Annotated in this window: 62 protein-coding genes and 1 riboswitch (1 of these 63 running past the window's edge); of the genes, 26 read left to right on the top strand and 36 right to left on the bottom strand. The window is 71.2% G+C overall.

Going from position 1 to position 55,265, the window contains the following annotated elements; all coding sequences use genetic code 11:
- Window position 1 precedes the first annotated feature (1 nt).
- From ABD256_RS30990 to ABD256_RS30975, 4 genes are read left to right on the top strand one after another with little or no spacing between them, the layout of a single operon-like run.
- Entirely contained in the window at window positions 2-1,399 is a 1,398-nt protein-coding gene (locus ABD256_RS30990; RefSeq protein WP_344426952.1) for a sensor histidine kinase, read from the top strand.
- Complete coding sequence (locus ABD256_RS30985) at window positions 1,396-2,349, top strand: TAXI family TRAP transporter solute-binding subunit (protein WP_344426949.1); 954 nt, start codon at window positions 1,396-1,398, stop codon at window positions 2,347-2,349. Before ABD256_RS30990 ends, ABD256_RS30985 begins: the two co-directional genes overlap by 4 nt.
- Before the next feature lie 38 nt (window positions 2,350-2,387).
- Entirely contained in the window at window positions 2,388-2,807 is a 420-nt protein-coding gene (locus ABD256_RS30980; protein WP_344426946.1) for an acyl-CoA thioesterase, read from the top strand.
- Window positions 2,807-3,265, top strand: coding sequence for a tRNA (cytidine(34)-2'-O)-methyltransferase (locus ABD256_RS30975; protein WP_344426943.1), 459 nt, complete (start codon window positions 2,807-2,809; stop codon window positions 3,263-3,265). The genes ABD256_RS30980 and ABD256_RS30975 overlap by 1 nt, the downstream gene beginning before the upstream one ends.
- Window positions 3,266-3,305: 40 nt before the next feature.
- On the opposite strand, the gene ABD256_RS30970 is transcribed toward ABD256_RS30975, so the two are convergent.
- The 6 genes from ABD256_RS30970 to ABD256_RS30945 all read right to left on the bottom strand — a co-directional run bounded on the left by ABD256_RS30970 (window position 3,306) and on the right by ABD256_RS30945 (window position 8,897).
- Window positions 3,306-3,683: a hypothetical protein gene (locus ABD256_RS30970; RefSeq protein ID WP_344426940.1), complete on the bottom strand. Its 378-nt coding sequence runs from the start codon at window positions 3,681-3,683 to the stop codon at window positions 3,306-3,308.
- Window positions 3,684-3,850: 167 nt separating this feature from the next.
- The gene (locus ABD256_RS30965) at window positions 3,851-4,831 is read right to left on the bottom strand and encodes a VWA domain-containing protein (protein WP_344426933.1); all 981 of its coding nucleotides are present in this window, start codon (window positions 4,829-4,831) and stop codon (window positions 3,851-3,853) included.
- Window positions 4,828-5,778 (bottom strand): DUF58 domain-containing protein, encoded by a 951-nt coding sequence (locus ABD256_RS30960; protein ID WP_344426930.1) that lies wholly within the window; start codon window positions 5,776-5,778, stop codon window positions 4,828-4,830. The genes ABD256_RS30965 and ABD256_RS30960 overlap by 4 nt, the downstream gene beginning before the upstream one ends.
- 9 nt (window positions 5,779-5,787) lie before the next feature.
- On the bottom strand, window positions 5,788-6,855 hold the full coding sequence (locus ABD256_RS30955; RefSeq protein WP_344426927.1) for an AAA family ATPase: 1,068 nt from the start codon (window positions 6,853-6,855) through the stop codon (window positions 5,788-5,790).
- Window positions 6,856-6,972: 117 nt separating this feature from the next.
- Complete coding sequence (mobA, locus tag ABD256_RS30950) at window positions 6,973-7,515, bottom strand: molybdenum cofactor guanylyltransferase (protein WP_344426924.1); 543 nt, start codon at window positions 7,513-7,515, stop codon at window positions 6,973-6,975.
- Window positions 7,512-8,897, bottom strand: coding sequence for an NlpC/P60 family protein (locus tag ABD256_RS30945; protein ID WP_425546552.1), 1,386 nt, complete (start codon window positions 8,895-8,897; stop codon window positions 7,512-7,514). The genes mobA and ABD256_RS30945 overlap by 4 nt, the downstream gene beginning before the upstream one ends.
- Window positions 8,898-9,275: 378 nt before the next feature.
- Here ABD256_RS30945 and ABD256_RS30940 point away from each other — a divergent pair, with 378 nt between their 5' ends.
- Window positions 9,276-12,125: an aconitate hydratase gene (locus ABD256_RS30940; protein WP_344426921.1), complete on the top strand. Its 2,850-nt coding sequence runs from the start codon at window positions 9,276-9,278 to the stop codon at window positions 12,123-12,125.
- Between the two features lie 64 nt (window positions 12,126-12,189).
- On the opposite strand, the gene ABD256_RS30935 is transcribed toward ABD256_RS30940, so the two are convergent.
- The gene (locus tag ABD256_RS30935; RefSeq protein WP_344426918.1) at window positions 12,190-12,900 is read right to left on the bottom strand and encodes an MgtC/SapB family protein; all 711 of its coding nucleotides are present in this window, start codon (window positions 12,898-12,900) and stop codon (window positions 12,190-12,192) included.
- 284 nt (window positions 12,901-13,184) lie between these two features.
- On the opposite strand from ABD256_RS30935, the gene ABD256_RS30930 reads away from it, so the two are divergent.
- Window positions 13,185-13,817, top strand: a complete 633-nt coding sequence (locus tag ABD256_RS30930) for a pyridoxamine 5'-phosphate oxidase family protein (RefSeq protein ID WP_344426915.1) — start codon at window positions 13,185-13,187, stop codon at window positions 13,815-13,817.
- Between the two features lie 150 nt (window positions 13,818-13,967).
- Complete coding sequence (locus ABD256_RS30925) at window positions 13,968-14,522, top strand: hypothetical protein (protein WP_344426912.1); 555 nt, start codon at window positions 13,968-13,970, stop codon at window positions 14,520-14,522.
- Between the two features lie 132 nt (window positions 14,523-14,654).
- On the opposite strand, the gene ABD256_RS30920 is transcribed toward ABD256_RS30925, so the two are convergent.
- From ABD256_RS30920 to ABD256_RS30890, 7 genes are all read right to left on the bottom strand, one after another.
- Window positions 14,655-16,244, bottom strand: a complete 1,590-nt coding sequence (locus ABD256_RS30920) for an alpha/beta hydrolase (protein ID WP_425546549.1) — start codon at window positions 16,242-16,244, stop codon at window positions 14,655-14,657.
- Between the two features lie 139 nt (window positions 16,245-16,383).
- On the bottom strand, window positions 16,384-16,800 hold the full coding sequence (locus tag ABD256_RS30915; RefSeq protein ID WP_425546551.1) for a nitroreductase family deazaflavin-dependent oxidoreductase: 417 nt from the start codon (window positions 16,798-16,800) through the stop codon (window positions 16,384-16,386).
- 88 nt (window positions 16,801-16,888) lie between these two features.
- Window positions 16,889-17,863: an L-histidine N(alpha)-methyltransferase gene (egtD, locus tag ABD256_RS30910; protein ID WP_344426906.1), complete on the bottom strand. Its 975-nt coding sequence runs from the start codon at window positions 17,861-17,863 to the stop codon at window positions 16,889-16,891.
- A gap of 5 nt (window positions 17,864-17,868) precedes the next feature.
- Complete coding sequence (gene egtC, locus ABD256_RS30905) at window positions 17,869-18,624, bottom strand: ergothioneine biosynthesis protein EgtC (protein ID WP_344426903.1); 756 nt, start codon at window positions 18,622-18,624, stop codon at window positions 17,869-17,871.
- 5 nt (window positions 18,625-18,629) lie between these two features.
- Window positions 18,630-19,943 (bottom strand): ergothioneine biosynthesis protein EgtB, encoded by a 1,314-nt coding sequence (gene egtB / locus ABD256_RS30900; RefSeq protein WP_344427034.1) that lies wholly within the window; start codon window positions 19,941-19,943, stop codon window positions 18,630-18,632.
- Between the two features lie 38 nt (window positions 19,944-19,981).
- The gene (locus ABD256_RS30895) at window positions 19,982-21,253 is read right to left on the bottom strand and encodes a glutamate-cysteine ligase family protein (RefSeq protein WP_425546548.1); all 1,272 of its coding nucleotides are present in this window, start codon (window positions 21,251-21,253) and stop codon (window positions 19,982-19,984) included.
- Between the two features lie 156 nt (window positions 21,254-21,409).
- On the bottom strand, window positions 21,410-22,333 hold the full coding sequence (locus tag ABD256_RS30890) for a LysR family transcriptional regulator (RefSeq protein WP_344426901.1): 924 nt from the start codon (window positions 22,331-22,333) through the stop codon (window positions 21,410-21,412).
- Between the two features lie 243 nt (window positions 22,334-22,576).
- On the opposite strand from ABD256_RS30890, the gene ABD256_RS30885 reads away from it, so the two are divergent.
- Window positions 22,577-23,836: a Glu/Leu/Phe/Val dehydrogenase dimerization domain-containing protein gene (locus ABD256_RS30885; RefSeq protein WP_425546547.1), complete on the top strand. Its 1,260-nt coding sequence runs from the start codon at window positions 22,577-22,579 to the stop codon at window positions 23,834-23,836.
- A gap of 114 nt (window positions 23,837-23,950) precedes the next feature.
- Window positions 23,951-24,520, top strand: a complete 570-nt coding sequence (locus ABD256_RS30880) for a TetR/AcrR family transcriptional regulator (RefSeq protein ID WP_344426898.1) — start codon at window positions 23,951-23,953, stop codon at window positions 24,518-24,520.
- 9 nt (window positions 24,521-24,529) lie between these two features.
- Here the strand turns inward: ABD256_RS30880 and ABD256_RS30875 are convergent, their stop codons facing one another.
- Entirely contained in the window at window positions 24,530-24,973 is a 444-nt protein-coding gene (locus ABD256_RS30875; protein ID WP_344427025.1) for an acyl-CoA thioesterase domain-containing protein, read from the bottom strand.
- Window positions 24,974-25,036: 63 nt separating this feature from the next.
- On the opposite strand from ABD256_RS30875, the gene ABD256_RS30870 reads away from it, so the two are divergent.
- The 7 genes from ABD256_RS30870 to ABD256_RS30840 all read left to right on the top strand — a co-directional run bounded on the left by ABD256_RS30870 (window position 25,037) and on the right by ABD256_RS30840 (window position 31,568).
- A complete protein-coding gene (locus tag ABD256_RS30870) occupies window positions 25,037-25,732 on the top strand; it encodes a TetR/AcrR family transcriptional regulator (protein WP_344426895.1) in 696 nt (231 codons plus the stop codon).
- The gene (locus ABD256_RS30865; protein ID WP_344426892.1) at window positions 25,729-26,484 is read left to right on the top strand and encodes an SDR family oxidoreductase; all 756 of its coding nucleotides are present in this window, start codon (window positions 25,729-25,731) and stop codon (window positions 26,482-26,484) included. The genes ABD256_RS30870 and ABD256_RS30865 overlap by 4 nt, the downstream gene beginning before the upstream one ends.
- 31 nt (window positions 26,485-26,515) lie before the next feature.
- Complete coding sequence (locus ABD256_RS30860; RefSeq protein WP_344426889.1) at window positions 26,516-27,079, top strand: TIGR03086 family metal-binding protein; 564 nt, start codon at window positions 26,516-26,518, stop codon at window positions 27,077-27,079.
- Between the two features lie 190 nt (window positions 27,080-27,269).
- Window positions 27,270-28,619: a hemolysin family protein gene (locus ABD256_RS30855; protein WP_344426886.1), complete on the top strand. Its 1,350-nt coding sequence runs from the start codon at window positions 27,270-27,272 to the stop codon at window positions 28,617-28,619.
- The gene (locus tag ABD256_RS30850) at window positions 28,616-29,659 is read left to right on the top strand and encodes a hemolysin family protein (RefSeq protein ID WP_344426883.1); all 1,044 of its coding nucleotides are present in this window, start codon (window positions 28,616-28,618) and stop codon (window positions 29,657-29,659) included. Before ABD256_RS30855 ends, ABD256_RS30850 begins: the two co-directional genes overlap by 4 nt.
- A 65-nt stretch (window positions 29,660-29,724) precedes the next feature.
- Complete coding sequence (locus ABD256_RS30845) at window positions 29,725-30,564, top strand: 3-methyladenine DNA glycosylase (RefSeq protein WP_344427022.1); 840 nt, start codon at window positions 29,725-29,727, stop codon at window positions 30,562-30,564.
- Window positions 30,565-30,914: 350 nt separating this feature from the next.
- Window positions 30,915-31,568 carry a hypothetical protein gene (locus tag ABD256_RS30840; protein WP_344426880.1) on the top strand — a complete coding sequence of 218 codons (654 nt, stop codon included), beginning with the start codon at window positions 30,915-30,917 and terminating at the stop codon, window positions 31,566-31,568.
- A gap of 12 nt (window positions 31,569-31,580) precedes the next feature.
- On the opposite strand, the gene ABD256_RS30835 is transcribed toward ABD256_RS30840, so the two are convergent.
- Complete coding sequence (locus ABD256_RS30835) at window positions 31,581-32,420, bottom strand: aldo/keto reductase (protein WP_344426876.1); 840 nt, start codon at window positions 32,418-32,420, stop codon at window positions 31,581-31,583.
- Between the two features lie 54 nt (window positions 32,421-32,474).
- Window positions 32,475-33,266 carry a helix-turn-helix domain-containing protein gene (locus tag ABD256_RS30830; RefSeq protein ID WP_425546550.1) on the bottom strand — a complete coding sequence of 264 codons (792 nt, stop codon included), beginning with the start codon at window positions 33,264-33,266 and terminating at the stop codon, window positions 32,475-32,477.
- Window positions 33,267-33,410: 144 nt separating this feature from the next.
- Between ABD256_RS30830 and ABD256_RS30825 the strand changes: the two genes are divergently transcribed.
- Window positions 33,411-33,773: a nuclear transport factor 2 family protein gene (locus ABD256_RS30825; RefSeq protein ID WP_344426870.1), complete on the top strand. Its 363-nt coding sequence runs from the start codon at window positions 33,411-33,413 to the stop codon at window positions 33,771-33,773.
- 166 nt (window positions 33,774-33,939) lie between these two features.
- Window positions 33,940-34,042, bottom strand: a riboswitch (glycine riboswitch).
- 44 nt (window positions 34,043-34,086) lie between these two features.
- Here the strand turns inward: ABD256_RS30825 and ABD256_RS30820 are convergent.
- Entirely contained in the window at window positions 34,087-34,662 is a 576-nt protein-coding gene (locus ABD256_RS30820) for a MerR family transcriptional regulator (protein ID WP_215544790.1), read from the bottom strand.
- A gap of 242 nt (window positions 34,663-34,904) precedes the next feature.
- Between ABD256_RS30820 and ABD256_RS30815 the strand changes: the two genes are divergently transcribed.
- A complete protein-coding gene (locus ABD256_RS30815) occupies window positions 34,905-35,531 on the top strand; it encodes a TetR/AcrR family transcriptional regulator (protein WP_344426865.1) in 627 nt (208 codons plus the stop codon).
- A gap of 54 nt (window positions 35,532-35,585) precedes the next feature.
- Here ABD256_RS30815 and ABD256_RS30810 read toward each other — a convergent pair whose 3' ends face one another.
- The 6 genes from ABD256_RS30810 to ABD256_RS30785 all read right to left on the bottom strand — a co-directional run bounded on the left by ABD256_RS30810 (window position 35,586) and on the right by ABD256_RS30785 (window position 38,978).
- Complete coding sequence (locus ABD256_RS30810) at window positions 35,586-36,062, bottom strand: bifunctional nuclease family protein (RefSeq protein WP_215544792.1); 477 nt, start codon at window positions 36,060-36,062, stop codon at window positions 35,586-35,588.
- Between the two features lie 230 nt (window positions 36,063-36,292).
- Window positions 36,293-37,051: a transcriptional regulator FtsR gene (gene ftsR / locus ABD256_RS30805; protein ID WP_344426860.1), complete on the bottom strand. Its 759-nt coding sequence runs from the start codon at window positions 37,049-37,051 to the stop codon at window positions 36,293-36,295.
- Window positions 37,048-37,515, bottom strand: coding sequence for a glycogen accumulation regulator GarA (gene garA, locus ABD256_RS30800; protein ID WP_215544794.1), 468 nt, complete (start codon window positions 37,513-37,515; stop codon window positions 37,048-37,050). The genes ftsR and garA overlap by 4 nt, the downstream gene beginning before the upstream one ends.
- Before the next feature lie 158 nt (window positions 37,516-37,673).
- The gene (gene gcvH / locus ABD256_RS30795; protein WP_344426855.1) at window positions 37,674-38,060 is read right to left on the bottom strand and encodes a glycine cleavage system protein GcvH; all 387 of its coding nucleotides are present in this window, start codon (window positions 38,058-38,060) and stop codon (window positions 37,674-37,676) included.
- Window positions 38,061-38,102: 42 nt separating this feature from the next.
- Window positions 38,103-38,729, bottom strand: coding sequence for a cardiolipin synthase ClsA (gene clsA, locus ABD256_RS30790; protein ID WP_344426852.1), 627 nt, complete (start codon window positions 38,727-38,729; stop codon window positions 38,103-38,105).
- A gap of 33 nt (window positions 38,730-38,762) precedes the next feature.
- Entirely contained in the window at window positions 38,763-38,978 is a 216-nt protein-coding gene (locus ABD256_RS30785) for a hypothetical protein (protein ID WP_344426849.1), read from the bottom strand.
- A gap of 320 nt (window positions 38,979-39,298) precedes the next feature.
- On the opposite strand from ABD256_RS30785, the gene ABD256_RS30780 reads away from it, so the two are divergent.
- Both ABD256_RS30780 and ABD256_RS30775 read left to right on the top strand, forming a co-directional pair.
- On the top strand, window positions 39,299-39,811 hold the full coding sequence (locus ABD256_RS30780) for a hypothetical protein (RefSeq protein ID WP_344426846.1): 513 nt from the start codon (window positions 39,299-39,301) through the stop codon (window positions 39,809-39,811).
- A 36-nt stretch (window positions 39,812-39,847) separates the two neighbouring features.
- Complete coding sequence (locus ABD256_RS30775) at window positions 39,848-40,282, top strand: hypothetical protein (RefSeq protein ID WP_344426843.1); 435 nt, start codon at window positions 39,848-39,850, stop codon at window positions 40,280-40,282.
- Window positions 40,283-40,995: 713 nt separating this feature from the next.
- Here the strand turns inward: ABD256_RS30775 and ABD256_RS30770 are convergent.
- Together ABD256_RS30770 and ABD256_RS30765 are read right to left on the bottom strand one after the other, a co-directional pair.
- Entirely contained in the window at window positions 40,996-42,690 is a 1,695-nt protein-coding gene (locus tag ABD256_RS30770; protein ID WP_344427019.1) for an AMP-binding protein, read from the bottom strand.
- A gap of 26 nt (window positions 42,691-42,716) precedes the next feature.
- Window positions 42,717-43,559, bottom strand: coding sequence for a crotonase/enoyl-CoA hydratase family protein (locus ABD256_RS30765; RefSeq protein WP_344426840.1), 843 nt, complete (start codon window positions 43,557-43,559; stop codon window positions 42,717-42,719).
- A 120-nt stretch (window positions 43,560-43,679) separates the two neighbouring features.
- Between ABD256_RS30765 and ABD256_RS30760 the strand changes: the two genes are divergently transcribed.
- Complete coding sequence (locus tag ABD256_RS30760) at window positions 43,680-44,558, top strand: alpha/beta fold hydrolase (protein WP_344426838.1); 879 nt, start codon at window positions 43,680-43,682, stop codon at window positions 44,556-44,558.
- A 1-nt stretch (window position 44,559) separates the two neighbouring features.
- On the opposite strand, the gene cobA is transcribed toward ABD256_RS30760, so the two are convergent.
- The gene (cobA, locus tag ABD256_RS30755) at window positions 44,560-45,774 is read right to left on the bottom strand and encodes a uroporphyrinogen-III C-methyltransferase (protein WP_344426835.1); all 1,215 of its coding nucleotides are present in this window, start codon (window positions 45,772-45,774) and stop codon (window positions 44,560-44,562) included.
- A gap of 27 nt (window positions 45,775-45,801) precedes the next feature.
- Entirely contained in the window at window positions 45,802-46,203 is a 402-nt protein-coding gene (locus tag ABD256_RS30750; protein ID WP_344426833.1) for an ankyrin repeat domain-containing protein, read from the bottom strand.
- An 839-nt stretch (window positions 46,204-47,042) separates the two neighbouring features.
- On the opposite strand from ABD256_RS30750, the gene ABD256_RS30745 reads away from it, so the two are divergent.
- Entirely contained in the window at window positions 47,043-47,282 is a 240-nt protein-coding gene (locus ABD256_RS30745) for a hypothetical protein (protein ID WP_344426830.1), read from the top strand.
- A gap of 34 nt (window positions 47,283-47,316) precedes the next feature.
- Here ABD256_RS30745 and rpsR read toward each other — a convergent pair whose 3' ends face one another.
- From rpsR to rpmB, 4 genes are read right to left on the bottom strand one after another with little or no spacing between them, the layout of a single operon-like run.
- Complete coding sequence (gene rpsR / locus ABD256_RS30740) at window positions 47,317-47,565, bottom strand: 30S ribosomal protein S18 (protein ID WP_344426827.1); 249 nt, start codon at window positions 47,563-47,565, stop codon at window positions 47,317-47,319.
- Window positions 47,562-47,867: a 30S ribosomal protein S14 gene (rpsN, locus tag ABD256_RS30735; protein ID WP_344426824.1), complete on the bottom strand. Its 306-nt coding sequence runs from the start codon at window positions 47,865-47,867 to the stop codon at window positions 47,562-47,564. The genes rpsR and rpsN overlap by 4 nt, the downstream gene beginning before the upstream one ends.
- The gene (gene rpmG / locus ABD256_RS30730; RefSeq protein ID WP_215544808.1) at window positions 47,867-48,031 is read right to left on the bottom strand and encodes a 50S ribosomal protein L33; all 165 of its coding nucleotides are present in this window, start codon (window positions 48,029-48,031) and stop codon (window positions 47,867-47,869) included. Before rpmG ends, rpsN begins: the two co-directional genes overlap by 1 nt.
- Window positions 48,031-48,267 carry a 50S ribosomal protein L28 gene (gene rpmB, locus ABD256_RS30725; RefSeq protein ID WP_344426817.1) on the bottom strand — a complete coding sequence of 79 codons (237 nt, stop codon included), beginning with the start codon at window positions 48,265-48,267 and terminating at the stop codon, window positions 48,031-48,033. The genes rpmG and rpmB overlap by 1 nt, the downstream gene beginning before the upstream one ends.
- 120 nt (window positions 48,268-48,387) lie before the next feature.
- Here rpmB and mrf point away from each other — a divergent pair, with 120 nt between their 5' ends.
- The 4 genes from mrf to ABD256_RS30705 are packed head-to-tail and all read left to right on the top strand — an operon-like array spanning window position 48,388 to window position 51,147.
- Window positions 48,388-49,653 carry a ribosome hibernation factor-recruiting GTPase MRF gene (mrf, locus tag ABD256_RS30720; protein WP_344426814.1) on the top strand — a complete coding sequence of 422 codons (1,266 nt, stop codon included), beginning with the start codon at window positions 48,388-48,390 and terminating at the stop codon, window positions 49,651-49,653.
- Window positions 49,650-49,907, top strand: a complete 258-nt coding sequence (locus ABD256_RS30715) for a type B 50S ribosomal protein L31 (protein ID WP_344426811.1) — start codon at window positions 49,650-49,652, stop codon at window positions 49,905-49,907. The genes mrf and ABD256_RS30715 overlap by 4 nt, the downstream gene beginning before the upstream one ends.
- Entirely contained in the window at window positions 49,907-50,065 is a 159-nt protein-coding gene (rpmF, locus tag ABD256_RS30710) for a 50S ribosomal protein L32 (RefSeq protein WP_344426809.1), read from the top strand. Before ABD256_RS30715 ends, rpmF begins: the two co-directional genes overlap by 1 nt.
- Window positions 50,062-51,147, top strand: a complete 1,086-nt coding sequence (locus tag ABD256_RS30705; RefSeq protein ID WP_344426806.1) for a GTP-binding protein — start codon at window positions 50,062-50,064, stop codon at window positions 51,145-51,147. Before rpmF ends, ABD256_RS30705 begins: the two co-directional genes overlap by 4 nt.
- Window positions 51,148-51,357: 210 nt before the next feature.
- On the opposite strand, the gene ABD256_RS30700 is transcribed toward ABD256_RS30705, so the two are convergent.
- The 4 genes in view from ABD256_RS30700 to ABD256_RS30685 are tightly spaced (at most 44 nt apart) and all read right to left on the bottom strand, a layout consistent with a single transcriptional unit that may run on beyond the window.
- The gene (locus tag ABD256_RS30700; RefSeq protein ID WP_344426804.1) at window positions 51,358-51,654 is read right to left on the bottom strand and encodes a hypothetical protein; all 297 of its coding nucleotides are present in this window, start codon (window positions 51,652-51,654) and stop codon (window positions 51,358-51,360) included.
- A gap of 44 nt (window positions 51,655-51,698) precedes the next feature.
- Window positions 51,699-53,129, bottom strand: a complete 1,431-nt coding sequence (locus ABD256_RS30695) for a pyridoxal phosphate-dependent decarboxylase family protein (protein WP_344426799.1) — start codon at window positions 53,127-53,129, stop codon at window positions 51,699-51,701.
- Window positions 53,126-54,427, bottom strand: coding sequence for an MFS transporter (locus ABD256_RS30690; RefSeq protein ID WP_344426796.1), 1,302 nt, complete (start codon window positions 54,425-54,427; stop codon window positions 53,126-53,128). The genes ABD256_RS30695 and ABD256_RS30690 overlap by 4 nt, the downstream gene beginning before the upstream one ends.
- A 29-nt stretch (window positions 54,428-54,456) precedes the next feature.
- Window positions 54,457-55,265, bottom strand: partial view of a sphingomyelin phosphodiesterase gene (locus ABD256_RS30685; RefSeq protein WP_344426793.1) — the 3' portion only. It continues 160 nt past the right edge of the window; only the last 809 of its 969 coding nucleotides appear in the window; its start codon lies off the right edge, out of view; it ends in the stop codon at window positions 54,457-54,459.

The raw sequence follows: 55,265 nt of genomic DNA, 5'->3' as shown, positions 1-55,265 counted from the left end.
GATGCGCGCGCGGCTGCTCGTCGTGCTGGTCACGGTGGTGCTCGCCGCGGTCGCCGGGTTCGCCTTCCCGTTGCTGGGCACCACCGCCGAGCAGCGCACCCAGCAGCTCGTGATCGCCCGCAACGCCGACGTCGACCGGTTCGTGGTGCTCGCGCAGCAGGCGTCGGACTCCGCCGACGCCGCCGCACTCGCCGCCGAGGCCCGCCGCTACGCCGAGGTGTACTCCGAGAGTGTGCTCGTCATCGACGCGCGGCGCCGCGTGCTGGCCTCGGCGGGCGGGCTTTCCCTTGCCCAGTCCGATGTTTCGACCCGCGTCGAAGCGGCGCTGCGCAACGAAGCGGGCCCCGCGGTGGCGCCGCTGCGGCCGTGGTCGCATGAGCCGGTGCTGTTCGCGCGCCCGGTCGGCAGCGGCACGAGGGTGGCCGGGGTGGTGCTCCTGCGCGCCTCCGTCGCCAGGGCCGCGAACGACGTCGCGACCTGGTGGGCGGCGATCGGTGCCGGCGCGCTGCTCGCCGCGATGGTGTTCGTGGTGCTCGCGGTGCTGCTGGCCCGCTGGGTCCTGCGGCCGCTGCACGAACTGGAAGGCGGCGTGCGCGCGGTCAGCGAAGGCAGGCACGCCGATCTCCCCGCGACCGCGGGGCCGCGGGAGCTGCGCTCGCTGACCACGGCGTTCAACCGCATGTCCGACGCCGTCGTCTCGGCGTCGGAGCAACAGCGCAGGCTGGTCGCCGACGCGTCGCACCAGCTTCGCAACCCGATGGCCGCGCTGCGCCTGAGGATGGACTCGCTCGCCCCGTCCGTCGGCGAGCCGGGGCAGCGCGGGTACCACGCCGCAGTCGCCGAGGTGGACCGCCTGGAGTCCCTTTTGGACGGTCTGCTGACGCTCGCGATCGCGGACAGCACCGCGACCCGGCTCGCGGCCGGTGACCACGCCGAGGAGCCGAGCGCGCTGGAAACCGTCGCCGCAGAGCGGATCGACGCCTGGCTCCCCGCCGCAGAGCGGGCGAAGATCCGGCTCACCGGCGAAAGCGGGCCCGCCGCGCTGGTCCGCTGCCCCGAATCGGAGCTGGCGCAGATCCTGGACGTGCTCCTCGACAACGCCATCGCCTACGCGGGCGAAGACGCCGAGATCCGCGTGCGGTGGACCGTCGGCGACGGCACCGCGACCCTGACCGTCTCCGACACCGGCCCCGGCTTGACCGACGACGAGATTTCCCTTGCCACGCAACGGTTCTGGCGAGCACGGCGGGAAGGCGCACCACGCGGCACCGGGCTCGGCCTGACCATCGCGCACCGCCAGGTCGGCTCCCGTGGCGGCACGCTGGAACTGCGGCGCGCCGATCCGCGCGGGCTCGCCGCGCTCGTCACGCTCCCGCTGGCACGGGAGGACCGGTCATGACCCTGCGGCGGAGAACGGCACTGCTCGGTGGGCTCGGTGGGCTCGCGGCCGTGCTGACCGGCTGCACGGCGACCCGTTACGGCGGACCGGCACGCCCGCTCACCATCGCCGCGGGGGAAAGCGGCGGCTTCTACCTCGCGTTCGCCGAGGTGCTCGCGAAACAGGTGAACGAGGCCGAGCCGCGCCTGCGCTGCACCGCGGTGCCGACCGAAGCCAGCGTCGCGAACGTCACGCGCGTGCTCGAGGGCGCCGCCGATCTCGGCATGGCGCTCGGCGACATCGGGCAGGCCGCGGTGCTCGGCGAACCGCCCTACCCCGCCCCGGCTCCGCTGCGCGCGCTCGGCCGCGTCTACGAGAACTACCTGCAACTGGTGGTCCGCGCCGACGACGGGCTCACCACCCTCGCGGACCTCGCCGGGCGCCGCGTGTCACTGGGCGCGGCCGGTGCCGGGGCCGCCGTCGCCGGGCAACGGCTGCTCACCGCCGCCGGGGTCACCGTCGCGATCGAACGGCTGCTGTTCGCCGAAGCGACCGCGGCACTGCGGGAGCACCGGATCGACGCGCTGCTCTGGTCCGGCGGGGTGCCGACGCCCGCGCTCGCCGAACTCGCGAAAGCCGTCCCGCTCGCGCTCATCCCCCTCGACAGCGCGCTGCCCGCGCTGCGCGCGCGGTACGGCCCCGTCTACGAACCCGTGCGCGTCCCGGCCGGGGCGTACACCGGGGTCAGGGAGCTGACCACGATCGGGGTGGCGAACCTGATCGTCTCGGCACCGGGCCTGCCCGACGACATCGCCGCCGCGGTCGCCGAGGTACTGGTCAACCGGGCGGCCGACCTGGTGCCGGCGCAGGCCGTCGGCACCCAGTTCCTCGACGTGCGAACGCTGATCGGCACCGGCGCGGTACCGCTGCACCCCGGCGCCGCCCGCGCCTACCGCGAGCTGCACGGCTGACCCCCGCTAGGGTGAGGCCGAACCGGGAAAGGGGAACGATGACCGGCAAGCCGATCGCCGAAATGCCGCTGCGCGTCCGCTACCACGAATGCGACGGCCAGGGCATCGTGTTCAACGCGAACTACCTCGCCTACGCGGACATGGCCTCGTTCGAGATGATCAAGAACGCGGTCGGGTCGTACGACAAGATGCGGGAAGAGGGCGCCGACGTCGTGGTCGCCGAGGCCACCCTGCGCTACCTGGCCGCCTGCCGCTTCGACGACGAACTCCTCGTCACCGCCCGCGTCGGGCACGTCGGCACCACTTCGCTGCTCGTCGACTTCGAGATGACGCGCGACGGCGAAACCGTCGTCGTGGTCAAGACCCGGTACGTGTTCGTCGACACCGCCACCCTGAAGCCCGCCCGTCCGCCCGCGGGGATCCGCGACGCCTTCGTCGCCTACGCGCCTGCGGACTGATGTTCAGAATCCTGTTCCACCGCCCGGAAATCCCGCAGAACAGCGGGAACGCGATCCGGCTCGCCGCGAACACCGGCAGCGAACTGCACCTCGTCGAGCCGCTCGGGTTTTCCCTTGAAGCCAAGCACTTGCGGCGTGCGGGGCTCGACTACCACGACCTCGCGCCGGTCACCGTGCACGCCGATCTCGACGCCGCGTGGCTGGCGCTGCTGCCGTCCAATGTGTACGCGTTCAGCACCACCGCGACCCGGCACTACTCCGACGTCGGCTACCTGCCCGGCGACGTGCTGCTGTTCGGGCAGGAATCGGCCGGCCTGCCCGGCGCGGTGCAGCACGCGGCGGAGGTCACCGACCGCCTGCTGCTGCCGATGGCACCGGGATCGCGGTCGCTCAACCTGGCCAACGCCGCGTCGATCGCGGTCTACGAAGCCTGGCGCCAGCACGGGTTCCGGACCTGACGGCCCCGGGTGGGGGCGGCGCGCCCCCACCCGGTCGCGATCAGAAGTCCCGGCTGGCGGGGGTGATGCCCTGTTCCTTGCCGGTGCCGGGCGCGGCGATGCTCTCGACCGACTGGTCCCGGCCGGCGGTACCGTCCACCGACTGGTCCTTACCGATGCCCGGCAGTGCGTCCTCACGGCCGTCTTCCCTGCCGTCCTCGCGACCGTCCTCACGGCCAGCGGGAACGGCGTCTTCCCTGCCATCCTCACGGCCGTCCGGCCCGTGGGCCTGAACGCCGGTGGACACCTGCGCGGTCGCCGCCGAGGCGACCCCGCCGGTGGTGGCGAGGATTCCGGCGGCCGCGATGGCGCAGGCGGTGACGCCCACGATCCTGGCGACCCGGGTCCTCCGGTTGTTCAGCACATTCGTCGTCGACACAGCGATGACCCTCCCAGTTGTGAAGTGCTTCCCCAGCGCCAGTACGGCGCCAAAAAGATCATTTCGGATCAACAGGGCAGCGCGCAAGCGGCCGTGGTACCAATCGGCGGCACTGAAAGCATCGTGAAATCCGGTGTCAGCGAACGGAAAGCTCCTGCGATACGGCGTCAGGGCAGGCGCTGGCCGAAGAAGAGCGAAGACCCGGCCGCGATCATCAGCACCAGCGTGCCCAGCACGATCCACGGCTTGCTCGCGTCGGCGTCCTTGAGCTCGTACCCGATCTGCTCCCCGAGATCGCCGTAGACCTTTTTCAGCTCTTCCGCCGACGCGGCCTTGTAGAACTCGCCGCCGGAAAGTCTCGCGACCTCTTGCAACGTGTCATCGGAGACCTCGACCGGCTGTTCCTTGCCCTCGATCTCCACCGAGCCGTGCGAGGTGCCGAACGAGATGCTCGAAATCGGGACGTTCGCCTTCTTGGCCGCCTGCGCCGCGGTGTACGACCCGCGCGGCGCGTACTCGTCGTCGGGGACCGTCTGCTTCCCGTCGCTCATCAGCACGATCCGCGCGGGAGGCGGGCCTTCCGCGCCGCCGACGACCGAGGAGAACCCTTCGATCGACTGCAGCGCCGCGTAGATCCCCTCGCCGGTCGCGGTCGACTGCGCGAGCTTGAGGTTCTCGATCGACTTGACCACGTTCTGCCGTTCCGTGGTCGGCGCCACCAGCACGGTCGCCGTGCCCGCGAACGAGATCAGGCCGAGGTTGACGCCGGGGGTGAGCCCCTGCGCGAACGACTTCGCCGCCTCCTGCGCCGCCTTCAGCCGGTTCGGCGCCACGTCGGTCGCCTCCATCGACAGCGACACGTCGATCACCAGCATCACCGTCGCGCGGTTGCGCGGCACCCGCTGCTCCGCGGTCGGCCCCGCGAGCGCCACGGTGAGCAGCAGCAGCGACACCGTGATCAGCGCGGCGGGCACGTGCCGCACCCAGCCCTGCGACTTCGGGGCCACCTTTTCGAGCAGTTCGAGATTGCTGAACCGCAGCGTGCGGCGACGGCGCGCGCGCTGCGCGAGCACGTAGCCGACCACCACCGCGGCGACCGCCAGCAGCAGCAGGAACCACCACGGCGAAGCGAATCCGCTGAGACTCATGAAACCGCCCCCGACCACCGCTTCTTGCGCGCCACCACGAACCGCACGGTGTCCGCGATCCAGTCCGAATCGGTGCGCAGCACCAGATGGGCGGCGCCGACCCGCCTGATCCCGGCGGCAACCTCGTCGCGGTGCGCCCGCGCGGCGGCCGCGAACTCCTTGCGCAGCAACGGAGACGCGTGCACCTCCCGCTGCCGCCCCGTCTCCGGGTCGGCCAGCACCACGGTGCCGACGTCGGGGAGTTCGACGTCGCGCGGGTCGACGACCTCGACCGCGATCAGGTCGTGCCGCGCCGAAAGCGCGCGCAGCGGCCGCTGCCACTCCGGGTCGCCGAGGAAGTCCGAAATGACCACCGCGAGCCCGCGCCGCCGCGGCGGCCTCCGCAGCTGCTCGATGGCGGCGCCGAGATCCCCTCGGGTCCCCTCGGCCGCCCTCGGCGTCTGCGCGATCTTCCGGACGAGTCCGCGGGCGTGCGCGAGCCCGCCGCGGGCAGGTACCCGCGCGGTCTCCCCGCCGGTGGTGACGAGCGCGCCGAGGCGGTTGCCGCCGCCACCGGTGAGATGCGCGATCGCGGCCGCCGCGCACACCACGAGATCGCGCTTCTCGCACAGCGCGGTGCCGAAGTCGAGGCTCGCGGAGAGGTCGGCGACGAGCCAGGTCTCCAGCTCGCGATCGGCCACCGTCTCCCTGATGTGCGGCACGGTGGTGCGCGCGGTGACGGCCCAGTCCATCCGGCGCACGTCATCACCCGGCTGGTACGGCCTGGCCTCCCCCGGCTCCGAGCCGGGGCCCGGCACCAGGCCGAGGTGGTTGCCCTGCAACAGGCCGTCGAGCCTGCGGCGGACCTCCAGTTCGAGCGTGCGGAGCCCGGCCTCGAGCCGTTCGCCCCGCAGTACCGGCGGCGCCCAGGCCGGACGGCCCCCGGCGGCTTCTTCGGCGTTCGTCACTCGGTGGCCCTACCTGCCCGGCACACCCGCCGGGACCTGCTGGCCCGGGCCGCCCTGCGGCCGGGCCGAGACCTGTGGCAGCGGAACGGTCTGCAGGACCCTGGTGATGATGTGGTCGAGCGGCACGCCGTCGGCGAGCGCGTCGTAGGACAGCACGAGCCGGTGGCGCAGCACGTCGGGCACCACGTCGACGACGTCCTGCGGCAGCACGTAGTCACGGCCGCGGACGAGCGCCAGCGCACGGGCGGCGGCGATGATGCCGAGGCTCGCGCGCGGCGAAGCGCCGTAGGACACCCAGCCCGCCACGTCGGCAAGGCCGTGCTCGTTCGGGGTGCGGGTGGCCAGCACCACCCGCACTACGTAGTCGACGAGCGCGTGGTGCACGAACACCTGCGACGCGACGCCCTGGAGCCGGACCAGCTCACCCGGGCTGAGCACCTCGTGCGGCTCCGGCGGCTGCACGCCCATCCGGTAGACGATCTCGCGCTCCTCCTCCGCCGTCGGGTACTCGACGACGATCTTGAACAGGAACCGGTCGCGCTGGGCCTCGGGGAGCGGGTAGACGCCTTCGTTCTCGATCGGGTTCTGGGTGGCGAGCACGAGGAACGGGTCCGGCATCGGGAACGTCTTGCCGCCGATGGACACGTGCCGCTCCGCCATCACCTCGAGCATCGCGGACTGCACCTTCGCCGGCGCGCGGTTGATCTCGTCCGCCAGCACGAAGTTCGCCACCACCGGGCCGAGCTCGACGTCGAACTGCTCGTTGGCCTGGCGGTAGATGCGGGTGCCGAGGATGTCCGCCGGCACCAGGTCGGGGGTGAACTGCACGCGGGAGAACGAACCGCCGACCACACGGGCGAACGTCTCGACCGCGAGGGTCTTCGCGACCCCCGGCACCCCTTCCAGCAGCAGGTGGCCCTTCGCGAGCAGGCCGACGAGCATCCGCTCGACGAGCCGGTCCTGGCCGACGATGATGCGCTTGACCTCGAACACGGTCCGTTCGAGCAGCTGGGCGTCACGGGCCGGCGTGCCGGTCTGCCCTCCGGTCGCCCCCTCCGCGTAACCGGACTCGCTCATGAAAAGACTCCTCGCTGGCTGATCACGGTGCGGTGCGACCGTACTAGTCCCCCAGCACAACCGCGCGCACGGCGTAGCCAACCCGATCGGCGGTATGACGGCTGTGAAGGGTCCCGTTCAGCGGAACCGGTCGTAGTCCTCCGGTGTGTCGACGTCGGCGGACTCGCCCGCGCTGTCCGGGATCTCGGCGAAATCGAGGCGGTTCAGCACCGCGCGCAACGATTTCGCGGCCGGATCGGCGGCCAGCGCGTCCCGCAGGCGCGCGGTCCGCCACGCCCCGGCGAGCCACTGCCGGTACCCGTCCGCGTCGACGAGCAGGGCGCCGTCACCGGCGCCGATCGCGGCGCGCAGCTTGTCCACTGTGGACGATTCAACCCGCGCCATGTCGCCCGCGAGCACGACCACGGTCTGCGCGCGAACCAGCGCGAGACCGGCCGCCAGCGCCGCCACCGGTCCGCCGCGGGGTGGTTCCTCGCTCGTCCACACGACGTCGCCGAAACCGGGCCGCTCCGGGCCGACGACGATCACCCGCTCGGCACCGCCGAGCGCGCGGACCGCCTTGCGCAGCAAGGGTTCCCCGTCGATCTCGAGCATCGGCTTGTCCACTCCGGACAGCCGGCTCGCGGCACCGCCTGCGAGTACGAGACCCGCGAAGCTCACCCGATCAAGCGAGTGGCGTACGGCATGATCCCGCCGTACCGCACCGACGACACCTTGACCACCGATCCCGACTGCGGCGCCTCGATCATCTGGCCGCCGCCGAGGTACAGCGCGACGTGGTGGATTCCGCCACCGCCGCCGTAGAAGAGCATGTCGCCGCGGCGCATCTGCGACAGCGGCACCCTGGTGCCCGAGGTGTACTGGTAACCGCTGTAGTGCGGCAGCGACCGCACGCCCGCGAACGCGTAGATCATCAGCCCGGAGCAGTCGAACCCGATCTTGCGGTAGTCGCCGTAGCGGTCGGCGACCCCGCCGTCGCGGATGCCCCTGGTCGGCCCGCTCCCGTTGCCACCACCCCACGCGTAGGGCAGGCCGAGCTGGCCCATCGCCCGCGCGATGACCGCTTCGACACTCGATCCCGCCGGGCCGGACGGCCGGTTCACCCGCCGCGGCGGCGGGCCCGGGTCGCCGCCACCGCCGTTGCCGTTACCGTCGCCGTGGGAACTGCCCGCGGACAGCGCGGCCTGGCGGGCGCGCTCCTCGTCTTCCCGCGCCTTCTGCGCGACCCAGTCCTGGTAGCGCTGGCGCTGCCCCTGCAGGCCACCGGCCTTCGCCTGCGCCGCGTAAAGCCGCTGCTCGACAGCGGCCTTGTCGGCTTCGAGCTTGGTGTTCTCCGCCGCCTGCGAGTCCTGCGCGCGCACCGCGGAGTCCTGCGCGGCGTCGGCGTTGCCCTTCGCCGCCGCGGCCGCGGCCTGCTTCTGCTCCGCCACGTCGAGTGCCTTGCGCGCGGAGGCGTCCTTGTTCGCCTTGTCCGTCTGCGCGCGCTGCATGCCCTGCAGCGCGTTGAACCTGCTGCCGCCGACGGCGTTGAGCAGCTGCGCCCTGGCGAGCATGTCCTTCGGGTTGGTGGAGTCCAGGTAGGCCGAGATCGACCCGATCGTGCTGCCCTGCTGGTAGCTCGCGGCGATGAACTTGTCGAGGTTCAGGCGCGCGGCTTCGATCTCGCCCGCCGCGGCGTCGGACTCCTTGCGCGCGGCGTCGGCGTCCTTGCGCGCCTGGCCCGCGGCGTCCTGCGCGGACTGCAGGTCCACCATCGCCTTGTTGGCCTGCTCCATCTTGAGCTCGACGGAGTCCTGCAGCTGCGCGAGGCGGCCCTCGGCCTGCGCGAGCTGGTTGGTGAGCTGGCCGACCTCGCCGGCGCGCGCGTTCGCCTCGGCACGGCTGGCGCCGAGGTCGGAGTCGCTCGGGTTCGGCGGCGGTGGCGGGACCGCGACGCCGGTACCGGTGACGGTCAGCGCCGCGGCCAGCACGAAAGCCCCGACGGCGGCCGCTCTGCGCGCGGTGACGCGGCGCGGTTCACCTCGTCCGGGCACGGCCTCCACCTCCCTTGTTCCGCATGGCGTCACCGCGGTGCTGGCGTACGCCCACATCGGACCAGACTGTGCCACTTTTGCCACACGTTTACCAGGCGTCACACCGGACACATACACACCGTATGCACCAAATTCCCACAACCGGGTTACCCCAGGTAGTCCACCCGTGGCGCGCGACACGCCCGCCCTCAGGGGTTGAACCGAAAAAAGGACAAGCGTACTGTTTGACCTGTCCGGGTCGCGATCGCGTCCCGGATCCGCGGGCCGGGCGCCGATGCGCAAGACTCGCTACCCGGCGGTAGAACGACACCCGAACGACCGCCTTGACCACACCGAACTGACCGGGACGCACCGCAACCGGTGCCGTCCATGCCACTGGAGTTTGACGTGACTGCACCTGCCAGCAAGGACAGCTTCGGCGCGCGCGACACGCTGAAGGTGGGCGAGAACTCCTACGAGGTGTTCCGCCTGAACAAGGTCGAGGGCGCCGAGCGCCTTCCCTACAGCCTGAAGATCCTGCTCGAGGCCCTGCTCAGGACCGAGGACGGCGCGAACATCACCGCCGACCACATCCGCGCGCTCGGCGGATGGGACCCGAAGGCCGAGCCGTCGGTCGAAATCCAGTTCACCCCGGCGCGGGTGATCATGCAGGACTTCACCGGCGTCCCGTGCGTCGTCGACCTCGCGACCATGCGCGAGGCGGTCACCGACCTCGGCGGCGACCCGGACAAGGTCAACCCGCTCGCGCCCGCCGAGCTGGTCATCGACCACTCGGTCATCATCGACGTCTTCGGCCGCGCCGACGCGTTCGAGCGCAACGTCGAGATCGAGTACGAGCGCAACCGCGAGCGCTACCAGTTCCTGCGCTGGGGCCAGGGCGCCTTCGACGAGTTCAAGGTCGTCCCGCCGGGCACCGGCATCGTGCACCAGGTCAACATCGAGCACCTGGCCCGCACGGTGATGTCGCGTGCCACGCCCGCCGGCGCCGGAGGCACTGGCACTGTGCAGGCCTACCCCGACTCCTGCGTCGGCACCGACTCGCACACCACGATGGTCAACGGCCTCGGCGTGCTGGGCTGGGGCGTCGGCGGCATCGAGGCCGAAGCCGCCATGCTCGGCCAGCCGGTCTCGATGCTCATCCCGCGCGTCGTCGGCTTCAAGCTCACCGGCGAGATCCCGACCGGGGTCACCGCGACCGACGTCGTGCTCACCATCACCGAGATGCTGCGCCGCCACGGCGTGGTCTCGAAGTTCGTCGAGTTCTACGGCGACGGCGTCGCGCAGGTGCCGCTGGCCAACCGCGCCACGATCGGCAACATGAGCCCCGAGTTCGGCTCCACCGCCGCGATCTTCCCGATCGACGACGAGACCATCCGCTACCTCAAGCTCACCGGCCGCTCCCCCGAGCAGCTCGCGCTCGTCGAGACCTACGCCAAGGAGCAGGGCCTCTGGCACTCTGCTGGTTCGGATGCCGCGCACGAGCCCGCGTACTCGGAGTACATCGAGCTGGACCTGTCCACCGTGGTCCCGTCGATCGCCGGCCCGAAGCGCCCGCAGGACCGCATCGAGCTGACCGACGCGAAGTCGTCGTTCCGCAAGTCCGTGCACGACTACGTCGGCGGCGAAGAAGTGCCGCACACCAAGGTCGACGAGGCCGTCGAGGAGACCTTCCCGGCGAGCGACCCGGCTTCGCTGTCGTTCAAGGACGAGGACGCCGTCGAGGTCCAGTCCGCGGCGAACGGCTCCTCCGGCCGCCCGACGAACCCGGTGACGGTGCAGACCTCCGACCGCGGCGAGTTCGTGCTCGACCACGGCGCCGTCGTGATCGCCTCGATCACCTCGTGCACCAACACCTCGAACCCGTCGGTCATGCTCGGCGCCGCGCTGCTCGCGCGCAACGCCGTCGACAAGGGCCTTTCGGTCAAGCCGTGGGTGAAGACGTCCATGGCGCCGGGCTCGCAGGTCGTCACCGACTACTACAACAAGGCCGGTCTCTGGCCGTACCTCGAGAAGCTCGGCTACCACCTGGTCGGCTACGGCTGCACCACGTGCATCGGCAACTCGGGCCCGCTGTCGGACGAGATCTCCGCGGCGATTCAGGAGAACGACCTCACCGCGGTTTCGGTGCTCTCGGGCAACCGGAACTTCGAAGGCCGCATCAACCCCGACGTGAAGATGAACTACCTCGCGTCGCCGCCGCTGGTGATCGCCTACGCGCTCGCGGGCACGATGGACTTCGACTTCGCGGAGCAGCCCCTCGGGACCGACACCGACGGCAACGCCGTGTTCCTGAAGGACATTTGGCCCACCGCCAAGGAAATCCAGGACACCATCGACTCCTCGATCACGCAGGAGATGTTCACCAAGGACTACGCCGACGTGTTCGACGGCGGCGAGCGGTGGAAGTCGCTGCCCACCCCCGAGGGCAAGACCTTCGACTGGGATGCGGAGTCCACCTACGTCCGCAAGCCCCCGTACTTCGACGGCATGCAGGCCGAGCCCGCGCCCGTCGAGGACATCTCGGGCGCGCGGGTGCTGGCGCGCCTCGGCGACTCGGTCACCACCGACCACATCTCCCCCGCCGGTGCGATCAAGGCCGACTCCCCTGCCGGGAAGTACCTGCTGGACCACGGGATCGAGCGCAAGGACTTCAACTCCTACGGCTCACGCCGCGGCAACCACGAGGTGATGATCCGCGGCACGTTCGCGAACATCCGCCTGCGCAACCAGCTCCTCGACGACGTGCAGGGCGGCTACACCCGCGACTTCACGCAGGAGGGCGCCCCGCAGTCGTTCATCTACGACGCCGCGCAGAACTACGCCGCGCAGGGCACGCCGCTGGTGGTGCTCGGCGGCAAGGAGTACGGCTCCGGGTCGTCGCGCGACTGGGCCGCGAAGGGCACCCGCCTGCTGGGCGTCCGCGCGGTGATCACCGAGTCGTTCGAGCGGATCCACCGGTCGAACCTGATCGGCATGGGCGTCATCCCGCTGCAGTTCCCCGAAGGCGAGTCCGCCTCGTCGCTCGGGCTCGACGGCACGGAGACCTTCGACATCGCGGGCATCACCAAGCTGAACGACGGTGAGACCCCGCGCACGGTGCACGTCACCGCGGCGAAGCAGGACGGCACGAAGGTGGAGTTCGACGCGGTCGTCCGCATCGACACCCCCGGTGAGGCCGACTACTACCGCAACGGCGGCATCCTGCAGTACGTGCTGCGCAAGATGACCAGCGCGTAGTTTCCCGCTCCCACCACAAAAGAGCGCCCCGACGCGGTTTCCGCGCCGGGGCGCTCTTTTCCGTTCAGGCGTCCTGGTGGACGCGCCAGCGGACGCTGGTCACCGACGGCTCCAGCGAGAGCCTGCTGACCGCGGACTCCATCTGCGCGTCGTCGCGCTGGTCGCCGACGAGCTCGGCACGCACCTCGACGGCGTCGCGCTCGGCCACGTCGGTGCTCAGCACGGACAGCAGCCGGAAGTCGGTCCTGGTCAGCGACTGCACGAGCAGCGCGCGGACGTGGGCCTCGGCGGAACCCGAGGTCACGGCCTCGAAGGTGTAGGTGGCCGGCTCCTCGTCGCCGGTGTCGGGGCGGCGGTCGACCACCCTGCCCAGTGCGCGCAGCACCACGTTGACGCCGACGACGACCACGGTGCCCGCCGCGGCGATGCCGTACAGCCCGGACCCGGCGAGCGACCCGACGGCGGCGGAGCACCACAGGGTCGCCGCGGTGTTCAGCCCGCGCACGTTGAGCCCGTCGCGCAGGATCACGCCGGCGCCGAGGAACCCGATACCGGACACGATCTGCGCGGCGACCCGCGTGGGGTCGGCGTCACCGCTGCCGGAAAGCCCGCCGAAACCGTGGGCGGAAAGCAGGACGAACAGGGTGGCGCCGACGGCGACGAGCGCGTTGGTCCGCAGACCGGCCATCCTGGCGCGGTACTGGCGCTCGAACCCGATGAGGGCACCGAGCCCGACGCCGGTTCCCACGCGCAGCAGCATTTCGAAGGTGGTCATGATGGTCTCCCTCTGGCGTGCGCACACAAAGCCAGACAGAAAGGGACGACCGGACCGCGTTGGTTCAGCGCGGGGAACGTGCGAGGTCCACGGCGCGCCCGGTCGTCTCAGGACTGTCTTCCGGCATGTGCCGCTCACCTCGCTTTCCGTTCTCGGGCGGTCTCGTTCAACCCGCGAACCATACCGGGGGTATCCCGGAAAGGAACACCCTCACCGTCGGTCCTGTGTGCGAACTCACCGTGACCGGCTGGACGGACCGGGGCGCGGCGAATACCGTGCCAGTCATGGGGGAACACCATGGGATTCAGCCGGTCACCACCGAGCAGGAACTGCGCGAAGTGCTGAAGGAACCCGGAAAAGCCTTGTGGGACAAGGACATCGCGCGCATCGACGAGCACGCGCGCACGATCATCGAGCACTCGCCGTTCCTGCTGCTGGCGACCGCGGCCGCGGACGGCACCTGTGACGTCTCGCCGCGCGGCGAGCCCGCGGGCGGAGTGCTGGTCCTCGACGAGCGGACACTGGCGATCCCGGACCGTCCCGGCAACCGGCGCGCCGACAGCCTGCGCAACATCCTCGAAAACCCCCGCGTCGGACTGCTCTTCATGGTGCCCGGCATGAACGAGACGCTCCGGGTGAACGGGATCGCGACGATCGCGCGGGACGCCCCGTTCTTCGACCGGATGGCGGTACAGGGCAAGCGCCCGAAGCTCGCCGTCGTGGTCGAGGTGACCGAGCTGTTCCTGCACTGCGCCAAGGCATTCCTGCGCGCCGGGCTGTGGCAGCCCGGCACCTGGCCCGAGCGGGACAGCCTGCCGAGCGCCGGGCGGATCGCGAAGGACCACATGGGAACCAAGGTCCCGGCGGCGGTACTCGACGCCGCGCTCACCGCCGAAGCCAAGCTCAACCGGTACTGAACCCTCGCGATCCGTGCGGGGTACAGTCTGCCGTTCGCCGTTTCGCCGCCGCGGCAACGGTTTCCTCGAGCGGCGCTGTATAGGACATTATACACTCGTCTTAACCGGCCCAGCCGAGGCCGCTCGGCGTTTCCAGAGATCATCGACCCGATGACGGTATACGCGATCGGTGGCAGCTCCAGCGTCGGCAAGACGACCGTGGCGGAGCGCTTCGCCGCCAGGCACGGTATCGGCGAGGTGATTCACGTCGACGATCTGCGCACCCATGACCTCACGGCGAGCCGCGAACACAGCTGGCTGCGGCCGGAAGCCGAACTCCTGGACGCGTTGCTGGCCTCGACGGCCCGGCTCCGAGCCACGCTGGCCGCCGAACTCGACCGGCTCAGCGCGCTCGGCGGCTCCACGATCATCGAAGGGGAAGGCATAGAGCCGAGCCTCGTACACCAGTACGCGCACCGGGATTGCCGCGTGGTCTACGTGGTCGAGCCCGGGGAACACGTGCTGTGGACGACACTGGCGACCCGGCCGAGCGGCCCGCGTTTCCTCGCACTGACCCCGCGCGAACAGCACGGGGTGGTGCGGATGAACCACCTGTACGGGCAGTGGCTGCGGGCGGCGGCCGAACGTCACCGGCAGCCGTGGCTGTCCAGCCGGCCCTGGAACACCCTCGACCACCGTGTCAACGAGTGCCTGTCCGGCGGCTGAGGAGCGCCCACCGGCAAAGCGGCCCCGGCGACGAAGGCGGCCCCGGTCCAGCGCGCGACGACATCGGAGGTCCCCGGGAGGCCGCCATGACGACATCCAGTGCCATCGTGGCGGCCTCCAGGGGGCTTGCGCTCAGCCCTTCTTGACCGCCGCGGTGAACGGCTGCACGTCCGGGTCGAACACCTGGCCTGCGGCGGGCACCTTGAGGTTGATCAGGTAGTCCGCGGTCGCGGCGTCGACACCGGCCGAGTCACCGAGGATGCAGTGCCCGAACGCGTCCACCGACAGCAGCCGCGAGTAGCCGAGCTGGTCGGCCATCCGCTGCGCGAAGCGGTACTGCGTCGCGGGGTCGTAGTAGTTCCCGACCACGAGCACCGGGTTGTCGGTGTTCGCCCGCCACGGGCCGCGGTACACGTCCGCGTTCTTCACCGGCCACGCCGGGCACGCCGCCGGGTCGGTGAACGCCTGGAGCCGCCCGAACGTCGGCGACTCGCGCTCCCAGCTCGCCGCGAGCGCGGGCAGGTCGTCGATGGAGTTGCGGAACTTCTTGTCCGAGCAGTTCACCGCGTAGTAGGAGTCGTCGGACAGGTACGGGCTGTCGCCGCGGGCGTCGAACTTGCCCAGCTTGGTCGGCGTCAGCAGCGTGGAGAAGCTCGCCGCGGACATCGCGTGCGCCGCGACGGGCGTCTTGATCGCGGTGTACAGGGTCTGCAGCTCCGAGGCGATGCCGCTGAACCCGGACGGCGAGTAGAGCGCACTCGACATGACGCTGGTGAACCGGCCGATGTCGAGCGTGCCGCCCGGCAGGTTCACCGGCCCCTGGCGGAGCGCGGCGCGGATCTCGTCGAACTTCTGCTTCGGCTGTCCCCCGCTGAACGCGCACGCCGCCCCGGCCTGCTTGCACTTCTCGAGGAAGCCCTTGAGCGCGATTTCGAAGCCCTGCGCGCGTTCCCGGTCGTACTGCACCCCGTTCGAGGTGCGCAGCGCCGGGTCGACGTTGCCGTCGATCACGAGCGCGCGGGCGTTCTTCGGGAACATCGCCGCGTAGGTCGCGCCGATCAGCGTCCCGTAGGAGAAGCCGACGAAGTTGAGCTTCGCGTCACCGGCCGCGGCCCGCAGGAGGTCGAGGTCGCGCACGACGTCCTTGGTGGACATGTGGCCGAGCAGCGCGCCGCCGTTGGTCTTGCAGAACCGCCCGTAGTCGCGGAAGCTCGCGATCGCGGCGGACATCTCCGGCCTGCTGATCGGCATCGGGAGCTGGCCCGCGATCACCTCGGCGGCGTCCTCGGCGGTGGTGAAGCAGCGCAGCGGGTTGCTCTCCCCGACGCCGCGCGGATCGAAGCCGATCGTGTCGAACCGGTCGAGCACCGGCTGGTCGAAGAAGGCGGGCGCGGACACCGGCATCCGCAGCCCGGAGCCGCCGGGGCCGCCGGGGTTGAGGAACAGCGAGCCGATGCGCTGATCGGGTTTCGCGGCCGCCCGCTTCAGCAACGCGATGTCGATGGTGCCGAGCGCCGCGTTGTCGTGGTCGATCGGCACGCGGTAGGTGGCGCACGAGTACGGCCCCGCGGGCACCGTGCCCGGCGCGCACGCGTGCCACGCGATCGGCGCGACGGCCCCTGCCGCGGCGGGCACTGCCGCGGTCGTGCTCGCGACGGCGGCCGGTGCCACGGCCACCGCCATCCCCATCGCGAGCGCACCGGCCAGTACGAGTCTTCGCACTGGCGTCCTCGAAATCTTCTTCGACACGTTCGTCCTCCCGTCAGGACACACCCTGGACACCCAGGGTGAGCGGTCTCTCACCCTGCCATGCGGGGAAGCGGGCGGCACCGGCCAAACGGATGGAGCGGACGAACGGTGTCTAACGCCTGGTGAGCACGAAGACAGGCAACTCACGTCCAGCGGCGGCGCGCTCCATCGCGTAGCCGGGCCAGAACTCCAGGAGCCGCTGCCACATCGCGTCGTACTCCTCGCCCTTGAGCTCGGCGGCCACTACCGCGATCTCCTTGCCCCGCACGGCGACTACGGCATCCGGGTGAGCGCGAAGGTTGTGGCTCCACGCCGGGTCGGCCGACCGGCCCCAGTTGGAGCCGGTCAGCACGAACCCGTCGAGGTAGGGGAAGTAGAGCAGGTTGGTGCTGCGCGGCAGCCCGCTCCTGCGGCCGGTGGTGGTGACCCGCAGGGACGGCAGCCCCGCGAGCGCCACCAGGCTGATCCTGCCCTTCGACAGCCGGTGGAGCCGATGGTCCGCCCAGACGATGCCAGGCGCGAGGTCCATCAGCCATGGCCTGGTCCCGAGCGCGCGGGCCAGCAGGGTGAGCGGATTGCGGCGCATCCGCCCATCCTTTCAGGCCGCGCGCGCCCGCTCACCGCGCGGACCGGGACAGCGAAACCCCGAAGAGGTTCCGCTCGTCGGTCCACCAGCGCTCCACCGAGAACCCGGCGTCGGCGAGCTCCGCGCCGATCCCGGCAGGCCGGAACTTCGCCGAGACCTCGGTGCGGATGTGCTCGCCCTCCTCGAACGACACGTCGATACCGGCGCCGGGGATGCGCACGACCATGTCCTCGCGCGCCCGCAGGCGCATCTCGATCCACGATTCGCCGGCGTCCCAGTAGGACTCGTGCGCGAAGCGATCGGGGTCGAAGTCCGCGCCGAGCCGCGCGTTGATCACCCGCAGCACGTTGCGGTTGAACTCCCCGGTCACGCCGGCCGCGTCGTCGTAGGCCCGTTCGAGGGTGACCGCGTCCTTGACGAGATCGGTGCCGAGCAGCAGCCACTCCCCCTCGTCGAGCACGTCGCGCACCGACCGCAGGAACTTGGCCCGCTCGCCGGGCAGGAAGTTGCCGATCGTGCCGCCGAGGAAGGCCACCAGCCGCGGCCGCTCGCCAGGCAGCAGGCCGAGGTGCTGGGTGAAGTCGCCGACGACCCCGCGCACGGACAGCCCTTCGTAGTCCGCGCTGATCGCCGCGACGGCCTCGGCCAGCGCCGACTCCGACACGTCCAGCGGGACGAACTCGTCGAGCGTCCCGTGCGCCCGCAGCCCGTCGAGCAGGAGCCGCGTCTTCTCGCTCGACCCGGAGCCCAGTTCGACGAGCGTGCGGGCACCGGTGACGCGGGCGATCTCGGCGGCCTCCCGGTCGAGGACCTCCCGCTCGGACCGCGTCGGGTAGTACTCCGGCAGTACGGTGATCTGCTCGAACAGCGCACTGCCGCGAGCGTCGTAGAACCATTTGGGGGGCAGCCACTTCCGCGCTGCGGTGAGTCCCTCGCGGACGTCCGCGCGCAGTGCCGCGGTCACGTCGTCGGGATCCGAGTGGACGTCGAGATCCGGTTCGCCCATGGCGGTCAACCGCTCCGATCTTCAGTGAGGGGGGTCAGGTCGGCCGACTCCGCGGTCGCGACCACGAGATGGTGATCCGGCACCGGCGTCCAGCCGGGCCCTTCGTCGAGCGGCTCGGAGGCGAGCAGGACACCGTCGGCGTCCCGCCGCAGGGACAGCGCGTGCGTCCACGTCGTCCCGATCAGCACCGAGCCGTCGGTCAGCAGGAAGTTGAGCCGCGACCCGGGTGCCGCGGCGTCCAGGTCGAGGACGAGGTCCGCGACCGCGCGAGCGGGCTCCTCGCCGTCGTTCAGCCGCGCGCGAAGCAGCGCCCACACCAGTGCCGAGTCCGTCGGCGCCTCCAGCGTGAGCAGTTCGGTGACGGGCAGCGCCTTCGCCAGCACCACCGTCGATTCGGGCCAGCCGCGGACCACCCCGTTGTGGCTGAACAGCCAGCGCCCGTCGGTGAACGGCGCGCACGCCGCCTCGGTGACCGGCATGCCGGGCGTGCCCGAGCGCACCGCGGCCAGGAACGCGCCGCTGGCCACCGAACCGGCGAGCGCGGGCAGCGCCTCGTCCGTCCACAACGGACTGGGCCGCCGGTACCGCACGGGTTCGGCACGCGCGTCGAACCACGCGAGCCCGAACCCGTCGGCATTGACGGTGCCGCCGCGGCGCATGTCCGCCGGGGCGTAGGACTGGACCAGCAGCGAATGCGGCGCTTCGAACAACGGCACCGCGGGCGAGCGCGGCGCGCCGAGGTACGCCAGGTGACGGCACACCGGGCTCAGCCCATCTCACCCGGCGAGACGTCCCGCGCGCAGCGGAACCCGGCGAAGATCTGCCGCCGGATCGGGTAGTCCCAGTTGCGGAACGTGCCCCTGATCGCCGCCGCGTCGGTGCCGAACGACCCGCCGCGCAGCACCTTGTACCCCGGGCCGAAGAACACTTCGGAGTATTCGCGGTACGGGAAAGCGGAAAACCCGGGGTACCCGTGGAAGTCCGAGCTGGTCCACTCCCACACGTCGCCGATCAGCTGGTGCGCCCCGGCCGGGGAAACCCCGTCCGGGTAAGCACCCACCGGCGCCGGGCTCAGGTGCCGCTGCCCGAGATTGGCCCTCGACGGCGTCGGTTCGTCGTTGCCCCACGGAAAACGGCGTGACTCCCCCGTTTCCGGGTCGAACCGTGCCGCCTTCTCCCATTCCGCCTCGGTGGGCAGCCGCCGGCCGGCCCACGCCGCGTACGCCTCGGCTTCGTAGTAGGACACGTGCACCACCGGCTGGTCCGACGGCACTCGTTCGTAGACCCCGAACCGGGTGCGCCACCACGCGTCCTGTTCTCGGTGCCAGAACCGCGGCGCGGAGATCCCGTGCTCGCGCAGGTAGGACCAGCCGTCCTCGCTCCACCACCGGCGTTCGGTGTAACCGCCCGCGTCGAGGAACTCGGTGAAGGCGCCGTTGGTCACGGGTGCGGTGTCGAGGTAGAACGCGTCCACAGTGGTCTCGTGCGCCGGGCGCTCGTTGTCCAGCGCCCACGGTTCCGCCGAGGTGCCCATCACGAACGGTCCGCCCGGCACGAACACCTCCGGCGGCAGCGGGCCGCCGCGGCGCGGCGGCGCCGGCTCGGCCCGCAGCACCGGGTCGCCCTTGCGCAGCTGGTGGGTGGCCAGCATGGTCTCGTCGTGCTGCTGCTCGTGCTGGGTGATCATGCCGAAGGCGAACGCCGACTCGGTCAGCCTGCGGCCTTCCAGCGGTGCGGTCTCCAGCACGTCGAACGCCTTCGCGCGCACTTCGCGCACGTACGCCCGCGCCTGCGCGGGATCGAGCAGCGGCAGGCCGGGCCGGTCCGCGCGGGCATGCTTGAACGCGTCGTACAGCTCATCGATATCGGGCCGGATCGGGGTGCGCCCGCCGACGTCCCGCACCAGCCACAGCTCTTCCTGGCTGCCGATGTGCGCGAGGTCCCACACCAGCGGCGACATCAGCTTCGAATGCTGGCGGACGAGATCGGAGTCGTCCACCGCGTCGGTCAGCGCGGTCGAGCGGGCGCGGGCACGCGTGAGCGCTTCCGCCGCGTGCGCGCGCAGGTCCTGGACGGGCATCTCCCGCAACGGGTTCGCCCCTTCGGCCGGCGTGACGGTCACGACCGGTCTCCCTTCTTCGCAGCGAGCTTTTGCACGTTCTCGGTGATTTCGGCGATCTCCGCCTCGGGCAGGCCGGTGCCCGGCAGCACCGCGCAGCCGAGATCGGCCACGGCCCGCGCGACGGCGGCGATACCGGGATGGGCCATGCCATCGCGGGCGGCGCGGCGCCAGCGCCGTGCCACCGGCTCGCACAGCGCGCGAACCTGATCCACTGTGGACGGTTCGGCGAGCAGCGCGGTGAGCAGCGCGACCGGGTGCAGCCAGTCGCCAGGGCGCTGCGCGTCCAGGTAGCGCACCTCGAGGTAGCCGTGCGGGCGCACCGGGGTGAACATCGTCGTCAGGTGGTAGGCCAGATCCGCCTTGGTCGGCCTGCCCAGCTCTGCGCCGCCACCGGCGACCCAGTCGGCGAAGGTCAGGCCGGGCGGGGCGTCCCACGCGGCGGACTGCCGGGGGAACACCATCAGCGGGGTGTCCATGATCCGGCGCGCCCAGTCCTCGGCCGGGTCCGCCGACGGCGCCGCAGCGAAGGTGCGCGCGCGTTCGGTGCGCATCACCGCGTCCCAGCGCGCGGACGCGAGCCCGGTGTCCCGGCCGGCGTGGTGGCGCGAGTTCGCGAACAGCGCCAGCAGCGGCGGGCCCAGCGCGTGCACCGCGGCCCAGCGGGCGGCGGCTTCGGCCGCCTCGCCGGTGTCGACGCAGACCTGCAGCCCGGCCGTGCTGGCCATCATGGTGATGCCACCGGTGCCGAGCGGGCCGAACCGCCGTTCCATGGCCGCGTAGCGCTCGGTTTCGAGCACCCTGACCGGCGGGCGGTGCGCGTCGATACCCGTTTCGCCGAGGACGAGCCCGGCGCGGGCGAGAAGATCGCGGAGATGGGCGAGATCGGCGGAGACGACTTCGGCGAGCCTGCGCAGTGAGGGCTGCGGGAGTGCCGAGATCTCCACCTGGCATCCCGGCTCGAGACTGAGCGGGGAACCGGCTGGCAACGGCTCCGCGGGGCTGTCCGCGCGGAGCGTGCGGGGGGTGTGCGGGCCGAGCGCACGGGCGAGATCCTCGGCGAGGAGCGGTCTTCGCGGATCTCCGGCGTAGTGGACGGTGTACTCCAGTTCGACGCCGAGCAGCCGAGGCGGCCCGTGCTTGAAGCACACCGAGGCCACGTAGGCCTCACCCGCGGCGCGGTCGGAGATCACCTCCTCCGCCATCTCGGATGAGGTGATCGCGTGCCCGGAATCGGTGATACGGGGGGAAAGCGCGTGAATCGCTGTCATCACTCCGCCCTGTCCATGACGTGGGAGCAGTTGACTTCGGACGCTACACGCGGGGTACGACATTTTCAGCACGCCGTCTCGCCGGGCAGGACCGCGTGCTCACGGTTCAGGACGGGCCACCCGGACGGGCTCACCCGGTCAGGGCAGTGCGCGGCGTCAGGGCAAGGTCTGCTCGGTGCCCAGCCCCAGTTCGGCGGCGGCCGTCCGCACCGCCTCGATCACCAGCTGGAGCGAGGCGCGCCGCAGCGCGGTGGTGCGGTAGGCGATCGACACGGTCCGCATCACCGGTGTGCTCAGCGCGACGATGTCCACGCCGGGCGGGCGGTGCAGCAGCCCCAGATCCGACACCAGGGTGATCCCGAGCCCGGCGCCGACCATCGCCATCGCGGTCGGCTGCTCGCCGACCTCGTGGTCGATCTTCGGCTCGAAACCGTGCCTGCGGCAGGCGTTGCGGATCGCGCGCCCGAAATGGCTCTTCGGGCTGGCCAGTATCCACGGGTGGTCGGCGAGGTCGAGCAGCGCGACCGACTCCCCCGGCACCGAACCCGTCGGCACCGCCGCGTGCAGCCGCTCGACCGCGATCACGGCGCGTTCGAGACCGGCGTCCCACGGCATCGGCGCGTCGGAATAGTCGATGACGAAGGAAAAGTCGAGCGCCCCGTCCCGCACCGCGTCGGCGGTGTCCTCCGGCGCGAGCTCCTTGGTGCGCACCACGATCCCGGGATGCGACTGCTGCAGCGAGGTGAGCGCGGTGGGCAGCAGGCCGGAGGCGACCGAGGCCCACACCCCCGCGGTCAGCCGGACCGCCACGGTGTCCTGCGCCTCTTCGAGCGCCAGCGTCGCCCGTTCGACGGAACCGAGGATCAGCTCGGCGTGCTCGGTCAGCAGCACGCCGAGCTCGGTGAGCTGGACGCGCCTGCCCAGCCGCTCGAACAACTTCGCCCCCACGTCCCGTTCCAGCTGCGCGAGCTGCTGCGACACGGCGGAGGCCGTGTAGTGCAACGCGGCCGCCGCCGCGGTCACCGTCCCGCGGCGTTCGAGTTCGCGGAGCATCCGCAAGCGGTGCAACGAAAGCTCCATGCACCAACCCTAAACGGAACCGTCCATGATCTTTAACTGGACGCGCGCGCGGTCCCGGCCGCACCCTGGTGGTACCGGGACGGGCGGAGCGCCCGCACCGGGAACCGGGGGCGTTCGCCTCACGCACCGACGCATTCGCCGGTGGGTTCCGCCTGCGCGGAAACCCTCCCGGCGTGCTCGGCCGTGCCCGCGAACGGACACCGACGCAGTGTTGTCGAGAAGCGAAGCTTGGAGGTGGGTCGAGTGACCACGATGCAGAACCCTTCGGACCAGCCGACGATCGTGCGTGCGGGCGCGGACGAGGGTGTCGCGGCCGACCCCGCCACCGAACCGCTGCTCCGGCTCACCTGGACCGACCCGGTCACCGGGTGCCGCGGCTACCTCGTGGTGCACACGCTGGTCAACACGCTGGCCACCGGCGGCACCCGGATGCGCGCGGGCTGCACGGTGACCGAGGTCGAGGACCTGGCGCGCGGCATGGCCAACAAGACGGCCACCTTCAACCTGCCGGTCGGCGGCGCCAAGGGCGGCATCGACTTCGACCCGAAGGACCCGCGCGCCTTCGAGGTGCTGGAGCGGTTCTGCACCGCGATGCGGCCGTGGCTGGACGCGCACTGGGTGACCGCGGAGGACCTCGGCGTCCCGCAGCACCTGATCGACGACGTGTTCGCGAAGCTGGGTCTCGGACAGTCCTACCACGCCGCGATCAGCCGCGCGGCCGACCCGGACCGCACCCTCCGCCGCGTGCAGGCCGGGCTCAACGCGCCGGTCCCCGGCGGGCTGCTGCTCGGTGACGTCATCGGCGGGTACGGCGTCGCGCAGGCCTGTCTCGGCGTTTCCGCCGCGTGGGAGCGGGCCGCCGCCGACACCACGGTCGCGATCCAGGGCATCGGCACCATGGGCGGCGGCGCGGCCTGGTACCTGCACGAGGCCGGGGTCCGCGTGGTCGCGGTCGCCGACGCCGCGGGCACCCTGCACGACCCCGAAGGCCTCGACATCCCGGCGCTGCTGGACCTGCGCGACGCCTACGGCGAGATCGACCGGTCGCGCGTGCCCGGGCACGTGGCGCGCCTGCCGCGCGAAGCGATCGTCTCGACGGCCGCGGACATCTTCGTGCCCGCCGCCATCTCGTACGCGATCACGGAGCGGAACGTGGCCGAGGTCGCGGCGAAGGTCGTGATCGAGGCGGCGAACGCGGCGACGACGCCCGCGGCCGAGGCCGCGCTGTCCGCGCGCGAAATCCCGGTGATCCCGGACTTCGTGGCGAACGCGGGTGCCGCGGCCTGGGCGTGGTGGCTGCTGCTCGGCGAGGTCGGCGCCGACCCCGCCGACTCGTTCCTGCGGCTGCGCACCGAGATGCAGGCGCGGGTCGCGCTGCTGATGGGGAGCTGGAGCATGGACCGGATCCCGCCGCGCACCACCGGCCTGCGGCTGGCCGCGGACAACCGCGCGGAGCGGCTCGCGCAGCAGAACGGGGTCGACGTCGCGGTCGTGATCCCCTGACCCGGTGGCGGCCCGGGGCGTCCGGGCCGCCTTCCCACGGGAAAGTCCCATGGGAAAATCACAGTACGTACGTACGGATTGCGTGGGCCCGGTATCCGATGACAGGATCACAGGATGCCACGGGTCAGCCAGGATCACCTCGACGCACGACGGCGCCAGATCCTCGACGGCTCGCGGGTGTGCTTCGCGCGCTACGGGTACGAGGGTGCCACGGTCCGGCGTCTTGAGGAAGCCACCGGCCTCTCCCGTGGCGCGATCTTCCACCACTTCCGGGACAAGGAGTCCCTTTTCCTCGCGCTCGCCGAAGACGACGCCGTGCAGATGGCCGACGTGGTCGCCGCGCAGGGTCTCGTCCAGGTGATGCGCGACCTGCTCGCCGGCGGCAGCGAGCACCCCGCCGACTGGCTCGGCACCCGGCTCGAGGTGTCCAGGCGGCTGCGGACCGATCCCGAGTTCCGCGGCCGCTGGGCCGAACGGTCGAAGCAGCTGACCACCGCGACCCGCCAGCGCCTGCTCCGCCAGCGCGACGCCGGGAAGCTGCGCGACGACGTCGACGTCGACGTGCTGACGGCGTTCCTGGAGCTCGTGCTGGAAGGGCTCGTCTCCCACCTGGCGATGGGCCTGCCCGCCGACGATCTCGAACCGGTGCTGAACCTGGTCGAAGAGACCGTGCGCCGCCACTGAAACGGGATCTCAGCGCGGTACCCGGACCTGGCACGGGCAGCAGCCGCAGGTACGCGCTGAACCGCGCGGTCGGCGCCCAGCCCGGCAGCCCGAGGTCGCAGGAGACCGGCGGCACCGGGTCGAGGCGCTGCTCGACGACCTCCATCTGGGGCACGCGGAAGTCCGAGCCCGGCACGTCGGGCGGGCCGGGGAAGCAGTCCTCTTCGGCCGGGATCGCGACCTCCCACGATCGGCTTCGCCGAGCATCCCCTGCGTGAGCAACGCTTCGACGCACGCTCGCCCGTCCTGCACCAGCCGGGCGCGGAGCTGAGCGGAGCCCCGCCCCGCGCGGAACAATTCGACCTCGACCTCGACGTCGGCCGCGCGCGCCTCGACGAACGAAGCGCCGACGGCGGTCGGATGCGGATGCGCCTCCCCGCCACTCGTGCCGCCGCGAAGTCCGTCATCGTGAATCGCGCTCCGCTCACCTCGCCGCCGAGATTGACAGAGTCAACTTGACGATGTCAACCTGACGTGGTGAACACGAAACGCGCCCGGGCGCGGCCCGGCGACGGGGCGAAGCTGCGCGAGGAGATCCTCCGCACGGCCGAACGGCTCCTCGCCGAGTCCGGTACCGAGGAGGCGCTGACCCTGCGCGCCGTGGCGAAGCTGGCGTCGGTGACCACGCCGTCGGTCTACCTCCACTTCTCCGGTAAGGAAGCGCTCGTCGAAGCGGTTTGCCTGCGCGTGTGGGACGAACTCGGCACCCGCATCCGCGACGCCTGCGAAGGCACGAGCGATCCCTTCGTGACACTCGGCCAGTGCGGGCGCGCGTACATCCACTTCGCGCTCGAACACCCCGTCCAGTACCGGGTGCTCCTGATGCGCCCGAACGACGCCGAGGCCATCCCGCCCGCCGCCGAAGCCTGCTTCCGGCACATGGTCGGGGCGGTCACCGCCTGCGTCGAGAACGGCGTGCTGAAGGGCGATCCCGAAACGCTGGCGCTCGGCATGTGGTCCGCCATGCACGGGTGCGCGTCCCTGCTCATCGCGCAGCCCGCGCTGCCGTGGCCGGACGACCTCGAATCGTTCGTCAACCACATCGTCCGGGTCGCCGGGTTCGGCAGCGCGCTGCAGAGCGCGCTGCCCGGCGCGGCCGTGCCGCGGAGCAGGGACCTCGCCGCCGGGATGGACGGGCTGGCGAAGACCATGCGGCAGCGAGGTGCGCGATGACCCGGCGCACGGTGCTGGTGACGGGCGCCTCGCGGGGCATCGGGGCGGAGACCGCCCGCGTACTGGGGGCCGAAGGCGCGCACGTGTTCGTGAACTACCGCGAGAAGGCGAAGCGCGCGGACCAGGTCGTCGGCGAGATCGCCGCGGCGGGCGGCTCGGCGACCGCGGTGCGCGCCGACCTCACCGACCGCGCCGCCGTGAACGCCATGGTCCGCGACATCCGCGCGAGCCACGGGCACCTGGACGCGGTGGTGCTCAACGCCTCCGGCGGGATGGAGCGCGCCGCCGCGCCCGGTTACGCCCTCGCGCTGAACCGGGACGCGCAGACCGGCACGCTCGACGCGGCGCTGCCCCTCATGACCGCGCCGGGCCGGGTGGTCTTCGTGACCAGCCACCAGGCGCATTTCCACGGCACCGGGGAAACCCGCGAGACCTACGCGCAGTACGAAGCCGTGGCGCACAGCAAGCGCGCGGGCGAAGACGCGCTGCGGGCGCGCATTCCCGGGCTTTCGGCACGGGGCGTGGACCTCGTGGTCGTCTCCGGGGACATGATCGAAGGCACCATCACCGTCACGCTCCTCGACCGGGCGCGCCCGGGAACCCTCGACGCCCGGCGCGCGCGGGCGGGCACGCTCCCCACCGTCGGGGAGTTCGCGGCGGCGGTGGCGAACGCGGTCTCGGCGCCGTTCGAAACCGGGCACACCGTCTACGTCGGCGGCACGGACTACCTCGCGGGCTCGGCGAAGCGCTGAGAATGTCGGTGCGCCGTGTTCCACTGAGGACATGGATCTGCTGAGCGCGCACGAAGAAGCCATGCGGGGGTTCGACGAGCTGGTCGGCGAGATCGGTGACCGCTGGGCGGCGCCGACGCCGTGTACCGAGTGGACGGTCAGGGACCTGCTCAACCACCTCGTCGGCGAGCAGCTGTGGGTGCCGCACCTGCTCGCGGGCGCGACGCTCGAAGAGGTCGGCGACGCCTACGACGGTGACGTGCTCGGCACGGATCCGGTCGGCGCCTGGCGGCGGTCCTCGGCCGCGGCGCGGGCGGAGTGGGTCGAAGACGGTGCCACCGAACGGGATGTGCACGTGTCGTTCGGCGAGATCGGGGCCGCCGAGTACGGCTGGCAGATGACGCTCGATCTCGCCGTGCACGGCTGGGACCTGGCGAAGGCGATCGACGTCACGTCCCCGATCGGCGAGACCATGGCGCGCCGCCTGCTGGAGGTGTTCGAACCGGAGCTGGAACAGTGGCAGGGCATGGGAATCTTCGCCCCGCCGGTACCCGTCGCGGACGACGCGGACACCCCGTCCAAGCTGGTCGCGCTCCTGGGCCGCGACCCCGGCTGAGGGCGAAAGCGCACGAAACGGCGGCGGGGACGGTAAGCTGGCCGCACCGCAGCAGTTCTTGTTCCGCTTTTCGAGGAGTGACACCTTTCGTGCGCGACGCGCAGTCACCTGGTGACAGTACAAAGCCGGGTGACGAACCCGGCTTGCCCCTGGTCCCCCATCGCTTGACGCCCCTCGGCGGTGTCGCGTAGTGGACATCCTCCTCGCCGCACTCGGCGTGCTCTTCTTCGTCCTCCTGACGATCGGCACCGGACTCGCCGTCGCGGCCGAGTTCTCCCTCACCGCGCTCGAGCGCAGCACCGTCGACGCCAACGTCCGCCAGGTCGGCGACAAGCGCGCGACGACCGTGCAGAAGGCACACCGGACGCTATCGTTCCAGCTCTCCGGCGCGCAGGTCGCCATCACGATCACCACGCTGGTCACCGGATACGTCGCCGAGCCGCTGATCGGCAGGCTCGTGAACCCGGTGCTGACCGCGACCGGCCTGCCCGGCGGCGTCGCGAGCGTGGTCTCGCTCGTGCTGACCCTGCTGATCGCGACCTCGCTGTCGATGATCCTCGGCGAGATGGTGCCGAAGAACCTCGCGATCGCCCGTCCGCTCCAGACCGCGCGCGCGGTGGCCGGCTACCACTCCCGGTTCTCCGCGCTGTTCCGCTGGCTCATCACGCTGATGAACAACAGCGCGAACTTCCTGGTGCGCAAGTTCGGCGTGGAGCCGCAGGAGGAGCTGCGCTCGGCGCGGTCGCCGCAGGAACTGGGCTCGATCGTGCGCTCCAGCGCCGAAAGCGGCACGCTCGACACCTCGACCGCGGAACTGCTCGACCGGTCGCTCCGCTTCGGCGAACGCACCGCGGAGGAACTGATGACCCCGCGCGTGCAGGTCGAGTCGCTGACCGTGGACGAACCGATCCACGCGCTCGTCGAACTCGCCCGGCGCACCGGGTTCTCGCGGTTCCCCGTCTACACCGAGGACCTCGACGACGTGCAGGGCGCCGTCCACGTCAAGCAGGCGTTCACGGTGCCCGCGGCCGAGCGCGGCACGGTCAAGATCGGCTCGGTGATGCGGCCGGTGCCCACCGTCCCCGAGTCCCTTCCCGGCGACGCGCTGCTGAACCGCCTGCGCGCGTCCCGGTTCCAGGTCGCGATCGTGGTGGACGAGTACGGCGGCACCGCGGGGCTGGTCACGCTGGAAGACGTCGTCGAAGAGATCATCGGCGACGTCCGCGACGAGCACGATTCCCACGAGGGGCCCGCTTCCCAGCGCCTCGGCGCGGACAGCTGGGTGGTCTCGGGACAGCTCAGGGCGGACGAAGTGACCGAGCAGACCGGGTTCCGGATGCCCGACGGCGACTACGAGACCATCGCCGGCCTCATCCTCGAACGGCTGGGGAAGATCCCCGCCGCCGGCGACTCCGCCGACGTCGACGGCTGGCGGCTGACCGTCACGGAGATGGACCGGCTGCGGATCGCCGAGGTCGGGGTCCACCGCGTCGCCGGGGCCGAGGCGCCCGCGCCGGAGAAGCAGGAGGCGCGCTCGTGAGCGACTGGTGGTATTTGGTCCTCGTCGTGGTGCTGCTGCTGGCCAACGCGTTCTTCGTCGGCGCCGAGTTCACGCTCATCTCGTCCCGGCGCGACCGGCTGGAAGCGTTGCTGGAACAGGGAAAGACCCGCGCGCAGATCGTCATCAACGCGAGCAGGAACGTGTCGCTGATGCTCGCGGGCGCGCAGCTGGGCATCACGATCTGCTCGCTGCTGCTGGGCAGGCTCGGCGAGCCCGCGGTCGCGCACCGGCTCGCCGCGTTCTTCGAACTGTTCGGCATTCCCGAGGTGCTGCTGCACCCCATCTCGTTCGCGCTCGCGCTGGCCTTCATCACCATCCTGCACGTGCTGATCGGCGAGATGGTGCCGAAGAACCTCGCGATCGCCGAGCCGGAGCGCCTCGCGCTGTGGCTGGTGCCGCTGCACGTCGGCTGGGTGAAGCTGGTGAACCCGTTCATCTGGGTGCTGAACTTCGTGTCGAACTCGGTGCTGCGCCTGGTGAAGGTCGAGCCGAAGGACGAGCTGGAAACCGCCTACACCTCCGACGAGCTGGCGGAGCTGCTCAGCGAGTCGCGCCGCGAGGGCCTGCTGGAGCAGTCCGAGCACGAACGGCTGAGCCAGACGCTCTCGTCGGTCCAGAAGACCGTCGCGGACGTGCTGGTGCCCACCGGCGAGCTCACCACGCTGCCGGTGTCCCCCACCGTCGGCGACGTCGAGCACGCGGTGTCCGAGACCGGCTTCTCCCGTTTCCCGGTGCGCGACGGCGGCGGCGAGCTGATCGGCTACATCCACGTGAAGGACGTGCTCGACCAGCTCAGCGGCGATCCCGGCCGCACGGTCGCGCCGGAGAAGACCCGCAACCTCACCGAGTTGCGGGCGGACGCGCGGCTCGACGTCGCGCTTTCGGCCATGCGCAAGGAAGGCAGCCACCTCGCGCGCGCGGTGGGGCCCGACGGGACCGCGGTCGGCGTGGTCACGCTGGAGGACCTCGTCGAGGAGTACGTGGGCACGGTCCGCGACGGAACGCATGTGACACGCTGAGGACCGTGGGCACCGTACTGACCGAACAGGAGTGGCGGGCGCGCGAAGAGGCGCACACCACGCGCATGCGGCGCTGGACCGAACCGCACCAGCGCCGCCGTTCGCGCGGCGAGAAGCACCCGGTGCTCGACTTCCTGTTCACCTACTACTCGCACCGGCCGTCCCATCTCGAACGGTGGCAGCCGGGGCCGGGCATCGTGCTGTCCGGGGCGGGCGCCAGGTGCTTCCTCCAGCGCCGCGGCTACCGCGCGGTGCCGGACGGGGTCGCGCTCGACGACGCCGAGTTCGGCGAGAACAGGGCCCGCGCCGCGCGCTCCATCCGGGCGCTGCTCGAAGCCACCGCGGGGCGGGCACCGCGGCTGAGCTGCTTCGGCCTGCACGAGTGGGCGATGGTCTACCGCCAGCCACCCGGCGAAGTGCGCCACACCCAGCTCCCGCTGCGGCTCGGCTCCTCGGGTACCGACGAGGTGGTGGACTCCCTCGAAGTGCGTTGCGGGCACTACGACGCGTTCCGGTTCTTCACCGACGCGGCCCGTCCCCGCAACACGCTGGCCCCGGCCAGGACCACCCAGATCGACCTCGAACAGCCCGGCTGCCTGCACGCCAACATGGATCTGTTCAAATGGGCCTACAAACTCGACCCGTTCGTCCCGTCGGAACTGCTCGGCGACTGCTTCGAACTGGCGGCCGACATCCGCGTGCTCGACATGCGGGCGAGCCCGTACGACCTCGCCGGTTTCGGGTACTCGCCGGTCGCGATCGAGACGCCGCACGGGCGCGCCGAGTACGCCCGTGCACAGGCGGAATTCGCCCGCCGCGCGGCACCGTTGCGTACACGGCTGATCGCACTCTGCACGCGGCTGCTCGAAAACGGGAATCGTTCCGTGAGCAGGAGTGACAACTGATAGTCATCACATTTTCTCCACAGCTCTAACCTGTTAGAGTGATAACGTTTTGATTGCATACTCTGAGCACGCATTTAGCGGTCGAAAGGACTCCGATGGGGCGACACAGCAGGGCCGAAGACCCCGCTCCCTCCCGTCCTGATGGCCCGCCCGCACGGGCGGGGAGAGCGGGCCAGCCCCACCAGGGCCACCCTCGCGTCCGCCAGGTCCCCCCTGGCCAGGCGCGAGCGAACCCGGCGCGGCCGCAGGGCCAGTTCCGCGGGGGCAGGCCGAGCCGCCCCGCCGCACGCCCGGACCAGGCTCCCCCCGCCGAGCGCCATGGCGACCGCAGGCGCGCCACCAAGATCGACGTGACGGGTCCGATCGACCCCGCCGCCGTCGCCCGCGCGAAGAACAGCTCGGACACCGGGACCCACCGGATCGTCGGCAAGAAGCAGCGGCGCCGGGTCGCCAAGTGGCCCATCGCCTGCCTCGTCCTCGTCGCGCTCGCGGTGCTCGGCTGGCTGGGCTGGGGCTGGGCGAACGGCATCGTGAACAACCGCGCGGAAGCACAGGCCTCCGCGTGCACCGGCGGCGACACCGCGATCGCCGTGGTGGTGGCCCCGGACGCCGAGCGGCCCGCCAAGGCCGCCGCCGATCGCTGGAACCAGGCGAGCACCGTCGTGCACGGCCACTGCGTGCGGGTCGACGTGCGCGCGGCCTCCTCGGAACGCACGCTGAACGCGCTCGCGGGCCGCGGCAGCCTCGACGAGATCGGCGGGCTCCCGGCGGCGTGGATGCCGGACAGCTCGTCGTGGGTGACGCAGCTGAAGACCGCCAAACCCGGGATGATCTCGTCGCCGCCGGAGCCCATCGCCGTCGGGAAGCCCGCGGACTACCCGTACGTCGGGATCGGCGGGAAGATCGACGACGTGCAGCAGCGGGCCGCGCAGTCGTTCCGCGAGTTCCTCAAGCAGCCGACCCAGCAGACCGACTTCGCGGACGCGGGGCTCAGCAAGCGATGACGGGCACCCGGGTCACGCGAGGTTGAACGTGTCGGGGTCGGGCCCGGTGCGCTCGCCGCGGTCGAGTTCGGCGATCACCGTCATGTCGTCGTCGGCGAGCTCGAAGTCGAACACGCCGATGTTCTCCGCGATCCGCGACGGCGTCACCGACTTCGGGATCACCACGTTGCCGAGCTGCACGTGCCACCGCAGCATGATCTGCGCGGCCGTCTTGCCGTACTTCGACGCCAGCGCGCCGATCGTGCCGTCGGAGAACAGGGACCCCTGCGCGAGCGGGCTCCACGCCTCCGTGACGATCCCGTTCGCGGCGTGGAACTCCCGCAGCGAGCCCTGCTGGAGCTGCGGGTGCAGCTCAATCTGGTTCACCGCGGGCACGATCTGGGTCTCCGACATGAGCCGCCGCAGGTGCGGGATCTGGAAGTTCGACACGCCGATCGCGCGCACCTTGCCGTCGTTGTAGAGCTCCTCGATGGCGCGCCAGGTCTCGATGTACTTGTCGAGCTGCGGCAGCGGCCAGTGGATCAGGTACAGGTCGAGGTAGTCGAACCCGAGCTGGTCCATGCTGCGGTCGAACGCGCGGAGCGTGGCGCTCCGGCCCTGATCGGAGTTCTGCAGCTTGGTGGTGACGAACAGGTCCTCGCGCGCGATCTCCGAGGAGCGGATGCCCTCGCCGACGCCCGCCTCGTTCCGGTAGGCCGTGGCGGTGTCGATGCTGCGGTAGCCGGCGTCGATGGCCGTCCTGACGATCTTCGCGGTCTGGTCTTCCGGCACCTGCCAGACACCGAACCCGACCTGCGGGATGACGACGTCGTTGTTGAGCGCGATGGTGGGCGCGGGCGGAGGAGTGGCCATGGGCGTTCCGGTCCTCGTTTCGGTCTCGCGGGCGAACCTGCCGCCGCAATCGTCTCACTCCGGGGTGCGCAGGCGCGCGGCGGTTCGCTCGTCCGCGGGGAAGAACGACTCGATGACCAGCTCGGCCATCGTGACGTCCAGCGGCGTGCCGAAGGTCGCCACCGCGCTGAAGAACGCCAGCTCGGTACCGCGGTGCCGCAGCCGCAGCGGCACGAAGATGTCACCGGGTCCCGGCACCTCCACCTCGGGCACCTCCTGGTCGCACGGGTAGCCGCGCAGCTCGTCGAGCAGGGCGGTCAGCGCGGGGTCCGCGGTCGCGGCGACCTGGCGGCGCAGCGTGCCGAGCAGGTGCGCCCGCCACTCCCCCAGGTTCACGATGTGCGGGGCCATCCCGTCCGGGTGCAGGGTCAGCCGCAGCACGTTCACCGGCGGCGCGAGCAGGGCGGGGTCCACGCCTTCGAGCAGCAGCCCCGCGCTCGCGTTCGAATCGACCAGGTGCCAGCCGCGGTCGACCACCACCGCCGGGTACGGGTCGTGCCCGGCCAGCAGCAGCCGCACCGCTTCCCGCACCGCGGACATCTCCGGCGCGTCCAGGCCCGCCTGCCGGTACGCGGGCGCGTACCCGGCCGCGAGCAGCAGCTGGTTCCGTTCGCGCAACGGCACGTCGAGGTGCTCGCCGAGCCGCAGCACCATCTCGCGGCTCGGCTTCGACCGGCCCGTTTCGACGAAGCTCAGGTGCCGGGTGGAGATCTCGGCGGTCAGCGACAGGTCGAGCTGGCTGATGCGCCTGCGCTCGCGCCAGGCGCGCAGGAGCGTGCCGACGGGCTGCGGGGGAACCTGCGTCACGGTGGTCACGGCGATCACCGTACGACGGCGGGTGCGGCGCGGCCATTACCTCCGGCGTAATCGACACGGCACCGCACCGGCGGCCAAGGTGGTGACCCGGCGGAACACCGCCGATCCCTTGCCCCACAACGAAAAGAGGCCCCCGTGTCCGACTACCAGCACCTCGCGGAACGCTACATCGCGATCTGGAACACCACCGGCGCCCGGCAGCGGCGCGCGCTGGTCGACGAGCTGTTCACCGCCGACGTGACCTACACCGACCCGCTCGGCGCGGTCAGCGGCAGGGACGGCGTGGACGGGTTCATCGCGGGCGCGCAGGCACAGTTCGCCGGTCTGGAGTTCAGCCTGCCGGGAACCGTGGACGGCCACCACGACCTCGCGCGGTTCACCTGGCACCTGGTCAGGCCCGGTGCCGTCGAGCCGCTCGCCATCGGGTTCGACGTGATCGAATCCGACGGTGACCGCATCCGGCGCGTGCACGGTTTCCTCGACAGGGTCCCGTCCTGACCGGAGTGTCCACAGTGGAGGAACGAGGGACGGCCGGGGAACTGGCCCTCCCCACTCTGTCCATACCCGTGACGGGCGCCTGAGAGGTTCACCCGTGTGTTAGCCGGGCTTGCACCTTCGGCGGGGCGGGCAGGTGGTGACCTGCCGGCCCGCTTTCCAGAGGCGTCTCGCCCGTGCGGTCCTGGGTGCCTGAGAGGTTCCGGGGAGGACTTGCTCCTTCGGCGCCGGGCTCACCAGGTGTGTGGCCCGGACTCTCCCGCGCGGGTTCGTCGACTGCGGTGCCCACCCTACCCGGTGGGCCCGCGGCCGGTGTTCACCCGGTCCGGCGGGCGTTGCGGCGCTGGGTCAGTTCGTCCGGCTGGACGTCCTCGATCCTGGCGCCGTCGGCGCGCTCGGCGGGGAACTCGTGGATGGTGCCGCTGATCTCCTGCATCGCGCCGCTGACCGCGATGCCGAACACGCCCTGGCCGCCCTGCAGGAGATCGACGATCTCCTCCGGCGACGTGCACTCGTACACGGTGGCGCCGTCGGAGAACAGCGTGACCTTCGCGAGGTCACGCACTCCCCTGGCACGCAGGTGCTCGACCGCGACGCGGATGTTCTGCAGCGACACCCCGGTGTCCAGCAGCCGCTTGACGATCTTGAGGACCAGCATGTCCTTGAACGAGTAGAGCCGCTGCGAACCCGACCCGTGGGCCGTGCGGATGCTCGGCGCGACCAGCTTCGTCCGCGCCCAGTAGTCGAGCTGCCGGTAGGTGATGCCCGCGATCTGACACGCGGCGGGCCCCCGGTAGCCGACCAGCTCGTCCGGCAGCGACGCGTCCGGGAACAGTTCACCCTGCTCACCGTCTCCCGCGCCGACGGCCTGGACCGGCCTTTCCTCGACCACGCATGCCTCCCCTCGCCCGGCCTGCCGACCGGTCGAACAGCACCTGACACCCGGGGCGGGGGTCAGGGAGGTGAAATCGCGGCAGGTGCGCCCCAGAACCGCGAATCACACCAAAGCGATTTACCTCCAATGACGGTATGCGGGCCCGACTGCCCGGTCAACGCGACGCGCGGCGACCTCAAGCTGAAGTTGAGACTTTCTTCGCGGTTGCACCCGTTACTTGGTCATGTTAATTTTTACTCATGCAGATAACACCCCGGGCCGAGGACGGTGCCGGTCTCACCGTGACCGAGGCGGCCAGGCGGGCCCAGATCGTCGCGGCCACCATCGCCACCATCGCCGAGCTCGGCTACGCCAAGACCTCGTTCGCGAAGATCAAGGAGCGGGCGGGCCTGTCCAGCACGCGCATCATCGGCTACCACTTCACGAACAAGGCGGGGTTGATGATGGCGGTGCTGACCGCCATCACCGGGGCCAAGGAAGAGTTCCTCCGCGACCGCGCCGGCGCACCGGCCGGGCGGGCCGCGATGCTCCGCGCGCACATCGAAACCGAGGTCGCGTTCCTCGGCGCCTACCCGGAGTACGTGCGGGTGCTGGCCGAACTCGCGGGCGGTGTGGACGATCCCGCAGGCTGGGCGATCGCCGGGCCGGTACTGGAGGGCATGCGGACCGGCCAGGTCATCAGGGTGCTGACCCAGGGCAGGCGCGAAGGCGCGTTCGGCGAGTTCGACCCCGAGGTGGTGGGGCGCTCGGTCGCGCACGCGATCGACGGCGCCGCGGCGGCCTACGCCGAGAACCCGGCTCTGGACCTCGGCCACTACGGCACCGAGCTGGCGGACCTGTTCGACCGCGCCACCCGTCCCGCATGACGAAAGAGGCCATCCCCGGTGCGGGGATGGCCTCTTTCGCCGAGTCTTCGCGCCTCAGGTGTCAGCGCCGCGGAAGTCCTCCGGGGACACCGAGTCGAGGAATTCGCGGAACTTCTCGACCTCGTCCTCCTGCTCGTCCGGGATGATCAGGCCCGCTTCCTCCAGCACCGCGTCCACCGCGTGGATCGGGACGCCGACCCGCAGCGCCAGTGCCACCGAATCGCTCGGGCGCGCCGACACCCTGATGTCGCCGTCGAACACCAGTTCCGCGTAGAAGGTGCTCTCGCGCAGGTCGGTGATCACCACTTGCTTGAGCTCTCTGCCCAGCGCTCCGATGACTTCCTTGAGCAAGTCGTGGGTCAACGGTCGCGCGGGGCGCACACCCTGCTGCTCCAAGGCGATCGCGGTGGCCTCCACCGAGCCGATCCAGATCGGGAGGTACCGCTCGCCTTCCGTCTCCCGCAGCAACAAGATCGGCTGATTCGCGGGCAGTTCGACCCGCACGCCGACGACGCGCATTTCGCTGCTCATCGGGGTTCGCCTCCCTCTCCTGCGCGCGGGCTGCAGCGCTGTTCCGAGGATCCCGCGTCGACGTGTCCAACATCGTTGACGCTACCCGTCATCAGGGCGCTGTGCTCGCTGTCCGAAAGATTGAAACACCGGCCCGCCGCCGGGCCTGGACTAACCGTACGGCATCGACGGCCCAACGTTGGGCTGTCGAATTGTGAAGAAACCAACCTGTGCCGCGGAAACTCCGCGGATCAGCCGCCGGTCACGCCGCGGATACCGGCCTTGACCAGCAGCGTGTGCAGCGTGACCGATAACGCGGCCAGCTCGCGGACCACCTCGTCCGCGCGCGCTTTCGCGTCTTCGTCGCGGTGGCGGTAAACCGGGGCGACGATCTGTTCGAGCAGCCCGACCTCCCGGTCGGCGGACGCGCGGAAGGCGCGCAGGTGCCGGGGCTCGATCCCGAACTCGGTCATCGCCCTGACGGTCCGTGCGACCAGTACCGAGTCCGGATCGTAGAACCCGGCCGCGCCCGGCCTGACCAAGCCGTACTGGCGCAGCTCGGTGAGCGTGGCGAGATCGACCCCGGCCTGCTCGAGCAGCTCCTCCTGGGTCAGCCGGATCTCACGGCCGGAGGCGAAGTCCGCCGCCGAGGGCATCGCCGCGCGGTCGCCCTCGATCGTCGCCGACGGATCGAGCGCGACCAGCTTGCGCGGCAGCCTGGACGGGGAGCCGGGGTAGCCGTCACCCCGGTCCGCGGCGTCGAGCTGCTCCTTGATGACCTTCAGGGGCAGGTAGTGGTCACGCTGGGCGGACAGCACGAACCGAAGCCGCTCCACGTCCGCCGACGCGAACTGCCGGTACCCCGACGGTGTCCGGCCAGGCTGGACCAGGCCTTCCGACTCGAGGAACCGGATCTTGGAGATCGTGACATCGGGGAAGTCGCCGCGCAGCTGCGCCAGCACGGCCCCGATGCTCAGCCCGTCACGCTGTGGCCGCCCGGCCGCCGTCACTGCGCCCCCTGGCCCCCGTGCCCCGGGCCGGTCAGGAAGACCAGGCGGAACTTCCCGATCTGGACCTCGTCGCCACCGGCGAGGACGGCCTGGTCGACCGGCTCGCGGTTGACGTAGGTGCCGTTGAGGCTGCCGACGTCGATCACCACGAATTCGCCGCCCTCACGCCGGAACTCGGCGTGCCTGCGCGAAACCGTCACGTCGTCGAGGAAGATGTCGCTGTCCGGGTGCCTGCCCGCGCTCGTGGTGTCGCGGTCGAGCAGGAACCGGGAGCCCGCGTTGGGACCGCGCTTGACCACCAGCAGTGCCGAGCCTGGCGGGAGTGCGTCGACGCCCGCGACCGGCGGCTCCGGCGCGGGGGCGGCTTCCTGCCCCTCGATGTCGGCCAGGAAGTCGGCCCGGAAGACAGAGGTCCGTTCCGGAGACTGCTCCGGGGGAACGCCGGGCCCGTCGTTCGTGCTCACCTGAGCTCTCCTCACCGTGAAAGTGTTCTTCAATCCCGTTTCGTCTACCCGAGATTGTGTTGCTGCCAACGTACCGTGCCAGGTCCGTCGCGGACCTGCGGGCTCCCCCTACCGGCGGCGGAAGTGGATCTACCGGCGCCGACGGGTCCCCCGCGCGATCACTCGCCGGAGATCAGGGCTTGGTATGCCTCGGCTTCGAGGAGGCTTTCGGCGCTCGCCGAGTCGCCGAGCCGGATCTCGATGAGCCAGCCCTCGCCGTAGGGATCGCTGTTGATGAGCTCGGGCGACTGGGACACCGCGTCGTTGACCGCGACGATCTCACCGTCGAGCGGGGCGAACAGCTCCGAGACGCTCTTCGTCGACTCCACCTCGCCGAAACTGTCGCCGGCGGCCACCGCGGTGCCCGCTTCGGGAAGGTCCACGAAGACCACGTCACCGAGCTGGTCCTGGGCGTACTCGGTGATCCCGACGCGCACCACACCGCCGGGCCGGGTGGCGACCCACTCGTGCTCCTCGGTGTACCGCAGCTCTTCTGGTGCAGACAACGCGTTCCCCTTTCGCGAACCGTGACGGCGAGAGTCTCGCACTCAGGCCGAGGGCACCGCACCTCGGTGCGCGCGGTCCCCGGACAGCGCGCGCACCGTCTGGATGACGTAGAGGGCGCCGGACCACACGTACAGCACGGCACCCCAGGTGGTGAAGGCGTACCCGATCGGGCGGGCGATCTCGGCGAGCGTCGACCCGCCCTGCGTGACGAGCAGGAACGGGAACGCGTACATCAGCACGAAGGTGGCGCCCTTGCCGATGTAGGTGACCTCGGGCGGGGCGAAACCGTTGCGCCGCAGCACGAGCACGGCGACCCCGACGACGGCCTCCCGCACCAGCAGCGGCGCGACGACCCACCACGGGATGATGTCGCGGATCAGGAACGCGACGAGCGTGGCGATGATGTAGAGCCGGTCGGCCGCGGGGTCGAGCAGCTGGCCGAGCCTGCTCATCTGGTTGAGCCAGCGCGCGAGCTTGCCGTCGAGCCAGTCGGTGAGCGCGCTGAAGATCAGCAGCGCCAGCGCCCACCCGTCTTCCTCGGGCCCGAGCAGGAGCCACAGGAAGACGGGAACACCGGCGAGCCGGAGCAGGGACAGCAGGTTCGGAACGGTCAGTGCCTGCCGGGCCAGTGACGGCTCGGGTGCGGTGGACTCGGGCGGCGTGCTCACCGGCCCAGCCTAGCCACGCGGGGCACGCGGCCCTCACCTGGCGCGGTGGTAGCTCCAGCCGCGGCGCTGCAGGTCGGTGCGGCTCAGTGCCTGCGGACGGCCGCGGCCGTCGGTGCCCATCCAGCGGGGCCTGCCGGACCCGCCTTCGAGGACGTACGGGCGGCCCTGGCACCAGACGACGGTGCACGGGGTGGTCGGGGGAACGTTCGCCGGGATTCGGGAGGAGCCGGTTTCCGCTTCAATACTCATGATCTCAGTACTGCCGCTTCCGTGTTGCGTGTTTCGGGTGGGGACCTCACCCTTCTCTTCGGCACGAAGCGCGCCGGTGTTAACGGGTTGGCCGGAACTTTTCCCCGGGTTCACCCATGCAGTGGAAAATTTCCGGGCCGTTATTCGTCCATTGTGGACGATCGAACCCGTCCGACCTCGGACGTCGGCGCGTCCGCGGCGGGCGGGCCCGGTAGTGTTCGCCGAACTCGCGCGCGCCACCCCGCGCGCCGTACCCCGGTGTTCCCGCTGCCTTGGGCCAAGATGTCCCGGAAGACACCGCGCACGACGGAAGGAACGCGTTGGCCATCTCGAAGGTCGCAGGTCCCGCGAGCCTGCTCGCCGCCGTCACGTTCTCCGTCGTCACGCTCGCCGCGTGCTCCACCGACTCCGGCGCGCCTGCCCCGTCCCCGGTGCTCAGCGCCGCATCGGTCCAGCCCAGCACCTCGTCGGCGCCGCCGAGCAGCGCGTCCAGCTCGGCGAAGCCACCGGTCCCCACGAGCGCCGCGCAGCCGCCGAAGACCTCCGACGCGATCCCCGCCGACGGCGCCTGCGGCACCGTCACCGCCGCCAGCGGGCTGACCCTGCAGGTGCTCGACAGCCACACCAGCGGTGTCGCCTGCCCCGACGCGAAGCGCGTGGTGGAGGAGTTCCACAAGAAGATCACCGGCAAGCAGTCCGGCGGTTCGAACGAACCCGTCAGCGACACCGTGGACGGCTGGCTGTGCGTCTCCGGCCCTCCCGCCGCGCAAGGCGGGACCACCTGCACCAAACAGGAGCAGACCGTGCTGGCACGGGTCCTGCCCGTCGAGTAAGCCTCACTCCGTCCCCTCCGCTCCCAGGAAAGGCCCATGTCCACGCACGCCACACCTCGCAGACTCCTCGGCCTCGCCGCACTCGCCTGCGCACTCCCGCTCGCCGCCTGCGGCGGCCAGGACACCCCGAGCGCGCCGGCACCGCAGAACGCCGCCCAGACCGGCGGTACCCCGCCCGGCCCCGCCTCGGACCACGCCGCCCACCCCGCGGCGCCCGGCACCGACTGCGGCCCCGTCACCGGCGTCAACGGAGCCAAGCCGAAGGCCGTCGTCACCGCGGGCGCCGTCGACTGCGCGCAGGCCACCGCCCTGCTCACCCAGTACTTCCAGAAACTCACCCCGGCCGACCTGGCCAACCCCGAAGGCGCGGGGCCGGTCGCGCTCGGCGAATGGACCTGCGGCAGCGGCCCCGCCAGCGCACCCGCCACCACCTGCTCCACCGAGGACAACCGCCAGGTGGACGGTGCTTGACATCGGTCGCGGGGCCTGGCGGCCCTGACCGCTCCTGGCCCGTACTGGGTGCGTCGGCGCGGCGATGCGGGCGGCGATGCCCTGAAGGCTCCGTTCAGTCACCTGTGCCCCCTGGCGGGGACGTCCCGCCAGGGGTGGAAAGGGCAAGCCCGGGCGCTGTGGCGCGCGCCGTCCTCAGTACCCGCGATTACTGCTCGACGCCCGCTGGCAGGGGGCAGCTCGGTTACGCCGCATACTCGGCCCTCGCTGGCCGCGCGGGCTCTGGCGAGGGGCGCACGGATTCCCTGAAGGACGCCTTCGGGGAATCTGACGCCGCGAAGGCGTCCTTACGGGCATGCGCGGGAACCTCCGCAGCTCGCGCTTCTTCCCCACTCCCACGCTCGCTCCCCGACAGGGCCTTCACAGACGTGAAAGCCACAAATACGGTCTTCACAGGCCCGGCGCGGGGCCGCATGCGCCGAAGGCGCCCTTGAGGGACCAAACCCCCTCGGGCGACTCACTACTGCCACCCCCTCACCCGAATCGACGGCGGAGGAGGAAATGCGCATACCGCCCCGGCCCCTTCGGTCGTGAAGCACCGTGAAGCACCACGAAGACAAGGGAAGCATCATCCGGGCCTTCAGCGACCTGCGAGCATCGGGACGCTATTCAATCCCAGGGCATGAACAACCCCGCCCCGCGCGCACCCGCGAGGGCGGGGAAGTGCGCGGGAGTCAGGATTTGAGGGTGGGGAAGTCTTCTTCTCGGAATTCGCCGGTGGGGCGCTCGCCTTCGGATTCGCGGCCGCGGAGTTCGACCCGGCGGATCTTGCCGGAGATCGTCTTCGGCAGCTCCGCGAACTCCAGCCGCCGGATCCGCTTGTACGGCGCCAGGTGCTCCCGGCAGAACGCCAGGATGCTGACCGCGGTGCCGGCGTCCGGCTCGTGCCCCGCCGCGAGCACGACGTAGGCCTTCGGCACGGCCAGCCGGATCGGGTCCGGCGCGGGCACCACCGCCGCCTCGGCCACCGCGTCGTGTTCCAGCAGGACGCTTTCCAGCTCGAACGGCGAGATGCGGTAGTCCGACGCCTTGAACACGTCGTCCGTACGGCCGACGTAAGTGATGTAGCCGTCCTCGTCGACCGAGCCGACGTCACCGGTGTGGTAGACCCCGTCCGCGAACGCCGCGCCGGTCCGCTCGTCGTCGTCGGCGTACCCGGTCATCAGCCCCACCGGACGCTCCTGCAGGTCGAGGCAGATCTCGCCCTCGTTCCCCCGCTCACCGGAGACCGGGTCGACCAGCACCACCGAGAACCCGGGCAGCGGCCTGCCCATCGAGCCCGGTTTCACGGTCTGGCCGGGGGTGTTCGCGATCTGCACGCTGCTCTCGGTCTGCCCGAACCCGTCGCGGATCGTCACGCCCCACGACTTGCGGACCTGGTCGATCACCTCGGGATTGAGCGGCTCCCCCGCGCCGACGACCTTGACCGGAGGCGTCTTCAACGCGCCGAGATCGGCCTGGATCAGCATGCGCCACACCGTCGGCGGCGCGCAGAAGCTGGTGACCCCGCAGCGGTCCATCTGCGCCATCAGCGCGGGCGCGTCGAACCGCGTGTAGTTGTACAGGAACACCGTCGCCTCGGCGTTCCACGGCGCGAACACGTTGCTCCAGGCGTGTTTCGCCCAGCCCGGCGAGGAGATGTTCAGGTGGACGTCACCGGGTTCGAGCCCGATCCAGTACATTGTGGACAGATGCCCGACCGGGTAGGAGACGTGCGTGTGCTGCACCAGTTTCGGCTTCGCGGTGGTGCCAGAGGTGAAGTACAGCAGCAGCGGGTCTGCCGCCTTCGTCACGGCGTCCGCCCGGAACTCGTCCGCCTCGCGATCGGCGTCCGCGTAGGACAGCCAGCCCTCGACCGGCTCCCCCACCACGATGCGCGTGTAGTCGCCGGGGACGTCGGCGAACTTCTCCGCGTCCACCGAGCGGATCACCACGTGCTTCGCCGCGCCGCGGTCCACCCTGTCCCGCAGGTCCGCCGGGCCGAGCAGGGTCGAGGCCGGGATGATCACCGCGCCGAGCTTGATCGCCGCGAGGATGGTCTCCCACAGCTCGCCCTGGTTGCCGAGCATCAGGATCAGCCGGTCGCCCCTGCCGACGCCGAGGGACCGCAGCCAGTTCGCGACCCGGTTCGAGCGGCTCGCCATCTCCGGATAGGTCCAGCGCGACTCGGAGCCGTCCTCCTCGACGATCCACAGCGCGTACCGCTCCGCGTTGGCGGGGTCGACGGCGACGGCGTCGAACCAGTCGAGCGCCCAGTTGAACTCCGCGGGCTTCGGCCAGGCGAAGTCCCGGTACGCCGTGTCGTAGTTTTCCCGGTTCGCCAGCAGGTAGTCGCGGGCCTCCCGGAACGCACGGTAACCCTGACCCATTTCCGCGTTGCGCACTGACCGTCTCCTCACTCGCCCTTGAACTCGGGCGACCGGCGCTCCATGAACGCCTGCACCGCCTCCGCCAGATCCTTGCTCGGCAGGAACGCGGCGTTCCACGACGACACGTAGCGCAACCCATCCGCGATCTGCCGTTCGGTGTTCACCGACAGCACGTCCTTCGTACCCTGCACCACCAGCGGTGGATTCGCAGCGATCTCCCGCGCCATCGCGCGCGCCGCGGCGAGCGCGGCCTCCGCGTCGTCGAAGACGTCGTTGACCAGGCCGATGCGCTCGGCCCGCGCGGCGTCGATGTCCTTGCCGGTCAGCGCCAGCTCCCGCAGGTGCCCTTCCCCGATCACCGACGCGAGCCGCTGGAGGCTGCCGAGGTCGGCGACGATCGCCACCTTCACCTCGCGCACGCTGAACTTGGCGTCCGCGCTGGCCAGCCGGATGTCGGCAGCCGCGATCACGTCGACGCCGCCGCCGATGCACCAGCCGGAGACCGCCGCGATCACCGGCTTGCGGACGGCCGCGATCGAGCCGACGCTCGCCTGCAGCGTCCTGATCTCCTCCAGGAACTTCGTCCGCGGCCCGGCGAGCGCGTCGCCCGCGAGGTACTCGGCCCAGCCGGGCAGCATCGCGGGCAGGTCGAGGCCGTAGGAGAAGTGCGCGCCGCTCCCGGTCAGGACGATGGCCCTGACCTCGGGGTCCGCGTCGAGCGCACCGAACACGATCGGCAGCTCGCGCCAGAAGTCGGGGCCCATCGCGTTGCCCTTGGCCGGGCCGAGCAGCGTCACCTCGGCGACGTGCCCGGTCCGCTCGACCTTCAGCGAGACGAGCTCGGGCAGGTTTTCGGCGGTAGAGGTCATGGGGTCATCTTGACTCATGTCGTTGGCAGACTGCCAGTGCGCTCCCGTGTCCCGGAGCGGATGCGTTCGTTAGCCTGGCAGGGGCAGCTTTCGACCGTCCGCTGAGGGGAGTTCGCGATCATGGCCGAGCAGGCGACCGCGGTGGAACGGCAGCCGGACCCCGCACCCCTCGCGCCGGCGAAGCCGTCGCGGCCGATCGAGCTGGCCGGCTCGTTCACCCACGACGGCCACCGCCTCGCCTACACCGAGTACGGCTCCGGCGAACGGGTCGTGGTGCTGACGCACGGCATCATGTTCACCCGCCGGATGCACGCGCCGCTCGCCCGCAAGCTGGCGCGTGCCGGCTTCCGCGTCGTCACGCTCGACCTGCTCGGCCACGGCGACTCGGACCGCCCGACGGATTCGTGGCTGTACTCGATGCCCGCCTTCGCCGAGCAGACGCTCGCGCTGATGGACCACCTCGGCGTCGACCGCGCGGTGGTCGGGGGCACTTCGCTCGGGGCGAACGTGTCGCTGGAGGTCGCGGTGCTCGCGCCGGAGCGGGTGCGCGGCCTCGTCGTCGAGATGCCGGTGCTGGACAACGCGATCGTCGCCGGGCTCCTCACCTTCACCCCGCTGCTGTTCGCGGCGAGGTTCGTGCCGGTGGCCGTGCAGGGCGTCGGCATGCTGGCGCGGCGGGTGCCGCACGGCAGCCAGTGGGTCGACGTGGTCACCGACACGCTCGACCAGCGGCCGGCTTCGATGGCGGCGCTGCTGCACGGTGTCCTCTTCGGACGGATCGCGCCGCCTCGCTCGGCGCGCAAGCTGATCACCACGCCCGCACTCGTGCTCGGGCACCAGCGCGACCCGATTCACCCCTTCGGCGACGCCGACACACTCGCCGCCGACCTGCCGGACGCCGAGTTCGTCCAGGCCAGGAGCCCGGTGGAGCTGCGCTTCGACCCGAAGCGGCTCACCGAGGAGATCGCCGGGTTCGTCGAGCGCCGGTACGCGGGCTAGCTCAGGCCAGCGCCGCGACCGGGCCGATCACGATCACCGCGGGCGGGCGCACCCCCGCTTCGGCCGCCGCGCCAGCCACGGAGTCCAAAGTGGACCGCAGGGCGCGCTGCGTCCGCATGGTGCCGTCCTCGATGATCGCCACCGGCGTCTCCGGCGGCCTGCCGTGCGCCAGCAGGGTTTCGGCGAACAGCGCGAGCCGTTCGACGCCCATCATCAGCACGATGGTGCCGCGCATCCTGCCGAGCGCCTGCCAGTCCACAAGGGACTGTTCGTGGCCTGGCGGCAGGTGACCCGAGACCACCACCACCTCATGCGCGACACCGCGGTGGGTCACCGGCACGTCCGCGGCGGCGGGCACCGCGAAGGCACTGGTGATCCCGGGAACCGTCACCACCGGGACGCCTGCCTCGGCGCAGGCGAGCACCTCTTCGAACCCGCGGCCGAACAGGTACGGGTCGCCGCCCTTGAGCCGCACCACGAACCGGCCGGCCTTGGCGTGCTCGATGATCGTGGCGTTGATCACCTCCTGCGAGGCGGCCCTGCCGTAGGGGATCTTCGCCGCGTCGACGACTTCGACCTCGGGCGGCAGGTCGTCGAGCAATTCGCGCGGGGCCAGCCGGTCGGCGACCACCACGTCGGCGCGGGCGAGCAGGCGGCGGCCGCGCACCGTGATCAGCTCCGGGTCGCCCGGCCCGCCGCCGACCAGCGCCACGCCGGGAAGCCCTTCACCGCGGTGGGTTTCCCCGTCCCCGATCGCGCCGGTGTGCAACGCCTCGACGATGCGATCCCGCACCGCGGCCGACCGCAGCGGGTGCCCGCCGGAGAGCACGCCGACCAGCAGCCCGTCGTGGCGTCCGACCGCGGCGGTCACGGCGCTGCCGTCGATACCGGAATCCGCGCGGACGCAGAAGATCCGCGCGCGTTCGGCCTCGGCGCACACGGCGGCGTTCACCTCGGGGTCCGCGGTGCAGGCAAGCGCGTACCACGCGTCCGCGAGGTCGCCGTCGGCGTACTCGCGCGGCACCCAGCTCAGCTCACCGGCGTCGGCCATCGCCTGCACGGACGGCGTGCACGACGGGGAGATCACCTCGACCACGGCACCCGCGCCGAGCAGGCGCGGGACCCGGCGCTGCGCCACGGTGCCGCCGCCGACCACGACGACGCGGCGGCCGGCGAGATCGAGTCCGACAAGGTAGTGCTGATCGTCTTCGGGCATGCGCATCAGCATGCCAAGCTGACCCGCTCAGCGCTCGAGCAGGGCCAGCAGCTCGGTGTTGCCGAACATGCGCGCGGTGTCCACCGCCGACGGCGTGCCCGCCGTGGCGTCGGCGCCGCCGTCGAGCAGCACCCGCACGATCTCCGGTTCCGACTTGAACACCGCGCCGGCCAGCGGGCTCTGGTTGCGGTCGTTGAGCCGGTTCGGATCGGCGCCGCGTTCGAGCAGCCCCGCGACAACGTCCCGGTGCCCGTAGTAGGCGGCGAGCATCACCAGCGAGTCGCCCTTGTGGTTGGTCAGGTTCGCCGAGATCCCGGCGTCCACATAGGCCAGCAGCGTCTCGGTCTCGCCCGTCCTGGCGAAGCCGAAGACCCGGTTCCAGAGGTCCTGCAGCTCGGGTGACGGTGCGGCGTCGTCAGCCTCGGTCATGCGGTTAGCTTACGACGTTCCCGTCCGGGCCGGAGAGAAGTCGCGAGTGCCGTCGGAGCGTGCCTCCTGCCCCGAAAGCCTCGGGCACGAGCATCGCTTGGCCACGCCCCGCGAGGGCCGAGTTCGCAGCGGCAGATGCCCCGAAGGATGCTCCTGGAGGTCGGGGCGGCCGTGTGGGGCGCCGAAGGCCCTTTTTTGGGGCGTTGAACGTCACGATCTCGGCCCTCGTGGCAGGCTGCCGCTCCAGCGCCGGTCCCCGAAGGATGCTCCTATAGAGGCCGAGGTGAGGTCCGCTGCGCATGCCCTGAAGGTGCCCTTGAGGGAATCTGACGCCGCGAAGGTCACCTTCAGGGCATGCGCTGGGATTTCGCCGCCCGCGCCTCTTCCCCCGTCCGCGCTGAAGGCCCCTGCAGGGGCCTTCAGGGATGTGCATGCCGCGGATGCGGCCTTCACCGGGGCTGCTCCGCTCCAGGGCGCATGCCCTGAAGGTGCCCTGGAGGGAATCTGACGCCGCGAAGGTCACCTTCAGGGCATCAGCACCACCATGCCGCACGCCGCGAGGGGCGAGATCGCGGCGTCAGATTCCCCGAAGGCGCCCTTCACGGACCAAGGCCCCGGGCGGCTCCACGCATCCGCCACCCACCTCACCGGAACCGACGCGCACACATCACTGCGGCCTTCAGGGCGCTAGACGCCGCGAACTCGACCCTCGCACCGCATCCCCGCCACCCGCGCGAGCCTTCGCGTGCCCCGAAAGTGACCTTCAGGGAATCCAGCGCCCCGAACGTCACCTTCGGGGCACCGGCAAACGAGGCCCGCCCTCCACGAGAGTGCGAAAAGTGGCGCCAGGCGCCCCGGACGTCACCTTCGGAGACTTCCGCACACCTGCCAGTCACCACACCACGGCGCGCCCGAGGAGCACGGCGATCCACCCGCCATCACCATCACTGTGGCTTTCGGGGCATCGCGACGCCGCCATTCCCGGCACCGCGGGCGTGCTGACCGCTCGGCTGCTGGCCGGCGCGGGCATGCTGATCGGGTGGCTCGCGCTCGGCTGGCCGTGGACGCACCTCGGCTGAGGGCGGGACGTCGTCGCAGACGTCCCGCCCGCTGCTACCGGCCCGCGTTCGGGTAGGGCAAAAGCGCCATCTCGCGCGCGTTCTTGATCGCCGTGGCGACCTGCTTCTGCTGCTGCGGCGTCAACCCGGTGACGCGGCGCGCCCTGATCTTGCCGCGGTCGGAGATGAACTTGCGCAGCAGGTCGACGTCCTTCCAGTCGACCTCGGTGATCCTGTTGGCGTGCAGGAGGTTCGTCTTGCGCTTGCCGGGGCGGTCGCGCTGGGGTTTCGGCACGGCGCTCACCAGCTCGACTTCGTGACGCCGGGCAGCTCCCCGTTGTGTGCCATCTGCCGAAGGCGCACGCGGGACACGCCGAACTTGCGCAGGTAGCCACGCGGCCTGCCGTCCGCGGTGTCGCGGTTGCGGAGCCGGGTCGGGCTCGCGTCGCGCGGCATCGCCTGCAACGCCGACACCGCGGCCGCTCGATCGTCCTCAGCAGACTCCGGCGACGCGATGACGGCCTTCAGCTCCGCCCTCCGTCCGGCGTGCCTGGCGACGACGACGCGCCGCTGCCGGTCCTTCGCGATCTTCGACTTCTTCGCCATCAGCGGTCCTCCTTGAACTCGACGTGCCTGCGCACCACCGGGTCGTACTTGCGCAGCACCATGCGGTCGGGGTCGTTGCGCCGGTTCTTCCTGGTGACGTAGGTGAACCCGGTCCCCGCGGTGGACCGCAGCTTGACGATCGGCCTGATCTCGTTGCGCGCCATCAGATCTTCACGCCCTTCTTGCGCAGCTCGGCCACGATCGCCTCGATGCCGCGCTTGTCGACGGTCTTGAGCCCCTTCGCCGACACGCGCAGCCGGACCCACCGGTTCTCGCTCGGCAGCCAGAACCGGTGCTGCTGCAGGTTCGGCTCCCATCGGCGGGACGTGCGTTTGTGCGAATGCGACACCTGCTTGCCGTAGCCGGGCTTGCGCCCGGTGACCTGGCACACGGCGGACACCGCCACCTCCTTGTCGTTGCTGTCCGATACAGTTGGTGTTGATAGTCGTTTTCATTTACTTTACACAGCCGACCCACCCGCGACCCGCGGGCCCGCCCGGCCCGCCTCTGGAGCGTTTCCGTGACCGACGACCCCCGCGTGCCCCTCACCGTCCTCTCCGGACTGGCGCCCGGACCGAGCAGCGCGCTCGCCGACGCACTCCACCTCGGCGACGCGCGCACCGCCGTGGTGCACCACGACCTCCGCCAGATCGGCGCCGGCGTGGTTCGCAGGCGGCTGCGGCTCGGCCCGCGCGACCAGCTGACCGCGCTCGAACTGGCGCACGGCTGCGTGTCCTGCACCCTGCGCGAGGACCTGCTGCCGCTGCTGCGCAGGCTCGCGCGGATGCCAGGGGTCGGCCGGATCGTGCTCCACCTCGACGAGGCCATGGAGCCGGAGCCGGTGAGCTGGGCGATCGAGAACGTGCTCGTCGGCGACCGGCCGGTGAGCGAGGACGTGGTGATCGAAGCGGTGGTGACCGTGCTCGACACCGCGTGCTGGCTCGCCGACGCCACCGGTGACGAGACGCTCGACGAACGCGGCCTGATCGCGAGCCCCGAGGACGAGCGGACGGTCGCGCAGGTCCTGCTCTCCCAGGCCGAGTTCGCCGACGTGCTGGTGCTGTCCGGGGTTCCGGCCGACGGGTGGAGCGCGGCGAAGGCAAACGCGATCCTGGAGCGCCTCGCCCCGGCCGCCACCAGGATCGATCTGTCCGCATTGGACACCGACGTGGCCGCGAAGCTGCGCGCCGCGGTACCCGCGAACGCCCGCCGCGGCCGCGTCACGGACATGCACGGGCCGCTGCTCACCGGCGAGCCGCCGCTGCACCCCGACTGCGGTATCGCGCTCTTCACCTTCACCGCGACGCGGCCCTTCCACCCCGGCCGCCTGCACGACGCGATCGACGTGCTGCTCGACGGCGTGGTCCGCACCAGGGGGCGGCTCTGGGTGGCCAGCCAGCCCGATATCGCGTTCTACCTCGAATCGGCGGGCGGCGGGCTCGGCATCGGGCATGCCGGGCCGTGGCTCGCCTCGCCGGACGGGCCCTCGTGGGAGGAGGTCTCCCCCGAACGCCGCACGCTCGCGTCGCTGCGCTGGGACCCGGTGCACGGCGACCGGGCGCAGGAGATCGTCGTGCTCACCGACCGCGCGGCCCCGGAAGAGATCGAGGCCGCACTGAGCGGCGCGCTGCTGACCGACGACGAACTCGCCGACGGCCCGTCGGCATGGCGCGCTTATCCCGATCCCTTCGGCGAGTGGCACGAAGAACCGTGCGAGGACACCGAAGTTCCCGAAAGCACCGTCGAGGCCAGCTCGGCGCAGAACCGGAAGGACGACCGCAAGTGAAGCCCGGCATCCACCCCGACTACCACCCCGTGGTGTTCCAGGACACCGCGACCGGGGACGCGTTCCTGACCCGCTCCACCCTCACCTCCGAGCGCACCATCGAATGGTCCGACGGGGCGACCTACCCGCTCGTGCTCGTCGACATCAGCTCGTGGTCGCACCCGTTCTGGACCGGCACGCGCCGGATCATGGACACCGAGGGCCAGGTCGAGAAGTTCCACCGCCGCTACGGCAAGCGGGGAGGTGCGCGCTGATGGCTGTCCCCAAGCGCAAGAAGTCCCGTGCCAACACCCGCTCGCGCCGCGCGCGGTGGAAGGCCGCCGCGCCGGACCTGGTCCCGATCAGGGTGGACGGCGAGGAGAAGCTGGTGCCGCGCAAGCTGATCAAGCACTTCCAGCGGCTCGAACGGTGAGCGCGCTCCCCGTCACGGTGCTCTCGGGGTTCCTCGGCGCGGGCAAGACGACGCTGCTGAACCACCTGCTCGCGAACCGGGCGGGCCTGCGGGTCGCGGTGATCGTCAACGACATGAGCGAGGTGAACATCGACGCCGCGCTGGTGCGCGACGGGGCCGGCCTGTCGCGCACCGAGGAACGCCTCGTCGAGCTGACCAACGGGTGCATCTGCTGCACCCTGCGGGACGACCTGCTCGACGAGGTGGGCAGGCTGTGCCGCGACGGCCGGTTCGACTACCTGCTGATCGAGTCGAGCGGGATCTCCGAGCCGATGCCGGTCGCGGCGACGTTCTCGTTCCTGGACGGGCACGCCCGGCTCGACACCATGGTGACGGTGGTCGACGCGGTGAACTTCGCGCGCGAACTGGCGCGCGGCGACAGCCTCGTCGAACGCGGGCTCGACCAGTACGACGGTGACGAGCGCACGATCAGCGACCTGCTCGTCGACCAGGTCGAGTTCGCCGATGTGCTGCTGCTCAACAAGACCGATCTCGTCGAGGGGCCCGAGCTGGCTCGGGTGGAGGCGGTGCTGCGGCGGCTGAACGCGGGCGCTGAGGTCATCCGCGCGAGCCACGGCAGGGTGGCGCCGGAACGGGTGCTCGGCACCGGGCGCTACGACCTCGAACGCGCGCAGCAGGCGCCGGGCTGGGTCGCCGAACTCAACGGCGACCACGTGCCGGAGACTGAGGAGTACGGCATTTCGAGCGTCGTGTTCCGCGCGGCCGAGCCGTTCCACCCCGGTCGCCTGTGGACCTTCGTCACCGAGCGGCTCGATTCCGGCGACTTCGGGCATGTGGTGCGCGCCAAGGGTTTCTTCACCCTGGCAACGCGGCCGGACGTGGTCGGCCTGTGGTCGCAGGCCGGGCCGGTGCTGCGGTTCGAGCCGCAGGGTGGCGGGCCGGGCTCGCAGGAGCTGGTGTTCATCGGCACCGGGCTCCGGCACGCGGCGCTCACCGACGCGCTGTCGACCTGCCTGCTCCGGAACGGCGAAACCGCGCTCGACGATCCGTTCCCGGCATGGGACGTCCTGCACGTCCACTAAGGACACTGCGGACGCTGCGGGCGTTGAGGGCGCTGACGACGCTGCGGACGCTGAGGACGCTGCGGGCAGCCGCGAGGCGCGCCGAGTACGGCGTCTCGCGGCGATCCGGAATTGTCGGTGGTGCGCGGTAGCGTTGAATCAAGGGCTCCCCTTGCCGGGCGAAAGGTATTCACGTTCGGCGAGGGGGCGGCCGGGGCCAGGTGGAACGGCTCAGTGCTCGTCGTAGTGGCCGTTGTGCTCGGCGTGCCGGTGGCCGTCGTGCAGGTAGTCGACGTGGTCGCCGTGCGGCACCGCGACGTGCCCGCAGCCGTGCCCGTGCGCGTGCTGGTGCTCGTCGTGCGGCTGGTGGCCGTCGGGTTCGCACTCGTCGTAGTGGCCGTCGTGCTCGCGGTGCAGGTGTCCGTCGTGGGCGTAGTCGACATGGCCCTGGTGCGGGACCGCGACGTGCCCGCACCCCGGACCGTGTTCGTGGGTGTGGCCTTCGTGCTGGGTGTGTGCGCTGGTCATGGCCGGACGCTAACACCGGGCGCGGCGCGCGGCCCGGCGAAGCGTCACCCGTTCGTGCCGTGCCGGTACAGCAATCCGAGGAACTCCAGCAGGAGCCGCTCCCGCAGCGGTTCGGGCGCCGCGGCGAGCAGGGTGTTCACCTCGGCCATGCGTTCCGGCGGGGTCGAACCCGCGCCCATCCCGGCCGCGTCGAGCAGTCCAGCGAACTGCTCCGAAGTCAGCGCGTCCGGATCGAGCGCCCGGACGGATTCCAGCACGTCTTCGTCCACGCGGACCGGGCCGCGAGCGCGAGCCTCGTCGACGGACGCGCGCAGATCGGCGAGGAACTCCGTTTCGTGGCCCCGGTTCGCCGCGGTGATCGTGAGGTGCAGGTTCACCGGTGACGGGCCGCGCGCGAACTGCGGCTGCACGTACCAGCCCCGCGCGCGCATCTCGTCGGCGACGGTGAACAGGTCGAACGCCGCACCGTCCGAAGTGGACACAGCGAGCAGGGTCGAATCGGGTTTCGCCACGAGGCGCAGGCCGTCGACTTCTTCGATCCCCGCCGCGATTTCCGCGGTCGCGGCGCCCGCGCGCTCGGCGAGGCCGAGGTAGCCGTCGTCGCCGACGTGCCGCAGCACCGCCCACGCCGCCGCGAGCGGCCCGCCCGAGCGCGTGCTCTGCATCGTGGTGTTGAGCATGGTGTAGCCGGGCCAGCGCGCGCTCGCGAAGTACTGCGGGCGGCGCAGTTCCGCGCTGCGGTGCAGCAGGACGGAAACACCCTTCGGGCAGTAGGCGTACTTGTGCAGGTCCACCGACACGCTGGTCACCCCGGCGACGCCGAACCCGAACTCCGGCACCGGATGCCCGGCCCGGCGCAGGTACGGCAGCACCCAGCCGCCGACGCACGCGTCGACGTGCATGCGGACCCCGCGTGCCGCGGCGGCAGCGGCGATCGGCGCGATCGGGTCGAGCACGCCGTGCGCGTAGGACGGCGCGCTCGCCACCACCAGCACGGTGGTCTCGTCGATCGCCGCGGCCATCGCGGCGGGGTCGGCGCGGAAGGTCGACGGGTCCACGGGCACTTCGACCGCACGAACGCCGAAGAGGTGCGCCGCCTTGTGGAACGCCGCGTGCGCCGTCTCCGGCAGGACCATGCTCGGCTCGCCGATCTCGGGGCGAGCCTCCCGCGCGGCGAGCACCGCGAGCAGGCACGACTCGGTACCGCCCGAAGTCACCGTGCCCGCGGTCTCGCCGTCGCCGCCGAGTAACGCGGCCGCTGCCCCGGCCACCTCGTTTTCCATGCGCAGCAAGCTCGGGAACGCCGTCGGGTCGAGCGCGTTCGCCGAAGACGCCAGCGCGTACGCGGACGCGGCCAGCTCGTCAACGCCGTCGAGACCACTGTCGTAGACGTAGGCCAGGGTGCGGCCGCCGTGGGTCGGCAGGTCCGCCGCGCGCATCGCACGCAGCTCCGCCAGCACGTCTTGAGCGCTCACGCGCGGTCCAGCACCGACTTGCGCAGCAACGGGATCCCGAGCGCCACCAGCACCGCGGGCAGCACGGAGAACCCGATCAGGATCGCGGTGATCGCGCTGTCGGGCTGTGCCGCGCTCGCGTTCGTGCTCGACACGTAGTCGCCCATCGAGAGGATCAGGCCGAAGAGCCCGCCGCCGAGCGCGAGCCCGAGCGTGTCCCCCGCGGTCCAGATCCCGGCCGCGATACCGGCTCTGCGCTCACCGGTGCGCTTCTCCTCGTCCTCGATGAGGTCCGGCAGGATGGCGAGCGGGAACACCTGGACCCCGCCGTAGCCGACGCCGACGAGCGCCGCGAACACCAGTGTCACCCCCAGTGGGAACCCCTTCGCGCCGAGCAGGCACAGCAGCGCGACGGCCAGGACGATCGACGCCGCGCGGAACCCGGCGAACTTGCCCCAGCGCGCGCCGATCCTCGGCCACACCGGCATCATCAGGAGCGCGGGCCCGACCACGGCGGCGAACAGGAACGACTTCGACGACTCGTCGCCGATGATGTACTTCGCCGCGTAGCTGACCCCGGCCAGCACCACGCTGACGCCGAGCGACTGGACGAAGTACACGCCGAGCAGCCAGCGGAACGACCGCCAGTTCCGCATGGTCGCCCACAGGTCCCTGAAGCGGGTGGTCTGCGGGAGCTGCGTGCCGACCGGCGCGCCGCGCGTGCCGAGGAAGACCGCGAGCGCGCCGCCGACCATCAGCACCCCGACGACGACACCCATCACGCGGTAGCCCGCGACGCCGCCGATCCCGGTGGTGATCAGCGGCGCGACCCCGCCGGAGAACAGGATCGCGATCGCGAGCACGCCGATCCGCCAACTGGTCAGCCTGGTGCGTTCGTCGTAGTTCGCGGTGATCTCGGCCGGGAGCGCGTTGAAGGGCACCTGGAAGAACGCGAACGCGGTGGCGCACAGGAAGAACGCCACCACCACGTAGATCCCGTCCGCGGCGCTGTTCGCGAAGCCGGGGTAGGCGAAGATCGCCGCGAAGAGGACGGCGACGCCGATGCCGCCGCCGAGGATGAACCGTCGCCTGCTGCCGGTCCTCGCCAGGTCGGAGTCCGACAGCCTGCCCGCGAACGGATTGAACAGCACGTCCCACACCTTGGGCACGAACACGATGGCGCCCGCCGCGGCGCTCGCGACACCGAGGGTGTCGGTCAGGTACGGGAGCAGCAGGAGCCCTGGGACGGTCCCGAACGGGCCGGTGACCAGCGAGCCGAGCGAGTAGCCCAACCGTGTCCTCGTGGGAAGCGCGGTCAAAAGTCCTCCTCGGCGCGGTGACGCCCCTGTTAGTAGTGGATTTCCGCCACCACCGGGTAGTGATCCGAGGGAATCGTGCCACCGCCGTAATGCACGAGCCGTACCGGGCCGACCGCGACGGGTGGGCGCCCGCTCCCCCGCACCGTGCCGAGGTAGTCGAGCGAGTCGCGGTAGGTCGGCGGGACGGACTTCGCGGCGAGCGGGTTCGTCTTCGCGTCGAACGAGAACTCCCCCGGTCCCGCGGTGCTCAGCGTGCCGTCGAGCGCGGCCTCGCCCTGTTCCGCCTGGGTGCGGCCGAGCCCGTCGCGGCGGTCCCGCCCCGCCCAGTACTCGATGTTCAGGTCACCGCCGATGACCACCGGCTCCGCCCGCGGCACGTACTTCGCGACCAGCGCGCGCAGTTCGGCGAGCTGGGCCATCCTGATCTCGTGCGCCTTCGGCAGGGTGTCCGGTGCTTCGTCGGCCTGCAGGTGCGTCCCGGCCACCCACAGCGGACGGCCGCCGACGACGAGCCTGGCGAGCGCGGCGCCCTTGTTGGACAGGTAGTCCGCGGTGCCCGGGTAGGAGTGTTCGTAGACCAGCTGGTGCTGCTCGGTGCTCGGGTGCTTGCTCAGCACGGTCACCCCGCCGTTGACCACGACCGGCGAGCTCGAGCAGTTCCCGTCCACCGTCGTCCAGCCCGGCGAGGTGTCGCAGTGCCGGCCGACCAGCGGGGTCTGGTGCGGCCACCGGTCGGCGAGGCGGGCCCGCAGTGCTTCGGCCTGCGCGCTGAACGCCTCTTCGAGCACCAGCACGTCCGGGTCGGCCGCCCTGATCACGTCCTCCGCGGCGTGCGCGC

It is taken from the genome of Amycolatopsis minnesotensis, from assembly GCF_039529815.1.
GTDB classification, from domain to species: domain Bacteria; phylum Actinomycetota; class Actinomycetes; order Mycobacteriales; family Pseudonocardiaceae; genus Amycolatopsis; species Amycolatopsis minnesotensis.
This window is presented reverse-complemented; position numbering and strand designations above follow the sequence as displayed.

Bases quoted from the DNA above. Each gene is read 5' to 3' on its own strand.
- ABD256_RS30965 (WP_344426933.1), bottom strand. From the start codon at position 4,831: ATGAGTCTCAGCGGATTCGCTTCGCCGTGGTGGTTCCTGCTGCTGCTG.
- ABD256_RS30765 (WP_344426840.1), bottom strand. From the start codon at position 43,559: ATGACCTCTACCGCCGAAAACCTGCCCGAGCTCGTCTCGCTGAAGGTC.
- rpsN (WP_344426824.1), bottom strand. From the start codon at position 47,867: ATGGCGAAGAAGTCGAAGATCGCGAAGGACCGGCAGCGGCGCGTCGTC.
- ABD256_RS30760 (WP_344426838.1), top strand. From the start codon at position 43,680: ATGGCCGAGCAGGCGACCGCGGTGGAACGGCAGCCGGACCCCGCACCC.
- ABD256_RS30955 (WP_344426927.1), bottom strand. From the start codon at position 6,855: ATGAGCGAGTCCGGTTACGCGGAGGGGGCGACCGGAGGGCAGACCGGC.
- rpmF (WP_344426809.1), top strand. From the start codon at position 49,907: ATGGCTGTCCCCAAGCGCAAGAAGTCCCGTGCCAACACCCGCTCGCGC.
- egtD (WP_344426906.1), bottom strand. From the start codon at position 17,863: ATGGGCGAACCGGATCTCGACGTCCACTCGGATCCCGACGACGTGACC.
- ABD256_RS30845 (WP_344427022.1), top strand. From the start codon at position 29,725: ATGCGGCGCTGGACCGAACCGCACCAGCGCCGCCGTTCGCGCGGCGAG.
- ABD256_RS30890 (WP_344426901.1), bottom strand. From the start codon at position 22,333: ATGGAGCTTTCGTTGCACCGCTTGCGGATGCTCCGCGAACTCGAACGC.
- egtB (WP_344427034.1), bottom strand. From the start codon at position 19,943: ATGCCCGTCCAGGACCTGCGCGCGCACGCGGCGGAAGCGCTCACGCGT.
- ABD256_RS30975 (WP_344426943.1), top strand. From the start codon at position 2,807: ATGTTCAGAATCCTGTTCCACCGCCCGGAAATCCCGCAGAACAGCGGG.
- ABD256_RS30915 (WP_425546551.1), bottom strand. From the start codon at position 16,800: ATGGACCTCGCGCCTGGCATCGTCTGGGCGGACCATCGGCTCCACCGG.
- cobA (WP_344426835.1), bottom strand. From the start codon at position 45,774: ATGCCCGAAGACGATCAGCACTACCTTGTCGGACTCGATCTCGCCGGC.
- rpmG (WP_215544808.1), bottom strand. From the start codon at position 48,031: ATGGCGCGCAACGAGATCAGGCCGATCGTCAAGCTGCGGTCCACCGCG.
- ABD256_RS30770 (WP_344427019.1), bottom strand. From the start codon at position 42,690: ATGGGTCAGGGTTACCGTGCGTTCCGGGAGGCCCGCGACTACCTGCTG.
- ABD256_RS30980 (WP_344426946.1), top strand. From the start codon at position 2,388: ATGACCGGCAAGCCGATCGCCGAAATGCCGCTGCGCGTCCGCTACCAC.
- ABD256_RS30985 (WP_344426949.1), top strand. From the start codon at position 1,396: ATGACCCTGCGGCGGAGAACGGCACTGCTCGGTGGGCTCGGTGGGCTC.
- ABD256_RS30815 (WP_344426865.1), top strand. From the start codon at position 34,905: ATGCAGATAACACCCCGGGCCGAGGACGGTGCCGGTCTCACCGTGACC.
- ABD256_RS30895 (WP_425546548.1), bottom strand. From the start codon at position 21,253: ATGACAGCGATTCACGCGCTTTCCCCCCGTATCACCGATTCCGGGCAC.
- ABD256_RS30810 (WP_215544792.1), bottom strand. From the start codon at position 36,062: ATGAGCAGCGAAATGCGCGTCGTCGGCGTGCGGGTCGAACTGCCCGCG.
- ABD256_RS30775 (WP_344426843.1), top strand. From the start codon at position 39,848: ATGTCCACGCACGCCACACCTCGCAGACTCCTCGGCCTCGCCGCACTC.
- ABD256_RS30880 (WP_344426898.1), top strand. From the start codon at position 23,951: ATGCCACGGGTCAGCCAGGATCACCTCGACGCACGACGGCGCCAGATC.
- ABD256_RS30925 (WP_344426912.1), top strand. From the start codon at position 13,968: ATGACGGTATACGCGATCGGTGGCAGCTCCAGCGTCGGCAAGACGACC.
- ABD256_RS30930 (WP_344426915.1), top strand. From the start codon at position 13,185: ATGGGGGAACACCATGGGATTCAGCCGGTCACCACCGAGCAGGAACTG.
- ABD256_RS30750 (WP_344426833.1), bottom strand. From the start codon at position 46,203: ATGACCGAGGCTGACGACGCCGCACCGTCACCCGAGCTGCAGGACCTC.
- ABD256_RS30785 (WP_344426849.1), bottom strand. From the start codon at position 38,978: ATGAGTATTGAAGCGGAAACCGGCTCCTCCCGAATCCCGGCGAACGTT.
- ABD256_RS30935 (WP_344426918.1), bottom strand. From the start codon at position 12,900: ATGACCACCTTCGAAATGCTGCTGCGCGTGGGAACCGGCGTCGGGCTC.
- ABD256_RS30835 (WP_344426876.1), bottom strand. From the start codon at position 32,420: ATGGCCACTCCTCCGCCCGCGCCCACCATCGCGCTCAACAACGACGTC.
- ABD256_RS30990 (WP_344426952.1), top strand. From the start codon at position 2: ATGCGCGCGCGGCTGCTCGTCGTGCTGGTCACGGTGGTGCTCGCCGCG.
- ABD256_RS30700 (WP_344426804.1), bottom strand. From the start codon at position 51,654: ATGACCAGCGCACACACCCAGCACGAAGGCCACACCCACGAACACGGT.
- ABD256_RS30860 (WP_344426889.1), top strand. From the start codon at position 26,516: ATGGATCTGCTGAGCGCGCACGAAGAAGCCATGCGGGGGTTCGACGAG.
- ABD256_RS30865 (WP_344426892.1), top strand. From the start codon at position 25,729: ATGACCCGGCGCACGGTGCTGGTGACGGGCGCCTCGCGGGGCATCGGG.